This is a genomic window from Vibrio salilacus, assembly GCF_002811245.1.
In the GTDB taxonomy this organism is placed as follows: domain Bacteria; phylum Pseudomonadota; class Gammaproteobacteria; order Enterobacterales; family Vibrionaceae; genus Vibrio; species Vibrio salilacus.
In genome coordinates, this window is the sequence record NZ_NIVQ01000015.1 from 1 (window position 1) to 57,451 (window position 57,451).

At 47.1% G+C, this 57,451-nt stretch carries 53 protein-coding genes; 32 read left to right on the plus strand and 21 right to left on the minus strand.

The window, feature by feature from the left end:
- Positions 1–222: 222 nt before the first annotated feature.
- A complete protein-coding gene (gene glpX, locus CDZ87_RS11260) occupies positions 223–1,230 on the minus strand; it encodes a class II fructose-bisphosphatase (protein WP_100753641.1) in 1,008 nt (335 codons plus the stop codon).
- 313 nt (positions 1,231–1,543) lie between these two features.
- Here glpX and zapB point away from each other — a divergent pair, with 313 nt between their 5' ends.
- Positions 1,544–1,786 (plus strand): cell division protein ZapB, encoded by a 243-nt coding sequence (zapB, locus tag CDZ87_RS11265; protein ID WP_038175962.1) that lies wholly within the window; start codon positions 1,544–1,546, stop codon positions 1,784–1,786.
- Positions 1,787–1,860: 74 nt separating this feature from the next.
- On the opposite strand, the gene metF is transcribed toward zapB, so the two are convergent.
- The 3 genes from metF to CDZ87_RS11280 all read right to left on the minus strand — a co-directional run bounded on the left by metF (position 1,861) and on the right by CDZ87_RS11280 (position 6,553).
- Entirely contained in the window at positions 1,861–2,751 is an 891-nt protein-coding gene (gene metF / locus CDZ87_RS11270) for a methylenetetrahydrofolate reductase (RefSeq protein WP_038175961.1), read from the minus strand.
- A 221-nt stretch (positions 2,752–2,972) separates the two neighbouring features.
- The gene (locus CDZ87_RS11275; protein WP_100753642.1) at positions 2,973–5,387 is read right to left on the minus strand and encodes a bifunctional aspartate kinase/homoserine dehydrogenase II; all 2,415 of its coding nucleotides are present in this window, start codon (positions 5,385–5,387) and stop codon (positions 2,973–2,975) included.
- Positions 5,387–6,553, minus strand: a complete 1,167-nt coding sequence (locus tag CDZ87_RS11280) for an O-succinylhomoserine (thiol)-lyase (protein ID WP_100753643.1) — start codon at positions 6,551–6,553, stop codon at positions 5,387–5,389. Before CDZ87_RS11280 ends, CDZ87_RS11275 begins: the two co-directional genes overlap by 1 nt.
- Positions 6,554–6,771: 218 nt before the next feature.
- Here CDZ87_RS11280 and metJ point away from each other — a divergent pair, with 218 nt between their 5' ends.
- The gene (metJ, locus tag CDZ87_RS11285; RefSeq protein WP_038175957.1) at positions 6,772–7,089 is read left to right on the plus strand and encodes a met regulon transcriptional regulator MetJ; all 318 of its coding nucleotides are present in this window, start codon (positions 6,772–6,774) and stop codon (positions 7,087–7,089) included.
- Between the two features lie 90 nt (positions 7,090–7,179).
- Here the strand turns inward: metJ and CDZ87_RS11290 are convergent, their stop codons facing one another.
- Both CDZ87_RS11290 and rpmE read right to left on the minus strand, forming a co-directional pair.
- Positions 7,180–8,457 carry a malic enzyme-like NAD(P)-binding protein gene (locus tag CDZ87_RS11290; protein WP_100753644.1) on the minus strand — a complete coding sequence of 426 codons (1,278 nt, stop codon included), beginning with the start codon at positions 8,455–8,457 and terminating at the stop codon, positions 7,180–7,182.
- A gap of 259 nt (positions 8,458–8,716) precedes the next feature.
- Positions 8,717–8,935 (minus strand): 50S ribosomal protein L31, encoded by a 219-nt coding sequence (gene rpmE / locus CDZ87_RS11295; RefSeq protein ID WP_038175954.1) that lies wholly within the window; start codon positions 8,933–8,935, stop codon positions 8,717–8,719.
- Between the two features lie 279 nt (positions 8,936–9,214).
- Between rpmE and priA the strand changes: the two genes are divergently transcribed.
- The 5 genes from priA to hslU all read left to right on the plus strand — a co-directional run bounded on the left by priA (position 9,215) and on the right by hslU (position 15,491).
- Positions 9,215–11,416, plus strand: coding sequence for a primosomal protein N' (gene priA / locus CDZ87_RS11300; protein ID WP_100753645.1), 2,202 nt, complete (start codon positions 9,215–9,217; stop codon positions 11,414–11,416).
- 354 nt (positions 11,417–11,770) lie between these two features.
- A complete protein-coding gene (gene cytR, locus CDZ87_RS11305; RefSeq protein ID WP_100753646.1) occupies positions 11,771–12,778 on the plus strand; it encodes a DNA-binding transcriptional regulator CytR in 1,008 nt (335 codons plus the stop codon).
- A 118-nt stretch (positions 12,779–12,896) separates the two neighbouring features.
- On the plus strand, positions 12,897–13,445 hold the full coding sequence (locus CDZ87_RS11310) for an SPOR domain-containing protein (protein WP_100753647.1): 549 nt from the start codon (positions 12,897–12,899) through the stop codon (positions 13,443–13,445).
- A 129-nt stretch (positions 13,446–13,574) separates the two neighbouring features.
- Complete coding sequence (hslV, locus tag CDZ87_RS11315; protein ID WP_100753648.1) at positions 13,575–14,117, plus strand: ATP-dependent protease subunit HslV; 543 nt, start codon at positions 13,575–13,577, stop codon at positions 14,115–14,117.
- 39 nt (positions 14,118–14,156) lie between these two features.
- The gene (hslU, locus tag CDZ87_RS11320; RefSeq protein WP_100753649.1) at positions 14,157–15,491 is read left to right on the plus strand and encodes an ATP-dependent protease ATPase subunit HslU; all 1,335 of its coding nucleotides are present in this window, start codon (positions 14,157–14,159) and stop codon (positions 15,489–15,491) included.
- Positions 15,492–15,557: 66 nt separating this feature from the next.
- On the opposite strand, the gene frdD is transcribed toward hslU, so the two are convergent.
- From frdD to frdA, 4 genes are read right to left on the minus strand one after another with little or no spacing between them, the layout of a single operon-like run.
- Entirely contained in the window at positions 15,558–15,935 is a 378-nt protein-coding gene (frdD, locus tag CDZ87_RS11325; RefSeq protein WP_038175944.1) for a fumarate reductase subunit FrdD, read from the minus strand.
- A 12-nt stretch (positions 15,936–15,947) separates the two neighbouring features.
- Positions 15,948–16,331, minus strand: coding sequence for a fumarate reductase subunit FrdC (gene frdC, locus CDZ87_RS11330; RefSeq protein WP_100753650.1), 384 nt, complete (start codon positions 16,329–16,331; stop codon positions 15,948–15,950).
- A 2-nt stretch (positions 16,332–16,333) separates the two neighbouring features.
- On the minus strand, positions 16,334–17,092 hold the full coding sequence (locus CDZ87_RS11335; RefSeq protein WP_100753651.1) for a succinate dehydrogenase/fumarate reductase iron-sulfur subunit: 759 nt from the start codon (positions 17,090–17,092) through the stop codon (positions 16,334–16,336).
- The gene (frdA, locus tag CDZ87_RS11340) at positions 17,092–18,900 is read right to left on the minus strand and encodes a fumarate reductase (quinol) flavoprotein subunit (RefSeq protein WP_100753652.1); all 1,809 of its coding nucleotides are present in this window, start codon (positions 18,898–18,900) and stop codon (positions 17,092–17,094) included. Before frdA ends, CDZ87_RS11335 begins: the two co-directional genes overlap by 1 nt.
- Before the next feature lie 416 nt (positions 18,901–19,316).
- Here frdA and epmA point away from each other — a divergent pair, with 416 nt between their 5' ends.
- From epmA to cysE, 5 genes are all read left to right on the plus strand, one after another.
- Complete coding sequence (epmA, locus tag CDZ87_RS11345) at positions 19,317–20,288, plus strand: elongation factor P--(R)-beta-lysine ligase (RefSeq protein ID WP_100753706.1); 972 nt, start codon at positions 19,317–19,319, stop codon at positions 20,286–20,288.
- Between the two features lie 125 nt (positions 20,289–20,413).
- Positions 20,414–20,848: a rhodanese-like domain-containing protein gene (locus tag CDZ87_RS11350; protein WP_100753653.1), complete on the plus strand. Its 435-nt coding sequence runs from the start codon at positions 20,414–20,416 to the stop codon at positions 20,846–20,848.
- A gap of 158 nt (positions 20,849–21,006) precedes the next feature.
- A complete protein-coding gene (gene secB / locus CDZ87_RS11355; protein WP_038175939.1) occupies positions 21,007–21,474 on the plus strand; it encodes a protein-export chaperone SecB in 468 nt (155 codons plus the stop codon).
- A gap of 179 nt (positions 21,475–21,653) precedes the next feature.
- The gene (gene gpsA, locus CDZ87_RS11360; RefSeq protein WP_100753654.1) at positions 21,654–22,685 is read left to right on the plus strand and encodes an NAD(P)H-dependent glycerol-3-phosphate dehydrogenase; all 1,032 of its coding nucleotides are present in this window, start codon (positions 21,654–21,656) and stop codon (positions 22,683–22,685) included.
- Positions 22,686–22,735: 50 nt separating this feature from the next.
- Positions 22,736–23,557 carry a serine O-acetyltransferase gene (cysE, locus tag CDZ87_RS11365; protein ID WP_100753655.1) on the plus strand — a complete coding sequence of 274 codons (822 nt, stop codon included), beginning with the start codon at positions 22,736–22,738 and terminating at the stop codon, positions 23,555–23,557.
- Positions 23,558–23,656: 99 nt separating this feature from the next.
- Here the strand turns inward: cysE and CDZ87_RS11370 are convergent, their stop codons facing one another.
- The 3 genes from CDZ87_RS11370 to argE form a co-directional block, all read right to left on the minus strand.
- Positions 23,657–24,196, minus strand: a complete 540-nt coding sequence (locus CDZ87_RS11370; protein WP_100753656.1) for a PadR family transcriptional regulator — start codon at positions 24,194–24,196, stop codon at positions 23,657–23,659.
- A 419-nt stretch (positions 24,197–24,615) separates the two neighbouring features.
- Positions 24,616–27,249 (minus strand): phosphoenolpyruvate carboxylase, encoded by a 2,634-nt coding sequence (gene ppc / locus CDZ87_RS11375; RefSeq protein ID WP_100753657.1) that lies wholly within the window; start codon positions 27,247–27,249, stop codon positions 24,616–24,618.
- Positions 27,250–27,575: 326 nt separating this feature from the next.
- Entirely contained in the window at positions 27,576–28,712 is a 1,137-nt protein-coding gene (gene argE, locus CDZ87_RS11380; protein WP_100753658.1) for an acetylornithine deacetylase, read from the minus strand.
- Positions 28,713–28,863: 151 nt separating this feature from the next.
- On the opposite strand from argE, the gene argC reads away from it, so the two are divergent.
- The 4 genes from argC (at position 28,864) to argH (ending at position 34,140) form a co-directional block, all read left to right on the plus strand.
- Entirely contained in the window at positions 28,864–29,868 is a 1,005-nt protein-coding gene (gene argC, locus CDZ87_RS11385) for an N-acetyl-gamma-glutamyl-phosphate reductase (RefSeq protein WP_100753659.1), read from the plus strand.
- 23 nt (positions 29,869–29,891) lie between these two features.
- Positions 29,892–30,683, plus strand: coding sequence for an acetylglutamate kinase (gene argB, locus CDZ87_RS11390; protein WP_100753660.1), 792 nt, complete (start codon positions 29,892–29,894; stop codon positions 30,681–30,683).
- Positions 30,684–30,800: 117 nt separating this feature from the next.
- Entirely contained in the window at positions 30,801–32,015 is a 1,215-nt protein-coding gene (locus CDZ87_RS11395) for an argininosuccinate synthase (protein ID WP_100753661.1), read from the plus strand.
- A 250-nt stretch (positions 32,016–32,265) separates the two neighbouring features.
- The gene (gene argH, locus CDZ87_RS11400; RefSeq protein ID WP_100753662.1) at positions 32,266–34,140 is read left to right on the plus strand and encodes an argininosuccinate lyase; all 1,875 of its coding nucleotides are present in this window, start codon (positions 32,266–32,268) and stop codon (positions 34,138–34,140) included.
- Positions 34,141–34,325: 185 nt separating this feature from the next.
- On the opposite strand, the gene CDZ87_RS11405 is transcribed toward argH, so the two are convergent.
- The gene (locus CDZ87_RS11405; protein ID WP_100753663.1) at positions 34,326–34,577 is read right to left on the minus strand and encodes a DUF3624 domain-containing protein; all 252 of its coding nucleotides are present in this window, start codon (positions 34,575–34,577) and stop codon (positions 34,326–34,328) included.
- Between the two features lie 65 nt (positions 34,578–34,642).
- Here CDZ87_RS11405 and CDZ87_RS11410 point away from each other — a divergent pair, with 65 nt between their 5' ends.
- The gene (locus CDZ87_RS11410) at positions 34,643–34,990 is read left to right on the plus strand and encodes a RidA family protein (RefSeq protein WP_100753664.1); all 348 of its coding nucleotides are present in this window, start codon (positions 34,643–34,645) and stop codon (positions 34,988–34,990) included.
- 66 nt (positions 34,991–35,056) lie between these two features.
- Here CDZ87_RS11410 and CDZ87_RS11415 read toward each other — a convergent pair whose 3' ends face one another.
- A complete protein-coding gene (locus CDZ87_RS11415) occupies positions 35,057–35,785 on the minus strand; it encodes a glutathione peroxidase (RefSeq protein WP_100753665.1) in 729 nt (242 codons plus the stop codon).
- A 165-nt stretch (positions 35,786–35,950) separates the two neighbouring features.
- Between CDZ87_RS11415 and oxyR the strand changes: the two genes are divergently transcribed.
- On the plus strand, positions 35,951–36,850 hold the full coding sequence (oxyR, locus tag CDZ87_RS11420) for a DNA-binding transcriptional regulator OxyR (protein WP_100753666.1): 900 nt from the start codon (positions 35,951–35,953) through the stop codon (positions 36,848–36,850).
- A 42-nt stretch (positions 36,851–36,892) separates the two neighbouring features.
- Here the strand turns inward: oxyR and CDZ87_RS11425 are convergent, their stop codons facing one another.
- Positions 36,893–39,409 (minus strand): penicillin-binding protein 1A, encoded by a 2,517-nt coding sequence (locus CDZ87_RS11425; protein WP_100753667.1) that lies wholly within the window; start codon positions 39,407–39,409, stop codon positions 36,893–36,895.
- 129 nt (positions 39,410–39,538) lie between these two features.
- Here CDZ87_RS11425 and pilM point away from each other — a divergent pair, with 129 nt between their 5' ends.
- The 12 genes from pilM (at position 39,539) to trpS (ending at position 50,173) form a co-directional block, all read left to right on the plus strand.
- Complete coding sequence (pilM, locus tag CDZ87_RS11430; RefSeq protein WP_100753668.1) at positions 39,539–40,486, plus strand: type IV pilus assembly protein PilM; 948 nt, start codon at positions 39,539–39,541, stop codon at positions 40,484–40,486.
- A complete protein-coding gene (locus CDZ87_RS11435; protein ID WP_100753669.1) occupies positions 40,470–41,015 on the plus strand; it encodes a PilN domain-containing protein in 546 nt (181 codons plus the stop codon). The genes pilM and CDZ87_RS11435 overlap by 17 nt, the downstream gene beginning before the upstream one ends.
- Positions 41,012–41,569: a hypothetical protein gene (locus CDZ87_RS11440; RefSeq protein ID WP_100753670.1), complete on the plus strand. Its 558-nt coding sequence runs from the start codon at positions 41,012–41,014 to the stop codon at positions 41,567–41,569. The genes CDZ87_RS11435 and CDZ87_RS11440 overlap by 4 nt, the downstream gene beginning before the upstream one ends.
- Positions 41,562–41,948 carry a pilus assembly protein PilP gene (locus tag CDZ87_RS11445; RefSeq protein WP_157806468.1) on the plus strand — a complete coding sequence of 129 codons (387 nt, stop codon included), beginning with the start codon at positions 41,562–41,564 and terminating at the stop codon, positions 41,946–41,948. The genes CDZ87_RS11440 and CDZ87_RS11445 overlap by 8 nt, the downstream gene beginning before the upstream one ends.
- Positions 41,948–43,282, plus strand: a complete 1,335-nt coding sequence (locus tag CDZ87_RS11450) for a type IV pilus secretin PilQ (RefSeq protein WP_100753672.1) — start codon at positions 41,948–41,950, stop codon at positions 43,280–43,282. Before CDZ87_RS11445 ends, CDZ87_RS11450 begins: the two co-directional genes overlap by 1 nt.
- A 152-nt stretch (positions 43,283–43,434) precedes the next feature.
- Positions 43,435–43,953, plus strand: a complete 519-nt coding sequence (gene aroK, locus CDZ87_RS11455; protein WP_038175914.1) for a shikimate kinase AroK — start codon at positions 43,435–43,437, stop codon at positions 43,951–43,953.
- A 25-nt stretch (positions 43,954–43,978) separates the two neighbouring features.
- The gene (aroB, locus tag CDZ87_RS11460) at positions 43,979–45,067 is read left to right on the plus strand and encodes a 3-dehydroquinate synthase (RefSeq protein ID WP_100753673.1); all 1,089 of its coding nucleotides are present in this window, start codon (positions 43,979–43,981) and stop codon (positions 45,065–45,067) included.
- Between the two features lie 85 nt (positions 45,068–45,152).
- Entirely contained in the window at positions 45,153–46,634 is a 1,482-nt protein-coding gene (locus CDZ87_RS11465; protein WP_100753674.1) for an SPOR domain-containing protein, read from the plus strand.
- A gap of 102 nt (positions 46,635–46,736) precedes the next feature.
- On the plus strand, positions 46,737–47,564 hold the full coding sequence (locus CDZ87_RS11470; protein WP_100753675.1) for a Dam family site-specific DNA-(adenine-N6)-methyltransferase: 828 nt from the start codon (positions 46,737–46,739) through the stop codon (positions 47,562–47,564).
- Positions 47,565–47,687: 123 nt separating this feature from the next.
- Entirely contained in the window at positions 47,688–48,359 is a 672-nt protein-coding gene (gene rpe / locus CDZ87_RS11475) for a ribulose-phosphate 3-epimerase (protein WP_100753676.1), read from the plus strand.
- A gap of 4 nt (positions 48,360–48,363) precedes the next feature.
- A complete protein-coding gene (locus CDZ87_RS11480; protein ID WP_100753677.1) occupies positions 48,364–49,044 on the plus strand; it encodes a phosphoglycolate phosphatase in 681 nt (226 codons plus the stop codon).
- A 112-nt stretch (positions 49,045–49,156) separates the two neighbouring features.
- Positions 49,157–50,173, plus strand: coding sequence for a tryptophan--tRNA ligase (gene trpS, locus CDZ87_RS11485; protein WP_100753678.1), 1,017 nt, complete (start codon positions 49,157–49,159; stop codon positions 50,171–50,173).
- Between the two features lie 339 nt (positions 50,174–50,512).
- Here the strand turns inward: trpS and CDZ87_RS11495 are convergent, their stop codons facing one another.
- On the minus strand, positions 50,513–51,100 hold the full coding sequence (locus CDZ87_RS11495; RefSeq protein ID WP_100753679.1) for a YjaG family protein: 588 nt from the start codon (positions 51,098–51,100) through the stop codon (positions 50,513–50,515).
- 70 nt (positions 51,101–51,170) lie between these two features.
- On the opposite strand from CDZ87_RS11495, the gene CDZ87_RS11500 reads away from it, so the two are divergent.
- Both CDZ87_RS11500 and CDZ87_RS17035 read left to right on the plus strand, forming a co-directional pair.
- Positions 51,171–52,097 (plus strand): D-2-hydroxyacid dehydrogenase, encoded by a 927-nt coding sequence (locus tag CDZ87_RS11500; protein ID WP_100753680.1) that lies wholly within the window; start codon positions 51,171–51,173, stop codon positions 52,095–52,097.
- Between the two features lie 229 nt (positions 52,098–52,326).
- Positions 52,327–52,470, plus strand: coding sequence for a hypothetical protein (locus CDZ87_RS17035; RefSeq protein WP_157806469.1), 144 nt, complete (start codon positions 52,327–52,329; stop codon positions 52,468–52,470).
- A 213-nt stretch (positions 52,471–52,683) separates the two neighbouring features.
- On the opposite strand, the gene accC is transcribed toward CDZ87_RS17035, so the two are convergent.
- The 4 genes from accC to acs form a co-directional block, all read right to left on the minus strand.
- Positions 52,684–54,024: an acetyl-CoA carboxylase biotin carboxylase subunit gene (gene accC, locus CDZ87_RS11505; RefSeq protein WP_100753681.1), complete on the minus strand. Its 1,341-nt coding sequence runs from the start codon at positions 54,022–54,024 to the stop codon at positions 52,684–52,686.
- Positions 54,025–54,039: 15 nt separating this feature from the next.
- On the minus strand, positions 54,040–54,495 hold the full coding sequence (accB, locus tag CDZ87_RS11510; RefSeq protein WP_100753682.1) for an acetyl-CoA carboxylase biotin carboxyl carrier protein: 456 nt from the start codon (positions 54,493–54,495) through the stop codon (positions 54,040–54,042).
- A gap of 78 nt (positions 54,496–54,573) precedes the next feature.
- A complete protein-coding gene (gene aroQ / locus CDZ87_RS11515) occupies positions 54,574–55,023 on the minus strand; it encodes a type II 3-dehydroquinate dehydratase (RefSeq protein WP_038175082.1) in 450 nt (149 codons plus the stop codon).
- 364 nt (positions 55,024–55,387) lie between these two features.
- Positions 55,388–57,337, minus strand: a complete 1,950-nt coding sequence (acs, locus tag CDZ87_RS11520; protein WP_100753683.1) for an acetate--CoA ligase — start codon at positions 57,335–57,337, stop codon at positions 55,388–55,390.
- Positions 57,338–57,451: the final 114 nt, after the last annotated feature.

Here is a 57,451-nt window from a genome sequence, read left to right on the forward strand (position 1 = left end):
TTTGAGAAGCTTTGCGATATCTGTACGTGACATCCCATCTTCGAAATGAGCGATGGCCAAATAGCGAATACGTAGCCTTGCATTAGATGTGGAACGAATAAGTTGAGGAAAGTTAATGCTCATATAGTACCTCCGAATAGAGGTACCATTAGATCAGAAATTTAATTAAATTGGTATCAGTAAAAAGGCCAGCTAGTGCTGACCTCTTTTAATCGCTTGTGGTTAAAGAATAATGTCTCTTACTTCTGGATCTTTGCGCTCTAGATAGTGAATAGACTTAATGCGGCGAATGGTACGGCAACGGCCTCGAATCAACAGTGTTTCCGTCGTTGCAATATTTCCCGAACGAGTGATCCCTTCTAATAAATCGCCTTTAGTGATGCCTGTAGCAGAAAAGATAACATTATCACTACGTGCCATGTCTTCCATGGCAAGTACGACGTTGGCTTGTACACCCATCTCTTCACAGCGCTTGAGCTCATTAGCACCATAAATGCGATTTTCTTCACTGTCGCCTTTCACTTCGTGGCGTGGCAGTAAACGGCCATGCATGTCGCCATCAAGAGCGCGGATCACTGCGGCAGAAACAACACCTTCAGGAGCACCACCAATGCAGTACATCGCATCGACTTCGCTATCTGGCATACAGGTGAGAATTGATGCCGCTACGTCGCCATCAGGCACCGCAAATACGCGCAGGCCCATAGATTGCATTTGTGCAATGACATCGTCGTGGCGCGGCTTAGCAAGCGTAATGACCACTAAAGTGTCTAACGTCTTATTGAGCGCTGCGGCGATTTTCTCTAGGTTTTCTTTTAATGGTTTATTCAAATCTATACAACCCTTTGCGCCAGGGCCTACAACCAGTTTTTCCATGTACATGTCTGGGGCTTTTAGAAAGCTTCCTTTCTCGCCTGCCGCCAATACTGCCAATGCGTTCGATTGACCCATTGCGGTCATGCGAGTCCCTTCAATTGGGTCAACTGCGATATCGACTTCATCACCACCAATACCAACACATTCACCAATGTAGAGCATGGGTGCATCATCAATCTCGCCTTCGCCAATAACGATCTCGCCACTGATATCGGTTTTATTAAGTAGGCTGCGCATCACTTTCACGGCAGCGCCGTCGGCTGCATTTTTATCGCCACGGCCAAGCCACTTATATCCTGCAAGTGCTGCCCCTTCAGTAACTCGAGAAAAGGCCATTGCTAAATCGCGTTTCATGATGACTCCAAAGTAAAAGGATTGAGAGAAATTAAATCGGCAGAATTTTATCACATCAAAAAGGAAACGTTTGCCTTTTCGCTTTTGTTGGCATTGAACTGGATCAATCTTGTTGGTTATATTGGTAGGGAAACACTCAAACACCTTAGGATGTAAAGGTATTGTCAATTAGCGCTGAATTTTTAATCAAATGATGCAAAAACTACAATATAGAGAGTGTTTCTCTGCGCATGGCTGAGTAGAATGGGGATAAATAAGGTTTAGGTCACCGATGATCAAAACCCTTCTCCGGATAACCTATAGGTAGGCTAAAATGTCTTTTGAAGTACTAGAACAACTAGAAGCAAAAATTCAAACCGCTGTTGATACAATTGCTCTTTTACAAATGGAAGTAGAAGAGCTAAAAGAAGAAAAAGAGAAGCTGGCGACTGAGGCTAACGAGCTACGTAACAATCGTGCAGAGCTTGAACAGAAAGCAGAACTAATGCAACAAGAGCACAACGCGTGGCAAGAGCGTATTCGTAATCTACTGGGTAAAATGGACGACGTTGAGTAATACGTCTTCATATCAATCAAAAAAGGCTGAACCTAACGTTCAGCCTTTTTCTGGTTTTTTTTGTCTACATCGTCTTAAACTCGTGGGCGTACGCCGAGAGTATGGCATAGCGCGTAGGTCATCTCTGCACGGTTGAGTGTGTAGAAGTGGAAATCCTTCACGCCTTCACGACTTAAAATACGCACCATGTCGATCGCCTGGCTTGCTCCTACCAACTGACGAGTAGTTGGATCGTCATCAAGGCCTTCAAACTGCTTTGCCATCCATCCTGGAACCTTAACTGCATTTTGCGCTGCGAAGCGCGAGGCTTGTTTGAAGTTTGAAACGGGTAATATCCCCGGTACGATCTCGACATCAATGCCAGCCGCTACACAGCGGTCACGAAAGCGTAAGTAGCTCTCGACATCAAAAAAGAATTGGGTGATTGCTCGATTGGCGCCAGCGTCGACTTTACGTTTTAGATTAAGAAGATCTGACTGAGCGCTTTTGGCTTCTGGGTGCACTTCAGGAAAAGCGGCGACTGAAATATCAAAATCATGGCGTGCTTTTAACAGTTCAACTAAGTCAGAGGCATACATATCAGGTTTTCCGCCACTAGGTGGAATGTCACCGCGCAGCGCCACAATGTTTTGAATGCCATTTGCCCAGTAGTCATCTGCAATCTGGATTAGCTCATCACGAGAAGCGTCGATACAGGTCAAGTGCGGGGCTGCCACGAGACCCGTCTCGGCTTTAATCTCTTTGATGATCGAGTGAGTTCTATCACGCTCACCAGAGTTGGCGCCGTAAGTGACTGAAACAAATTTAGGTTTGAGGTTTTTTAAGCGATGGACAGAGTTCCACAACGTTTCTTCCATTTTCTCGCTGCTCGGTGGAAAAAACTCAAATGACACATTGATATTGTCAGATAGTTCCGCGACATTCTGATTTAAAGCGTCAATATGACCCGCGTGTGTGTATCCCATCTTGCTCTCTCCCTGTGGCATCCCAGCCAACAAACATAAATTTCAATCGACGTTTAGACGTCTATATGTCTACAGAATGTATTGAATACGTTTTAAAGTCAACTGCGTGTGTATGAATTTTTCTCAAGTTAATAATGAGCCAGTTTCAAGTTTAGTGGCAGAGCCACTGTTAGCACTAACTAGACACAAAAAAGGCGCTAGATAAGTCTAGCGCCTGATAACTAAAGTAGGCTTGATAATAGATTGAGATCCGATTGAATAGCCCCTGCGGTGACCTCTCTACCCGCACCAGGCCCTCGAATTACCAGTGGATTATCTTTATACCATTTACTCTCAATAGCAAAGATATTGTCGCAAGGCAGCAGGTTGGCGAGTGGATGTTCTTTCGTTAATGCCTCTACGCCAACCGTTGCTTTACCATTTTTCTCTAAGCGCGCTACGTAACGCAGTACCTTGTCTTCGCGTTGGGCTTTTTCAAGCCGCTCTGCGAGTAACTCACTCAATAATTGGCTCTTATCAAGGAACTCATCTAATGAAAGCTGAGCTAACTCATCAGGCACTAAGCTCTCAACTTTGACCGCTTCCGGTTCGATAGCTAATCCAGACTCACGGGCAAGAATGACCAATTTACGCATCACGTCAGAGCCATCAAGATCGCTACGAGGGTCAGGTTCTGTTAAGCCTTGTTGCCAGGCAAGATCGACAAGTTCTGCAAACGGTACGCTGCCATCGTATTGTTGAAATAACCACGAAAGCGTACCGGAAAAAATGCCTGATAAAGCACTAATGTCATCACCACTTTCACGTAAATCTCTGACGGTGTGGTTAATTGGTAAGCCAGCTCCGACGGTGGCGTTGTACAGCCAGTGGCGGTTAATTTTGGCAAACGCATCTTGAACTTGATGATAGTAGTGACTTGATGCTGATCCGGCGACTTTATTGGCCGAAATTAAGTGCATTCCTTGTTCGGCGATTTCTAAATAGCGTTCGGCAAGCTCTTTACTGGCCGTTACATCCAGTACCACTAAATCGTCATACCCTTGTAGCGCACCGAGCTTTTCGATCCAGTCGCTTCCTTGGTAACTGATTGCCTCTTCATCGAAATGCGCACTCACTTCACTGGCTGCTATACCTTGGTCGTTAAACCAATAGGTTTGACTATCGACAACGGCGACGAGATCAAAATTCATCCCGTGACGTTTTTCAAGTTCAGATTTTTGTTCACAAAACAGCGCTAACCAACTTGAGCCGATATTACCTTTACCACATAACGCGATGGCGACGCGCTTTTGTGCTTGAAAAAGCTGGCTGTGGATCGCTTTGACTAATGGGTTGCTATCAATGGTGCGTAGCACGGCGACTAAACTTAGCCCCGACAGTGACTCAGAAATAAATTCCACTGGTGCATTTTTTAGTTGCTGATAGAAGCCGTAACAATGGTTAGGGTTCTTAGTGACACCAGCTCCAACCGCCGCAACCATGGCGTAACCTTCTTTCAGTTTGAGCTCAGCTTCAATCGCGGTGTCTTGCAAGTACTCTAGTGCACCACCAACGATTTCGCTGGTATAGGCCAAACGCAGACGATGTTTGTCAGGTTGTGACTCGTAGGTCAGAGGCTCAAGTTGAGCGCGTTTAAGGCTCGCTAAGACTTCGTTCTCGAAGCGTGTGAAATCATGCCCTGACGAGAAGCTCAGTTGAATCAATTGCACTTCATCAAGTGAGGAGATGATTTTTGCACCGCGGCCAGAGGCAAGAACGCGCTCGATGCGGGTTGAGCCTGATTCGGGTTGATAGCTGCAACGTAAGTGCAAATCCATGGTGCTTTGCGCAACAGGCTGAAGAGTCCGGCTGTGCAACACGGGCGCAGCTAGGCGAGCCAATTCACTGGCTTCATCTAACCTTAATAGTGGAAGTAAACAAGCATCAGAGACCAACCTTGGATCAGCACTGTACACACCAGCCACATCGCTCCAAATCGTCACTCGACTGACTTCGGCCAATGCGCCAATCACAGTTGCTGAGTAATCAGAGCCGTTCCGACCGAGTAGTACTGTACGGCCTAACGTGTCCTGAGCCATAAAGCCAGTAATGACGATTCGGTGGTGCGCGTGTTGCACCAAGGCTTCTTTGATCAGAGGATAAGACGCACCGAAATCGACCTCGGGTTGTGTGCCAGTTTGAGCTCGTAAAAAAGCGCGCGCGTCTTGCGCGGTTGCAGGCAGATCTGCTTGATTGAGTAAAGCGGCGAGTAAGCGCGAAGACCATACTTCACCGTGACCGAGTACCGCCGCTTTATCGGCGTCGGTTAATGGCGCCGTTAGCTCACCTAGGGTCGTGAACTCATCGCGCAGCGTGGCAAGCAATGGTTGCTTTTCATCGCCTTCAACAAGCGCTTCAATTAGCTCACTTTGATATTGGCGTAGCGTCTGAAGCTCTTCGTGTGCGAGGCGACCATCTTTGTTGAGCGCGTCCAAAAAAGCAATCAGACGATTGGTGGTTTTGCCCGCCGCGGAAACAACGATCAAGTCCTCAGCATTGGAATACTCTTTGAGTATGCCAACGACTCGACGGTAACAATCTGGGTCAGCAAGACTACTGCCACCGAATTTATGCAGTTGACGTGGCGTGGCAGACATTACGCAGCCTCCTTCACTTTATTAAATGCTTGAGTGAGGTCGTCAATCAGATCTTCACTATCTTCTAAACCAACAGATAAGCGTAATAGCTGTTGTGATATACCCGCTTCGGCTAGCGCAACTTCACCCATAGCTCGATGCGTCATTGAGGCAGGGTGGCAAATCAAGCTTTCAACACCGCCTAATGACTCTGCTAGAGAAAAGAGTTTGAGGTGGCCAACAAAAGCTTTAAGTTGTTCAAAGCTACCTGCAAACTCAAAACTTAACATTGAGCCAAAGCCAGTTTGCTGCTTTTTAGCGATCTCATGGCCGGGGTGATTTGGCAGACTTGGATGATAGATGGCGCTGACCAAAGACTCGCTCTGTAGGAACTGTAAGACTTTACTGGCACCTTCTTCGTGGGCTTTCATACGCGCGCCTAGGGTTCGCAGACCGCGTAGCGTCATATAGCTGTCAAATGGCGTCCCTGTTGCGCCAATGCAGTTGCCCCACCAAGCAAGCTCTTCAGCATGTTGCTCGGTTTTGGTGATCACAACACCGCCAATCACATCCGAGTGACCATTAATGTACTTAGTGGTTGAGTGAATAACAAAATCTGCACCTAGCTCGAGCGGCTTTTGGAATACAGGCGTTAAAAAAGTATTGTCGACCGCAACCTGCGCCCCGACTTGTTTGGCTTGTTGACACAGTTTTTGAATATCGACCACGCGTACTAATGGATTTGATGGCGTTTCTATCAAGATAAGTTTTGGCTTTTGAGCGAGCGCATTAGAGAGCGCTTTTTGATCAGATTGGTCAACGAATGCTACCTTGAAGTCACCTTTCTGAGCGCGGGTATTGAATAGGCGGTATGTTCCGCCGTAACAGTCATGGGGGGCAACAATTAAATCCTCAGGCCCTAGGAAGGCCGAGACCCACAAATTCAATGCAGAGGTACCACAGTTAGTCACTACCGCCCCTTTGCCTGATTCAAGCTCATACAGTGCGGTTTCAAGCAAGCCTCGGTTTGGGTTGCCCGAGCGGGTGTAGTCATATTGAGGCAGTTCACCAAAGGCCGGGAAGCTATAGTTCGTTGAGAGATAAATAGGGGGAACAACAGCGTGATGTTGAGTGTCTGACTCGATACCAGTACGGACCGCGATTGTGGCTGGTTTACGGGTGCTCATGGGCGTTTCCTTTCGAACTATAGTGACTTGTTGCAGGGAATGCGCTATATCTTGAAGATGTCAGATATGAGCAATTCCAACTCCATTTCTGGCCACTTTACTTGTCATTTTTGTGGACGTCAATATCTCTAGACGTCTATATGTCTTTGCTTGTGGACATAAATGCCGCTAAAATTGCGGCTTCTGATTTCAAACATACATTTTTACAAAGGTGCGCAATGGCAGACTGGAATGGCGAATACATTAGCCCGTACGCTGAGCATGGAAAAAAAAGTGAGCAAGTAAAGAAGATTACTGTTTCTATTCCATTGAAAGTATTAAAGGTTTTAACTGATGAACGTACGCGCCGTCAGATCAATAACCTGCGCCACGCGACAAACAGTGAGCTATTGTGCGAAGCGTTTTTGCACGCATACACAGGTCAGCCACTGCCAACGGATGAAGACTTGCGTAAAGATCGTCCGGATGACATCCCGACAGAAGTGAAAAAATTAATGACAGAAATGGGCATTGAGTTCGAAGCGTTTGATGAATAATCACCACGGCATGTCATTTTTTTCTGCAAGGTAAAATTCTTAAAAAAAACCGCTGTATCAAACAGCGGTTTTTTGTTCGTCACAACAGGCTTACTCTGCCATGTAGTTTTCTGGCATCTCTATTCGCGCGACACCTGAATCGACAGCCGCTTGCGCGACCGCTTTAGCTACGCGAGACAATAGGCGAGAATCCATTGGTTTTGGAATGATGTAATCTGGACCAAATGACAGCGCGCTAACCCCCGCGGCTTTTAATACTTCTGCTGGCACTTCTTCTTTGGCGAGCTGACGAATGGCTTCAACCGCGGCCAGTTTCATCTCATCATTGATTTCGCTAGCACGCACATCCAGCGCACCACGGAAGATGAATGGGAAACACAGCACGTTATTGACTTGGTTCGGATAGTCACTGCGTCCGGTTCCCATGATCAGATCTTGGCGAACGGCTCTGGCTAGCTCTGGCTTGATTTCTGGATCTGGGTTCGAACAAGCAAACACAATCGGCTTATCGGCCATCAATTTAAGCGCCTCGGGCGGCAGCAAGTTTGGACCTGATACACCTAAGAACAGATCGGCCCCTTCAATTACATCTTCTAACGTTCGCTTATCAGTATTGTTAGCAAATAGCTGTTTGTATTCATTGAGGTCTTCACGACGAGTATGAATGACGCCTTTGCGATCCAGCATGTAGATTTTCTCACGCATTGCGCCACATTTGATCAGCAGTTCCATACAAGCAACGGCAGCAGCGCCGGCACCAAGACAGACTATGGTTGCGTCTTGAAGTTTCTTTCCTTGCAATTCAATCGCATTTAACATCCCCGCAGCCGTCACAATCGCAGTTCCGTGTTGGTCATCGTGGAACACAGGTATATCACAACGCTCAATCAACTGTCTTTCAATCTCAAAACAATCCGGTGCTTTGATATCTTCTAGGTTAATACCGCCAAAGGTATCGGCGATGTTGGCAACGGTATCAACAAATTCTTCGATAGTGCGGTGTTTGACTTCAATATCAATCGAATCAAGACCTGCAAAGCGCTTAAAGAGTAGTGCTTTACCTTCCATAACAGGTTTTGATGCCATTGGACCTAGGTTACCCAAGCCTAAAATTGCGGTACCGTTTGAGATTACAGCGACCATATTGCCTTTTGAGGTGTACTTATAGACGTTATCGACGTTTTGGGCGATTTCGCGTACGGGCTCTGCAACGCCTGGGCTGTAGGCGAGCGCTAGGTCTCTGGCGGTTTCGGCTGGGGTAGTCAGCTCAACAGAAATTTTGCCTGGCGTCGGGTAGGCATGGTAATCCAATGCTTGCTGACGAAATTGCTCTTCAGGAGATAGTTGTTGAGGGTTGTCATCGGACATAGGTGTAGGTACTCGTTAATAATTATATGGAAAGGGGGAATCCATTTTAGAGTAACTAAGTCAAGCTGCCTAGGTCAGAATGCGATCGGAAGCAATAAAAGGTGGTAAAAGTCGGCTGATAAGACCAGATATCAAGAGGGATCACTGGTAATGGCTAGTTTCAATAACACAATACTCTGAATGAATGCTAATTACCTTATAATAGATAACAAAAAAGGACGCTTGAGCGTCCTTTCTAGATTCGATATCTAAGCAGAAATTACTTCTTGCTTGATAGAGCACCGAAACGCTTGTTGAAGCGATCAACGCGGCCGCCAGTATCTACGATACGTTGCTTACCAGTGTAGAATGGGTGACATTTGTCACATACGTCTAGGTGGATAGACTCTTTGCTTAGTGTTGAGTTGAACTCGAAAGAGTTGCCGCAAGAACAAGTCGCTTTAACTGCTTTGTACTCTGGGTGGATACCAGCTTTCATGGGAGAACCTCTGAATATAGGCCGTGTCGCTATCCGATTCTAAGCCGGACACCACACGTAGTTAATAAAAGTTGCTTGGATACCGCCGCCAAATGACAGCCATATCTCTAAGGCGCGATATAGTAATGAATCGCGCCACAGTGATCAACCGATTTAACCATAAATCTGCTACTTTTTTAGCCGAAACTTGGCGTTGTCGTGGGTGCGGAGTCGCTTTCTTGTCGGTCATTTTTACCTTAGACTAAGCAGCGTTACCTCCCCAAGAGCTCGATAGCCACTATGCGACCAACGATTGCCCGAGTAGCGTTACCTGTGCCACTCGATAAACAATTCGATTATCTGATACCGAATCACTTGTTTCCGATTATCGGTGGCCGTGTATCGGTGCCTTTTGGTCGGCAAACGTTAGTCGGTTTGGTGACGGCTTTGGTTAATGAGTCAGAATTTGAGCTGACAAAAATCAAGCCGATTAAACAAGTGCTGGATAGTCAACCAGTTTGGCCTGAACGGCTTTATGCCTTACTTCATTGGTGCAGCCAGTTCTATCAATATCCGCTCGGCGAGACTTTATTCAATGCGATGCCAAGTGCTTTGCGCAAAGGGAAGCCCGCTGATTTTGCCACGCTGGTTTCGTGGCAACTGACCGCGAGTGGCCGTGATCAACTGATGCAGGGATTTGGTCGCGCGGTGAAGCAGGCGAAGGTCATGCACATGCTGGAAGCCGGATCTGTCGCACACCAAGAGTTTATTGATCAAGAGATCAGCTCGTCAGTATTAAAAACCTTAGTGGAAAAAGACTGGATTGCATCGTTAGAAAGCAAGCCAGTGATTCGCGATTGGCATCAAGATGTTGAGGCCAACGTCGACAAACCTAAGCTCAATGCTGAGCAGGCCGTTGCGATTGCGACGGTAAACAGCGCGCAAGGGTTTGGCTGTTATTTACTGGAAGGGGTGACCGGGTCGGGTAAAACCGAAGTCTACTTAAATATGATAAAGCCAGTACTAGAGCAAGGCGCGCAAGCGTTAGTGCTGGTGCCTGAAATCGGATTAACTCCGCAAACCATCAATCGCTTTAAACGCCGCTTTAATGTACCGGTTGAAGTGATCCATTCAGGTTTAAATGATACCGAGCGACTCAATGCTTGGCTGAGCGCGCGTGATAATGCCGCAGGGATTATCATTGGCACGCGTTCTGCGCTACTGACACCATTTGCTAAGCTAGGCATCATTATTGTTGATGAGGAGCATGACGCTTCATATAAACAGCAAGATAGCTTGCGTTATCATGCCCGCGATGTCGCGGTGATGCGTGCCAATAAAGAGCAAATTCCAATTGTATTAGGATCGGCCACGCCAGCACTAGAAACATTACACAACGCCTTAGTGGGAAAGTATCATCATCTGGTTCTGTCAGCGCGCGCCGGAAATGCGACCCCAACTACCAACAAAGTACTCGACGTTAAAGGACTCTATCTTGAAAGTGGTTTATCGGCGCCCTTGATTGCTGAAATGCGTAAGCACCTTAATGCAGGCAATCAGGTCATGCTGTTTTTGAATCGACGCGGGTTCTCTCCGGCATTGATGTGTCATGAGTGTGGCTGGATAGCCGAATGTCAGCGTTGTGATGCGTACTACACCTATCACCAAAACAGCAGTGAAATTCGCTGTCATCACTGTGGCTCTCAGCAACCGATCATTCACCAATGCCAAGGGTGCGGCTCGACACACCTAGTGACCGTTGGTGTTGGTACGGAACAATTAGAGCATCAGCTATCCGAGTTGTTTCCTGAGTACCAAACCATTCGGATTGATCGCGACAGCACACGTCGTAAGGGGAGTTTGGAAAGCGCCTTGACTGCAATTCGCCATGGTGAGTATCAAATCTTAATTGGAACTCAGATGCTGGCTAAAGGGCACCATTTTCCTGATGTGACGCTGGTGGCCTTACTGGATGTCGACGGTTCGCTCTACAGTAGTGACTTTCGAGCATCTGAGCGACTTGCTCAATTATTTATTCAAGTTGCTGGCCGTGCGGGGCGAGCGAGTAAGCCTGGCGAGGTTGTATTACAAACTCACCACCCAGAGCACAGCTTGCTGCAAGCCTTGTTGAGCAAAAGTTATCGTCACTTTGCTGAAACCGCACTTGAAGAGCGCAAAGTGGCTCAGCTACCACCGTTCTCGTTTTTAACTCTATTTCGTGCAGAGGCCAATCAATCGGCATTGGTTGAAGAGTTTCTTCGCCAGGTGCGCCATACGTTAGAGGCACATCCGTTGTTTGACCAATACTGCCAAGTGCTTGGGCCAACGCCCGCCCCACTGGCTAAGCGAGCTGGCAAGTTTCGTTGGCAATTGCTGTTACAAACGCAAAGTCGCCCTATGATGCAAAAGTTACTCGCGAGTGCGAAACCAGCAATAGCCCTGTTGCCAAATGCGAAAAAAGTCCGTTGGACACTCGATATAGAACCGCAAGATCTGAGTTAGTGAAAGGTGGTCTGAAGGGCATTTTATTGGCTGAGCCTTACTTGAATCATAACTACAGCGTTCTCTATTCAGCAACTTTTCATTTATTTGTGATGTTAATCACTGCCTAGCTGCCATTTTTGTTAAATCCCCCGTAACTTTGTGTTATGAAATGAATACACTAGGTAGTCTGCAATGCGTTGTTTTCACTTCATACTTTGTAAGTTAAACGATTGCTTGGTGCAGGTAATTACAAGATAGGCTTTAGCCTGCGAATTTGTGTCACTCTGCTCACAGAGAATATGATTATTTTTAACTAGAGGCTTAGGTGGCATCTGCTACTGGATTGGAACATTTAAAGAGGGTTAGTACACTATGGCGACAATGAAGGATGTTGCCCAGCTTGCGGGAGTTTCAACAGCGACGGTTTCTCGAGCGCTAATGAATCCGGAAAAAGTATCATCAGCGACGAGAAAACGAGTAGAAGACGCTGTTTTAGAAGCTGGATATTCACCAAATTCGTTGGCACGTAATCTACGCCGCAACGAATCAAAAACGATCATCGCGATCATTCCTGATATCTGCGATCCTTATTACACTGAAATTATTCGTGGCATTGAAGATGCCGCAATGGAGCATGGCTATATTGTGCTGCTCGGTGATAGTGGTCTACAGAAACGACGTGAAAGCTCATTTGTTAACTTGGTTTTCACTAAACAAGCTGATGGCATGCTGTTGCTGGGTACTGATTTACCATTCGATGTCAGCAAGCCAGAACAAAAAAATCTACCGCCGATGGTGATGGCTTGTGAATATGCGCCTGAACTTGAGCTGCCTACCGTGCATATTGATAATTTAACGTCTGCCTTTGAAGCCGTTAATTACCTTACTCAGATGGGCCATAAGCGTATTGCCGAAATTTCTGGACCAGAGAGTGCGGCATTGTGTCATTTCCGCCACCAAGGCTATCAGCAAGCTCTGCGTCGAGCGGGCTTGGCAATGAACCCTGCCTATCGCGCGTTTGGCGACTTTAGCTTTGAAGCCGGGGCGCTAGCGGTTCGTCAGCTATTGGCCCTGCCAGAGCCTCCGACTGCGATATTTTGTCATAACGATGCGATGGCGATTGGGGCGATTCAACAAGCTAAAAAGCTTGGTTTGCGTGTGCCTCAGGATTTGTCACTAGTGGGCTTTGATGACATTCAATTTGCTCAATTTTGCGATCCACCGTTGACGACGATCTCTCAGCCACGCTATGAAATTGGTCGTCAAGCGATGTTGATGATGCTTGAGATTTTGCGTGGCCATGATGTGAGAGCAGGTTCGCGTCTGCTGGAAACCACATTAGTAATACGCGAAAGTGCCGCACCACCGAGAATGTTATAAGTTGCAGCGATAGTCAGCGGCGCGTTTTGATGCACCGCTGCTATTTCAAGTCTGTCATCGTGCAGCAATCTGCATTAACATGTCGGTCAGTTGTAACCAATTACATTGATGTTCAGTCGTGGCGAATAAAGATTACGTAAAAAGAGGTCGTGGCACCCAAAGCCGAAAATCTGCAAAAAACAAAGCCGCTCCGCGTCGAAAGCCGTGGCGTAGTGGCTTGCTTGCTTTAATTCTGCTCGGCGTGTTTGGCTATGGATTGTATTTGCTCAGTCAGGATCCTGAACCGCCAACGCCTATGGCTCAACCCACGCAGGCAAAACCGCAAGCGAAGCCTAAGTCGATACTGCCGCCGCCTCCTGAAGAAAAGTGGGATTATGTCGAGTCTTTGCCAAGCCGCGAAGTTGCTGTGAAAGCCAAAGAGCAGGTCGTATCTGAAATTCCCTACATTATGCAGTGTGGGGCGTACAAAAATGGCAAAGATGCTGAAGCACGTAAGCTAGACATCGCTTTCCAAGGGATCAACAGTAAAATCCGCAAGAAAGAAGACAGCAGTTGGTATCGCGTGGTGTTAGGCCCATACAAGTTTAAGCGTGATGCAGAGCGAGATAAGCATAAACTCCAGCGGGCCAAGATCGAGCCTTGTGCGATTTGGAAAGAAACGCAATAAATCCTACAAAAACGAACCGAGAGGTTCGTTTTTTGTTCTTGGCGATCCTGAGTTTCTCCCTTGAATTCCTAACGAGCCAACCTCATATAGTTTCTAACACTAAAAATTCATAATTATGAGGCCCTACTCGTGACTACCATTGTCTCTGTACGTCGTAATAATAAAGTCGTCATCGCTGGTGATGGACAAGTATCTCTCGGTAACACAGTAATGAAGGGCAATGCGCGCAAAGTGCGTCGCCTCTATAACAATAAAGTACTGGCTGGCTTTGCTGGTAGTACTGCCGACGCTTTTACCTTGTTTGAGCGCTTTGAAAGCAAGTTACAAATGCACCAAGGTCATTTGACCAAAGCCGCGGTTGAACTGGCGAAAGATTGGCGTAGCGATCGTGCGCTGCGTAAGCTTGAAGCTTTGCTGGCCGTAGCGGATGAAACCGCGTCGTTGATTATTACTGGTAACGGTGATGTGGTTCAGCCAGAGAACGATCTGATTGCGATTGGATCGGGTGGCAACTTTGCACAAGCGGCAGCCACAGCTTTACTAGAAAATACTGACTTAGATGCCCGTGACATTGCCGAAAAAGCATTAAAAATTGCCGGTGACATCTGTGTTTTCACCAATCACCACCACACTATTGAAGAACTAGAAACTGCGCAAGATAAAGCAGAATAAAACCAAAGATAGTGGCGATAAACTTTAAGGAAATTAATTATGTCTGAAATGACTCCTCGCGAAATTGTACATGAACTAAACCGCCATATCATTGGTCAAGACAATGCAAAACGTTCAGTGGCGATTGCACTGCGTAACCGCTGGCGTCGCATGCAACTTGAAGAAAGCTTACGAGTTGAAGTGACACCAAAAAACATTTTGATGATCGGTCCAACGGGTGTTGGTAAAACCGAAATCGCCCGTCGCCTAGCTAAACTTGCCAATGCGCCTTTCATTAAAGTGGAAGCAACCAAGTTCACCGAAGTTGGTTATGTGGGTAAAGAGGTCGAAACCATCATTCGTGATCTAACCGATGTTGCGGTCAAGATGACTCATCAACAAGCGATGGGAAAAGTGAAATTTCGCGCGCAAGAGCAAGCGGAAGAGCGTATCCTTGACGCCTTATTACCACCAGCTCGCGATTCTTGGGGTCAGAATGAACCGCAAGAAGAGAGCTCATCGAACACCCGCCAAGTTTTTCGTAAGAAGTTACGTGAAGGCAAACTGGATGACAAAGAGATCGAAGTCGATGTCGCCGCACCGCAAATGGGCGTTGAAATCATGGCGCCTCCTGGCATGGAAGAGATGACCAATCAGCTGCAAGGTATGTTTCAAAATCTCGCTGGTGACACCAAGAAGAAGCGCAAGCTGAAAATCAAAGACGCCTTCAAAGCACTGGAGGAAGAAGAAGCTGCCAAGTTAGTGAATCAAGAAGAGCTAAAAGATCAGGCTATTTACAACGTTGAAAATAACGGCATCGTGTTTATCGATGAGATCGACAAAATCTGTAAGCGTGGCGAAAGCTCGGGCCCAGATGTCTCACGTGAAGGCGTGCAGCGCGATCTATTGCCGCTTATCGAAGGAAGTACCGTATCGACTAAGCATGGTATGGTCAAAACCGATCACATCTTGTTTGTTGCTTCTGGCGCTTTCCAAGTGGCGCGCCCATCGGACTTGATTCCAGAGCTGCAAGGCCGTTTACCTATTCGTGTTGAGCTAGAAGCACTGTCGAGTGAAGACTTCAAACGTATCCTGACGGAGCCGAAAGCCTCGCTAACCGAGCAGTACATCGCTTTGATGAAGACTGAAGATGTTGATATCGAGTTTACCGAAGAAGGGATTACGCAGATCGCAGAAGCGGCTTGGACAGTGAATGAGACCACCGAGAACATTGGTGCCCGTCGTCTTCACACTGTGATGGAGCGCTTGATGGATGAGATCTCGTTTGAAGCGACTGATAAGGCGGGATCGAAAATGACCATCGATGCTGACTATGTTAAAACACGCTTAGATGAGTTTATTGAAGACGAAGACCTGAGCCGCTTTATTCTGTAATTGGTGAGCAATGTATAAAAAAGCCCGCAGTCGCGGGCTTTTTGCTGTTTCAGGTGATTTGGCTGATTAGATCATAATGATAAAAATCACGGCAAGTGCAGAGATTAAGCCTGCAAATGCATAACAAGCCACTTTGCCGACAATACCAGTGTGGAATTTAAGATCATGCATGCCATGATGAACACGGTGCATGGCATGCCACATTGGTAACGCGAGTGTGGCAATAATAAACAAAGCACCAATAATGCTGGTGGCAAAGTCGACAACGCGCTCATAGCTTAGCGCTTGTGCATCTATGATACCAAGCGGGGCTAACAGGCCGAGTACCAGAATGGTCACAGGGGTGATCATGGCAAACCAGGTGCCACCTGCGCCAAATAATCCCCACCAAATTGGCTCGTCTGAACGTTTTGGAGCGCTATCCACAGAATAGTTTGGTTTCATCGTTACTGCTCCTTACACCACAATAAGTACAATGAGTGAAATGAACGCGACCGCTGCCCACTGCGTGAGAACAATGATCTTCTTGTCGACCAATTTACCTTTGAGGCGAATCGGCATCACTTGCGGCATCATGCTAAAAAAAGTTTGTGCATGCATTAAGCTACCCGCTAGCGCAACAATATTGATGGCTACAACCAAAGGATTAGCCATAAAGCTTAACCACGTTTGCCAAGCTTCGGGCCCTTTAACTAATGAGCCTAGACCAAAAGTCAGGAAAATAGTGAATAGAATCAGCGGCAGCACGGTAGCTTCACGCAGCATGTAGAAGCGATAAAACGGATGGTCTTTCCACCAAGTGCGTTTCATTTCACGAACGTAAGGTTTGCGATTACTCATCCTTATGCCTCCTCTTTGACTGGCTTGCCATCAGGCTTAAGCATAGCGATAACAAAGTCCATTGAAGACTCAACTTTACCTTGGTTAACCGCCGCCGCAGGATCAACACTCTTAGGACAAACTTCAGAGCAATAACCGACAAAGGTACAGCCCCAAGCACCATTCTCCCCATTGATAAGTGTCATACGCTCGGCTTTACCGTTATCTCGGCTATCGAGGTTGTAACGGTGAGCTAACGTCAGTGCCGCTGGGCCGATGAACTCAGGATTCAAACCAAACTGCGGACAGGCGGCATAACACAAACCACAGTTAATACAGCCAGCGAACTGCTTATATTTGGCCATTTGCTCAGGCGTTTGGAGGTTGGTGCCGTCTTCAGGTGTGCGATTATTACCAATGATGTAAGGTTTGACTGCTTCTAAACGCTCAATAAATGGCGTCATATCGACGATCAAATCCTTCTCGATTGGGAAGTTCGCTAATGGCTCAATTTTGACCCCATTTGGGTAGTCACGCAGGAAACTCTTACACGCGAGTTTAGGCACCCCGTTGACCATCACACCACAAGAGCCACAGATCGCCATACGACAAGACCAACGGTAAGAGAGGTCTTTATCGAGGTTATCTTTGATGTAACCAATCGCATCGAGAATAGACATGGTTTGATCAAAAGGCACTTCAAAGGCCTGTAAATGCGGCTCTGAATCTTGTTGTGGGTCATAGCGCAGAATATCGACTTTTTGAATACGATTCGCTGACATTAGGCTTGCTCCTCTGCGTTCTTCGCTGCTGCTTCTTCTGCAGCGGCTTTTTCTGCGGCTTCACCGTATAGACGTGCTTTTGGCTGTGACTTAGTAATGGTCACATGGCTGTAATCGATACTTGGCGCGGCATCGGGTTGGTAGAAGGCGAGTGAGTGTTTGAGGTAGTTAACGTCGTCTCGCTCAGTACAGCCATCATCTAAACGCTGGTGAGCACCACGTGATTCTTTACGCAGAATCGCAGAGTGAACCATGGCTTCAGCAACTTCTAAGCCGTAGCCAACTTCGATAGCGTAAAGCAGGTCAGTGTTAAACACTTTACCCTTGTCTTTGATACTAATGCGCTTGTAACGTTGTTTCAGCTCAGTAATCTTATCGATAGTGGCTTGCATCAAATCTTCTTGGCGATAGATACCACAACCCGCTTCCATGGTATGTCCCATTTCAGTACGGATGCTGGCCCAGTTTTCATCGCCCTGTTGATTCATTAATGCGGCAATGCGCTCCTCAACCGCCTTCACTTGAGCGTCAATCGCCGTTTCATTCCAGCCCTTGAACTCAGCCGCGCGTTGCACCGCTTGTTCGCCTGCAACTCGGCCAAAAACAACGAACTCAGCCAGTGAGTTAGAGCCAAGACGGTTGGCACCGTGCAGACCTACAGAGGCACATTCACCAACTGCGAACAAACCTTTGATGCGCGTTTCACATTCAGCATTGGTTTCAATACCGCCCATGGTGTAGTGCACCGTCGGACGGATTGGGATCGGTTCTTTGGCTGGGTCGACATTGACGTAGGCTTTCGCGAGCTCACAAATGAACGGCAGACGTTCTTGTAAGTACTCTTCACCCAGGTGACGCAGGTCAAGGTGCACAACATCACCCAATGGGTGTTTGATGGTGTTGCCTTTTTGCTGCTCATGCCAGAACGCTTGTGACACTTTGTCACGAGGGCCAAGCTCCATGTATTTGTTTTTTGGTTGACCGACGGGCGTTTCAGGGCCCATGCCATAGTCTTGCAGGTAACGGTAACCGTTCTTGTTGACAATAATCCCCCCTTCACCACGACAACCTTCTGTCATCAGGATCCCGGTGCCAGGAAGACCCGTTGGGTGATATTGAACGAATTCCATATCACGCAGAGGTACACCATGGCGGAAAGCCATTGCCATACCGTCACCCGTGACGATACCGCCGTTGGTGTTACAGTGGTAAACACGGCCCGCGCCACCAGTGGCTAGCACGACAGATTTTGCTTTAATCGTAACCAGTTCGCCTTCCGACATATGGATAGCGATCAGGCCTTGAACTTCGCCTTCATCAACAATCAAATCGACGACAAAGTACTCATCAAAACGATTGATATTGCTGTACTTCATTGACGTCTGGAATAGGGTGTGAAGCATATGGAAGCCTGTTTTATCTGCGGCAAACCAAGTGCGCTCGACTTTCATGCCGCCAAATCGGCGTACGTTGACTTCGCCATTTTCTTTGCGACTCCACGGGCAACCCCATTGCTCCATTTGGATCATTTCGCGAGTCGCGTTTTTGACAAAGTATTCAACAACATCCTGTTCACATAGCCAGTCGCCACCGCCAACGGTATCGTTGAAGTGGTTATCTAAGCTATCTTCATCCTTGATAACTGCGGCTGAGCCACCCTCTGCAGCGACCGTGTGGGAACGCATGGGATAAACTTTAGAGATCAGTGCGATGTCCAAGTCAGGGTTTGCTTCAGCTGCTGCAATAGCAGTACGAAGACCAGCGCCGCCTGCGCCGATGACTGCGATATCTGTGGTGATAATTTGCACAGTTATCCTCCAGTGTGTGATTGCGGAATTCCGCTTGTTATTGTGATTACGGGGTCTTCTTTACTAGAGAAAACCTCAAAAGTGGTAGGGTTAGTGTAGAGGAGGACTATGGCGGAAAAATTGATGTATTTGGGTTTTTGCTGCGGTAATGCATGTAAGAGCATAAAATTTATAGGTTATGTGACTGCAATCACGTAAGGATATGAATTGCTTATTGGTGAGTAAACTCAGCTTGTTAAATCATGGTTACTGACTATTGTTGAGACGAATAAAGTCTCAGCTGAGCAATATTTATTGTGCTGTAATACGAAATAAACTTGCTTCATTTTGTCTATATCATGCCCAGATTATTCCGCTGGGCAAAGACGGGTAAAGTTGTTATGTTCGCAGCCAGATTGAATGATGAGAATGAGTTTATGACTGCAGATTGGCAACCGAGCGCTTCTATTAAACAGCTTCGTCAGCGCGCAAGTATTGTGGCTCAAATTCGCCACTTTTTTGCCCAGCGTCATGTGCTAGAAGTCGATACCCCGGCGATGAGTCACGCCACCGTCACTGATATCCATTTACATACCTTTCAGACTGAATTTGTTGGCCCGGGTTATGCCGATGGCAGCAAGCTCTACTTTATGACCAGCCCAGAATTTCATATGAAGCGGCTTCTGGCAGCTGGAAGCGGCTGTATCTATCAAATCAATAAAGCGTTTCGCAATGAAGAAAATGGCCGTTATCACAACCCTGAGTTTACTATGTTGGAGTGGTATCGGGTCGGGTTTGACCATCATCAACTAATGAACGAGATGGATCAACTGCTGCAACTGGTTCTGAAGTGTGAAGTGGCAGAGCGTGTGACGTACCAGCAAGCGTTTATTAATGTGCTAGGGGTGTGCCCGTTAGAAGCCCCAATGTCAGAGTTAAAAGCAGTGGCAGCCAAGCTGGGATTGAGTGATATTGCTGAGCCAGAGCAAGATCGTGATACCTTGTTGCAGCTACTGTTTAGTATTGGTGTTGAAAGCGAAATTGGTCAAGCGGCCCCCGCGTTCGTTTATGACTTTCCCGCCTCACAAGCGGCTTTAGCGAAGATCAATCCGCACGATCCAAGAGTCGCCGATCGTTTTGAAGTGTACTTCAAGGGAGTTGAGTTGGCGAATGGCTTTCATGAGCTGGACAATCCCCAAGAGCAGCGGCAACGTTTTGAAGATGATAACGCCAAGCGCATTGAGATGGGGCTCCAACCGCAACCGATTGATCACCACTTAATCGCGGCGTTAAATGCGGGCTTACCTGATTGCGCAGGTGTTGCATTGGGCATCGATCGTTTAATTATGTTAGCGATCGGTTGTGATCATATCGATCACGTCACCGCGTTTCCGTTTCCACGAGCGTAGAGAAATGTGCAACAGATTCTTTAATAGACTCGCTTCACTATCTCATCCTCGTTATACTTCCACTCTGAATTTTAGCCTAGAGCTGTTACTTGAACGGACAGCTCTATTATCAAAGAGCACAGGACATGCAAGAGTACATCGCATTTTTTCAAGAGAACATGATTCTTTCTCTGGTTTGGGTTGGCCTATTCGGCGCCCTTATTATGAGCATCGTTAAATCATCAACCGCCGCTTACAAAGAGGTGACTGCTGCGCAAACTACGCATCTGATGAACCGTGAAAATGGTCTGGTGGTTGATATCCGTAGTAAAGATGAGTTTCGTAAAGGTCACATTACCGATTCAGTTCACATCTTGCCGTCTGATATTAAAGCGGGTAAGTTCGGTAACCTTGAAAACCGTAAATCAGACCCAATTATTGTAGTATGTAAGTCAGGTCAAACCGCGCAAGAGAGTGCTAACTTACTTGCTAAAGCAGGCTTCGAAAACGTTAACCTGCTTAAAAATGGTTTGATTGCTTGGAGTGAAGCAAACATGCCATTGGTCAAAGGTAAGAAGTAATTCATACCCGCCGATACTTACAACGCTGATGAAAAAATCGGCGTTTGTTTTTGAGAGATGTGAGAAGTTCCACGAAATTCAGTGGAAACCTAGTCATAAACGCCTCTCTCGGTTAGTCTCGAAGCAGACTATTTATTGCAGGATTAAAGGATTTTAAAATGGCTGAAGCAGCACCACAACAAGAAGCACAAAACTTCGCAATTCAACGCATCTTCCTTAAAGATGTGTCTTTCGAAGCACCTAACTCGCCTGATATGTTCCAAAAAGAGTGGAACCCAGATGTTAAACTGGATCTAGACACGCAAAGCCGTGAGCTAGGCGAAGGCGTTTACGAGGTGATTCTACGCCTTACTGTTACCGTTAAGAACGCCGATGACACGGCTTTCCTATGTGAAGTACAGCAAGGTGGTATCTTCACAGCAGATAAGATGGAAGCAGGTCAACTTGCTCATTGTCTAGGTGCTTTCTGTCCGAACATTCTGTTCCCTTACGCGCGCGAAACCATTTCAAGCCTAGTGGTGAAAGGTACGTTCCCACAGCTAAACCTAGCACCTGTTAACTTTGATGCTCTGTTTATGAACTACCTACAGCAGCAAGCTCAGCAAGAACAACAAGCTGAAGCGTAATGACTGATTGACCTTCTACTTAAATGTAGGGGATCGGTAAAAATGCACAGAGTATCGGATTGATGATGCGCTGTGCATTTTTTGTTTATGATATGGGTGTTTTTGGCTGTTCTTTAGCTCTCATGAACTAGAGATTACTCATAAGAATCCAGTCTCTTTTATGACAACCAGGCGGAACAATGAAAGATAAGACCAATAATGGCTACGGCAAAGCGATCGCAATGACAGTGCTAGGTGCGGGTTCGTACGGTACCTCTTTAGCTATCTCATTAGCACGTAATGGTGCCAACGTAGTAATCTGGGGCCATGAGCCTGGGCATATGGCCCGCCTAGAAGCGGATCGCGCTAACCATGAGTTCCTACCGGGGATCGAGTTTCCCGAGTCGCTGATTGTAGAATCGGATTTAAGCAAAGCGGTGCAAGCCAGCCGTGACCTGTTGGTTGTTGTACCGAGTCATGTGTTTGGTATCGTACTCAACAATGTTAAACCTTTCTTAGCGGACGATTCTCGTATCTGTTGGGCGACCAAAGGACTCGAGCCAGAAACCGGCCGCCTACTTAAAGATGTCGCCCATGACATTTTGGGTCAAGGCTACTCATTAGCGGTATTATCTGGGCCGACGTTTGCGAAAGAATTGGCGATGGGCATGCCGACGGCGATTTCTGTTGCCTCGCCAGATGCTCAGTTTGTCGCTGACCTACAAGAGAAAATTCACTGCAGTAAAACATTCCGCGTCTACGCGAATAGCGATTTTACTGGCATGCAACTTGGCGGCGCGGTGAAGAATGTTATTGCGATCGGTGCGGGTATGTCTGATGGGATTGGCTTTGGCGCCAATGCACGCACGGCGTTAATTACTCGAGGCTTGGCAGAAATGACGCGTCTTGGTGCGGCGCTTGGGGCTCAACCTGAGACCTTTATGGGTATGGCTGGGCTTGGTGACTTAGTGTTAACTTGTACCGATAACCAATCGCGTAACCGTCGTTTTGGTTTGGCGCTGGGGCAGGGCAAAGATGTCGATAGCGCACAAGCTGAAATCGGTCAGGTGGTCGAAGGGTATCGCAATACCAAAGAGGTCTTTTTATTGGCTGAACGTATGGGTGTCGAGATGCCGATTGTTGACCAAATATATCAAGTATTGTATCAAGGGAAAGATGCCCACTTAGCAGCGCGAGATCTCCTCGCGCGAGATAAGAAAGCCGAAGCCTAAAAGAAGTAATAGCGACACTGACTGTGGATGAGCCAGTGCTAGGAAACGACATGAAACATTGTGAAAAACAGAAGGTATGGCAAACCATAGTCAAGGAAGCACGTGAGCTTTCTGAACAAGAGCCAATGTTAGCAAGCTTCTATCATGCGACCATCATTAAGCATGATAGCTTAAACTCCGCACTGAGCTATATTCTCGCCAATAAGCTTAATACTGCCTCTATGCCTGCGATGGCGGTTAGGGAAGTCGTCGAAGAGGCATTTAATGCTGACTCGACGATTAGTGCTGCTGCGGCTTGCGATATTTGTGCGACGGTTAACCGAGATCCAGCCGTTGCGATGTACTCAATGCCACTGCTTTATCTAAAAGGTTACCATGCACTGCAAGGTTACCGCGTAGCCAATTGGCTGTGGAAACAAGGTCGTATTGCACTGGCCACTTATCTGCAAAATCAGATTTCGGTCGCTTGTCAGGTGGATATCCATCCGGCCGCACGAATAGGGCGCGGTATCATGCTTGACCATGCCACTGGCATCGTGATTGGTGAGACTGCCGTGGTCGAGGATGATGTATCGATTCTACAAGATGTGACTCTTGGTGGTACGGGTAAAGAGAGCGGTGATCGTCACCCTAAAATCCGTGAAGGCGTAATGATTGGCGCTGGGGCGAAAATTCTTGGCAATATCGAAGTGGGTGAAGGGGCTAAAATCGGCTCTTGCTCGGTTGTGTTGCAACCTGTCCCACCACATACCACGGTGGCGGGTGTGCCGGCGAAGATTGTCGGTCGTCCAACAACAGATAAACCTTCTCTCGATATGGATCAGCAGTTTAACGGCCGCTCTCAAAGTTTTATCGGTGGTGATGGGATTTAAAGTCTGAAAGTGCTGCGCTGTTAGCACACTCGGATCGAAAACAGAACGTATGAGAAAAGGGTTGACGCTTTCACGTCAACCCTTTTTAACATTGCTTGCTTATGCCAGTTCGTCCAGCTCAGCGAGTACTTCTTCTGCCCATTCAATCCATGCGTGGCGAAGTAGCAAGTTCCTGCGTAAAGTAAGACGCTCAAGACGCTGCTGCTTATCGAGGGTTGCTGTCGTTGAGTAGTAAGCGTTTTCAATCTCTTGATAGTGGCTGACTAACTTACGTGACTCGACAACCAATTCACCAAGCTGTGCTCGGTATGGGGTCGATGATTGGACGGCGCAAGCCATTAATTTTGCTGAAAACTCATCGCGTACAGTTGGGTGTACGGTCGGTTGGTCGAACCATTCACCGAGCGCAACGCGTCCTGCATCGGTAATGGAATAAACCTTACGATCAGGTTTGCCTTCTTGAGGTTCGAGTACGCAGCTAACGAGATTGTTTTGAGCCATTTTATTGAGCTCACGGTACACTTGCTGGTGGCTTGCTTTCCAGAAGTAGCCGATAGTGGCAGAAAATTCTTTAGTGATGTCGTACCCGGTAGCGTCGCGGGTGCTTAGAACAGTTAAAATAACGTGTGGTAATGACATGTCTTTTAATCCAAATGGTCAATAAACTACGAAATTCAACCACTTATTACTGCCGTGCTTCTGGAGGCACTGATTATCAGTAGTACAAGTGGCACCAACAAAGTTGGTCATGTCACCTTATTAAAGCCGTGTTTATCACCTAGGATCGATATTATGATTATCGACAGGCTGCAACGTGTTGATTTTATATTTGCTGCAGTGGCCGAGTAGTATATCTAAATAATAAGCATAAAGTAGAATAGATGGGCGGAATAGACTAAAAAACTAATAAAATGCTAATTTTACGTTGTTAAGTTTGCTTTTGTTTTGAAAGTTTGTGTTGATTATCTTTTTATCAATATTTAGTACTGGATTTTTATTAATTACGAAAGCTGAAGAAGGTTGATGCGTTAACATCAACCTTCTTTGACAAGCAAGTGTTAACCTGTGTTACGCATACCCGCAGCGATACCCGCGATGGTTACCATTAGTGCTTCCTCAAGTTCTGGTAAGGACTCGTCACTTTGACGCGTGCGATACAGCAACTCGGCTTGAAGCATGTTCAACGGCTCGACATAGATATTACGTAAACGAATCGATTCTTGCCCCCAAGGGTCACTTTGCATCAAGTTCTCATTATTTTCGACGTTCAAGACCGCTTTAATGTCTTTTTGCAGTTGCGCGCGTAGACGATCGCCAAGTGGTAACAGAGAAGGTTCAACTAGGCGTTCATCGTAGTACCGAGAGATTTCCATATTACACTTGGTGTAGACCATTTCCAGCATGCCGAGACGGGTTGAGAAAAATGGCCATTCACGACACATCTCTTCTAGTAGAGCTTGATGACCTTTATCAATCGAATATTGAATCGCTTCACCAGCACCAAGCCAAGCAGGAAGAACTAAACGGTTTTGACTCCATGAGAAGATCCATGGAATAGCACGTAAGCTCTCGACACCACCGTTGGGGTTGCGTTTTGCCGGTCGTGAGCCAAGAGGTAATTTACCCAGTTCAAGCTCAGGTGTTGCTTGGCGGAAATAAGGCACGAAATCGGGCTCGCCGCGCACTACGTTGCGATAAGACTCACAACTGACTTCAGACAGTACATTCATCAAATCACACCACTCTTTCTTTGGCTCTGGTGGTGGCAGAAGGTTGGCTTCCAAAATGGCACTGGCATACAAACTAAAACTATTCACCGCGACTTCCGGTAAGCCTAATTTAAAGCGAATCATCTCACCTTGCTCAGTGACACGCAGCCCGCCTTTTAAGCTTTTAGGTGGCTGAGAAAGTAACGCAGCATGCGCGGGAGCACCGCCGCGACCAATGGTACCGCCGCGACCGTGGAAAAGTGTCAGCTCTACCCCTTCTTCTTCAGCAACGTTGACTAATGAAGCCATCGCGTGGTACTGCGCCCAACCTGCTGACATTACACCGGCATCTTTGGCCGAGTCTGAGTAGCCAATCATCACCATTTGATGGTTTTGAATAAAGCCGCGATAGAGATCAATGCCCATGAGCTGCTTGATGACCGATTCGGCATTGTTTAAATCGTCGAGTGTTTCAAACAGCGGACACACGTCCATGCGGTAAGGGCAGCCCGCTTCTTGAAGCAATAGATGCACGGCAAGTACATCTGAGGCGGTGCGCGCCATTGAGATGACGTAAGCACCAAATGCTTCACGTGGCTGCGCAGCAATAATTTTACAGGTATCGAGCACTTCTTGTACTGGCTCAGAAGGCTGCCAGTCACGCGGAAGCAGCGGGCGTTTCGATGCCAGTTCATTGGTCAAGAAAGCGATTTTATCTTGTTCGCTCCACTGATCGTAATCGCCAATGCCCAAGTAGCGAGTGAGTTCTGATAGCGCATCAGAGTGGCGAGTACTTTCTTGGCGAATATCAAGACGGACTAAATGGACACCAAATGCTTTAATGCGGCGTAGAGTATCGAGCAGTGAGCCGTCAGCAATAATGCCCATGTTGCATTCATGCAGTGATTGGTAACAAGCGTACAGTGGTTCCCACAACTGCTCGATACGTTGTAATGGTGCTTTGACCGCCAGTTTTTGACCATTGATTTTAGCGTCAAGGATCTCTTTGGTTTCACTTAGCAGTGAGCGCAGTTTTTTCAAAATCGCGCGATATGGTTCGTGCTGATCGTCACCAGCGAGTTGGCGCAGGGCATCATTACACTTGGTCATCGACAGTTCGCTGACCAGTTCATTAATATCATTGAGGTAGAGATCGGCCGCTTTCCAACGTGACAGCAGCAAGACTTCACGTGTAATTGTATGCGTTACGAAGGGGTTGCCGTCACGGTCTCCACCCATCCAAGATGAAAAGTGAACAGGACGGGCATCAATCGGTAAACCTTCACCGAGATAACTTTCTAGTCGTTCATCAAGCTCTCGTAAGAAGTCAGGTACCGCTTCCCATAGCGAGTTTTCTACAACGGCAAAGCCCCACTTGGCTTCATCTAACGGGGTTGGACGTTGCTTACGAATGGTGTCGGAGTGCCAGCTTTGCGCAATTAACTGTTCCAGTCTGCGTTCAGTTTTATGACGCTCTTTGGCCGACAAGTCACCTAGTTCAAGTTTAGATAGGCATTTATTGATTTTAACCAGTTTGTGAATCATGGTTCGACGAGTGATCTCTGTCGGGTGAGCGGTTAATACCAGTTCGATATTTAAATCGCGTACTGCTTGCGCCGTATCGATTTTGCTAATGTCGTTTTGGCCTAACTTAGCAAATAGGCTATTCATCGCGTCCGGTTCACACACGTTGGCGTCACAGTGGCGCGATATTGTGTGATATTGCTCTGCCATGTTGGTCAGGTTAAGAAATTGGTTGAAAGCATGAGCAACGGGAGTCAATTGATCATTAGGCAGGCTTTTAATCTCATCAATCAAGCTATCACGGTCTTGTTGGTTACCTGCGAGTGCCGATTTGGAGAGTTTCCGAATGGTTTCTACTTTCTCTAGAAGTACCTCACCATGAGCGTCCTGAATGGTGTTGCCGAGCAAATGTCCCAGCATGCTGACATTGCTTCTGAGCGCAGAGTATTTCTCGTTCATTATCTTCCTGCCTTGTAAAAAAATTACATCCAATGTTCCTTGCTAAGTAGACAATCTAGCGAAAAATGTTGTTAAGAGTCAAATGCTGTAGGCTAAGTTTGCAAATATTGTGCAAGAGAATGAAATCCGCTTAAAGAGGTGGCGATGACTAATTATGTTGAAACTTTATTACAGAATTAAACAAGCGTGTCGCTTGTGACGTTTAGACCGCTAGGTTTATCGGAGGCGACAATTCACACATTAACTTGCGGTTAGTTTGTTTACTCTATAGAAAAAACAAGGCTTGGCAAACAATGCCAAGCCTCGGGGCATTTTCTAGCGCGAGGCTAACAACAATATTTATACATGGCTTTAGCTAAAACATTGATGGTCGGTTCAATAAACTCAAAGGCAAGAAACTCATCAGGCTGGTGGGCTTGTTCAATCGAACCCGGGCCTAACACCAGTGTTGGGCACAATTGTTGTAGGAAAGGAGCCTCGGTGCAGTAGTTCACGGTCTGTGATTCAACCCCACAGATTTGCTCAACACCACCAATGAAAGGGTGGTCATGTTGGCATTCATAACCGGGGATAGGTTCATGCAATGGGGTAACTGCAATGCACCCCGGCCATTTAGCTTCAACCTCTTTAAGCGCGCCGCGTAACATATTATCCAGCCCATCTAAGCTGATGCCAGGGAGTGGGCGAACATCGTAGTGCAACTCGCAGCAACCGCAAATGCGATTGGCACTGTCACCGCCATGGATATGACCGAGATTAAGCGTTGGGCTTGGGATCGCAAAGCCAGGATGATGGTACTCTTTGATCAACTTATCACGCAATTGCATTAAGGCGAACAGGACTTCATGCATGATCTCAATGGCATTGACACCTAAAGCGGGATCGGAGGAGTGGCCCGACTTACCGGTTACACGCACTGCATTGGCTACATGACCTTTATGGCCTCGAATTGGCACTAAACTAGTCGGTTCGCCGATAATGCAGTAATCCGGTTTAAATGGCGCATTTTCAGTAAAATGGCGAGCCCCGAGCATTGTGGTCTCTTCGTCACAGGTCGCCAGTATGTAGAGCGGCTTGGTTTGCTGCGTCCAATCAACCTTCTTTACTGCTTCGATAATAAAAGCGAAAAAACCCTTCATATCCGCGGTACCTAAACCATAAAAACGGTTATTGGCTTGCGTTAGATCGTGCGGTTCGTAAGTCCAACGGCCCTGATCAAAGGGCACGGTATCGCTGTGGCCTGCGAGCAATAGTCCACCTTCTCCTGCGCCCTTTTTGGCGATCAGATTAAATTTTCCCGCTTCGACTTGGGTCAGGTTGACTTCAAAGCCGATGTCTTTTAACCAAGTTGCCAACTTTTCAATTACTTGGGCGTTGCCTTCATCCCAACTTGGATCATTTGAGCTAATAGAAGAGGTCGAAATTAGGCCACGGTAGACCTCAAGAAAACTTGGTAATTGCATAATTAGTTTGCATTCCCTGTTGACAGATTTAGGTTAAGAAGGTAAAAACATATTAAATCACTTTTATTGAATAAAAAACCAATAAAAGGCAGATATTTTAAATTTATAGTCACTCTTAGAGCGGCGTTTTTAGGTCAAAATGGATGTCGAGATGCTCAAAACCACAATCATAGGCGCAAGCGGTTACACCGGGGCAGAACTGGCTCTGATGGTGCACAAACACTCAAAGCTTACGCTAACAGGTTTATATGTGTCCGCCAATAGTTTAGATGCCGGTAAGACGATCTCAGAGTTACACGGCAGATTAACGGGTTTAGTGTCGCATCAGGTCGAAGCATTGACAGATGTCGACGCGGTTGCCAGCGCATGTGATGTGGTGTTCTTAGCGACGGCGCATGAAGTCAGTCATGATCTGGCTCCCATTTTTCTTGAGCACGGTTGCCAAGTTTTCGATCTTTCTGGCGCTTTCCGTGTTCAGCAAGAAGGATTTTATAGCGAGTTTTATGGCTTTGAACACCAGCATGAAACTTGGCTCGACCAAGCCGAATATGGGCTTGCTGAATGGAATAGCCAAGGCATTAAGCACAGTCAGTTGATCGCGGTGCCAGGGTGTTACCCAACGGCTTCTCAGTTGGCGATCAAGCCGTTACTGATCGAAGGCTTAATCGATAGTACTCAGTGGCCGGTAATAAATGCCACTAGTGGTGTGACAGGCGCAGGAAGAAAAGCGTCGATGACCAACAGTTTCTGCGAAGTGAGTTTGCAGCCATATGGTGTGTTTAGCCATCGTCATCAGCCAGAGATCGCAACTCACCTTGATACCGATGTGATTTTTACTCCGCATTTGGGCAATTTTAAGCGTGGAATTCTCGCCACTATCACCATGAAACTCGCGCAAGGCGTGACGCAACAACAGGTCGAGAATGCCTTTATTCACGCCTATCAAGGTAAACCGGCAGTGCGCCTGCTCAATCAAGCACTGCCAAGATTACAGAATGTAGAAAATACCCCTTTCTGCGATATTGGTTGGAAGGTTCAGGGCAAGCATATCATCGTAGTTTCTGCGATTGATAACTTGCTAAAAGGCGCATCGAGTCAAGCGATGCAATGTTTAAACATCCACTACGGATTCCCAGAACTCACTGCTCTCGTGTAGTAAAGAGCAGCAAGGAACAAGTGATGACAGATAACAAATTGACACCATTAGTGATCAAATTAGGCGGTGCTGCACTGTCGTGTACTGAGACGTTAAGCCAGGTATTTGGTGCGATTGCCAACTATCAGCAGCAAGCTCAGCGACGAATTGTGATCGTCCACGGTGGCGGTTATCTGGTGGACGATCTGATGGCTCAATTGCAGCTGAAAACGGTCAAGAAACAAGGCTTGCGTGTCACGCCTTATGATCAAATTCCTGTTATCGCAGGGGCCTTGGCAGGCACAGCCAACAAAATACTGCAAGGTCAGGCGATCAAAAACGGCCTTAATGCGGTCGGCTTGAGTCTTGCTGATGGTGGTTTATGCCAGGTTGAAGAGTTGAATCCTGAGCTTGGTGCGGTTGGCAAAGCAACGCCAGGTGATTGTGCAGTTTTGCAAGCGGTGCTAGACACTGGCGCACTGCCGATCATTAGCTCTATCGGACTCACGTCACAAGGACAGATGATGAATGTGAATGCTGACCAAGCGGCTGTCGCAGTTGCTGGCGCATTGGATGCAGAGTTGGTTCTGCTCTCTGATGTCAGTGGCGTATTGGACGGTAAAGGGCATTTGATCAAAAGCCTTGATGAGAAGCAGGCGCAAAGCTTGATTACTGGCCATGTCATTACTGACGGCATGATAGTCAAAGTGAACGCGGCACTCGAAGCGGCTAACGATTTAGGTCGACCTATTGAAGTGGCGACTTGGCGTTACCCAGACAAGCTGGTTGACCTGTTCGCAGGGAAAAGCATTGGAACCCAGTTTCTACCTAAGTAGTGAATACTAACTAACGAATACAGAGTCAGCGCCAACGCGTTGATTCCAACAAACAGACATTAGCAGTAACCCGTGACACTGACCGCCAAGCGCAGCGCCGGGAATTGGAGAAAGAAAATGAGCAAAGTTCGAGTAAATAAAGTAGTTGTCGCATACTCTGGCGGTCTGGATACATCAGTGATTATTCCATGGCTAAAAGAGAATTATGATTGTGAAGTGGTGGCATTTGTTGCTGATGTTGGTCAAGGTGCGGAAGAGTTAGAAGGTATCGAAGCTAAAGCGAAAGCGTCAGGGGCATCAGAGTGTTACATTGCTGATCTTAAAGAAGAAATGGTTGCAGACTATATCTATCCAACGCTTAAAACTGGCGCTTACTACGAAGGCAAATACTTACTAGGCACTTCAATGGCGCGTCCAATTATTGCCAAAGCGCAGGTTGAAGTGGCACGCCAAGTTGGTGCTGATGCGTTGTGTCACGGTTGTACCGGTAAAGGTAATGACCAAGTACGTTTTGAAGGTGCTTTTGCGGCATTGGCTCCTGATCTACATGTGATTGCACCTTGGCGTGAGTGGGACTTGGTAAGTCGTGAAGAGTGCTTGGGTTACCTTGCTGAACGTAATATTCCATGCAGTGCCTCACTGACTAAAATTTACTCGCGTGATGCCAACGCATGGCACATTTCCACTGAAGGTGGTGTGCTTGAACAGACATGGAACGCACCGAACGAAGATTGCTGGGCTTGGACAGTTGATCCAGAGCAAGCCCCTAACCAAGCTGAATACGTCACTTTGAAAGTGGAAAAAGGTGAAGTGATTGGTGTTGATGGTGAGGCGATGACGCCATACAACGCCTTGGTTTACCTCAATGAAAAAGGTGCCAAGCACGGTATTGGACGTATCGATATCGTTGAAAACCGTTTGGTCGGCATGAAGTCTCGTGGTTGTTACGAAACTCCGGGCGGCACTATCATGATGGAAGCTCTGCGTGCCGTCGAGCAGCTCGTGCTGGATAAAACGGCATTTGAGTTCCGCGAAGAGCTTGGCGTTAAAGCGTCTCACCTTGTTTATGATGGTCGCTGGTTCACCCCATTGTGTAAGTCTATCCTTGCTGCCTCAGAAGAGTTAGCTCAGGACGTTAATGGTGAAGTGGTAGTGAAATTATATAAAGGCCAAGCAACGGTGACGCAGAAACGTTCAGACAACAGCCTGTACTGCGAACAATTTGCAACCTTTGGTGAAGATGAAGTATATGACCAGAGTCATGCAGAAGGCTTTATCCGCCTGTACTCATTATCCAGCCGTATTCGTGCCTTAAATAACTTGAAAAAATAACGCCTAATTAGCCCGTTTACTGAAAAGCCCAGTTGATACTCAAGTGGGCTTTTTTCTATTTTTGTTCATCGTTATTTATAACAAAGACCTGTCGTGAATAAATATGTAGAAATAATGAATTTATACTTTATTTTTGTTCGGTTTTGCCGTAAGTTTGAACCATCATAAAATACTGAATTCGATTCAGAGTTAATTAGAGCAATATGACACCTCGCATTCATCGTGAGTACAGGTAATCAGGAGAGACGCAATGGCATTATGGGGCGGAAGATTTACCCAAGCAGCAGACACAAGATTCAAAGAATTTAACGATTCGTTGCGCTTCGATTACCGACTAGCTGAGCAAGATATTGTTGGCTCAATTGCTTGGTCAAAAGCGTTGTTATCGGTCAATGTTCTTAATCAAGAAGAGCAGCAAAAACTCGAGTTGGCGCTCAATGAGCTGAAGCTCGAAGTGATGGAAGACCCGCATCAGATTTTACGTTCTGATGCCGAGGATATTCACTCTTGGGTTGAGCAGCAACTGATCAGTAAAGTCGGCGACCTCGGCAAGAAACTTCACACCGGCCGTTCACGTAACGATCAGGTTGCGACGGACCTTAAGCTGTGGTGTCGCCAACAAGGCCAGCAATTACTGATGGCGCTTGACCGCTTGCAAGCGCAAATGGTGGCAGTAGCTAAGCAGCACCAAGAGACGGTACTACCAGGCTATACTCATTTGCAACGTGCCCAGCCAGTGACTTTTGCTCACTGGTGTTTGGCGTATGTAGAAATGTTTGAGCGCGATTTTAGCCGTCTTGATGATGCAATTAAGCGTCTAGATACTTGTCCGCTTGGTTCGGGTGCCCTTGCCGGAACTGCATATCCGATTGATCGTGAGCAAGTGGCGCATCACTTAGGCTTTCGCCGTGCTACGCGTAACTCGCTCGACTCGGTTTCAGATCGTGACCATGTGATGGAGCTCATGTCAGTAGCTTCTATCTCTATGTTGCATCTATCGCGTTTGGCTGAAGATATGATTTTCTATAATTCTGGCGAATCGAACTTTATTGAACTGGCCGATACTGTCACGTCTGGTTCCTCTTTGATGCCACAAAAGAAAAACCCCGATGCTCTTGAGCTGATTCGTGGCAAAACTGGCCGTGTTTATGGCGCAATGGCGGCGATGATGATGACGGTAAAAGCATTGCCATTGGCGTACAACAAAGATATGCAAGAGGACAAGGAAGGTCTGTTTGATGCGCTAGATACTTGGAACGACTGTATGGAAATGGCGGCGCTCTGTTTCGATGGTATTAAAGTCAATAGTGAGCGTACGTTAGAAGCGGCTAAGCAAGGCTATGCGAATGCGACAGAGTTGGCTGATTACCTGGTTGCGAAAGGCATTCCATTTCGTGAAGCGCACCATATCGTTGGCGTTGCCGTCGTGGGAGCCATCGCGAAAGGTTGTGCGCTTGAAGAGCTCTCACTCGATGAGCTAAAAGAGTTTTCCGCGGTGATTGAAGCGGACGTCTACGATATTCTGACCATAGAGTCGTGTCTTGAAAAGCGTAGCGCACTGGGTGGTGTATCGACAAAACAGGTTGCTTACGCGGTAGAGCAAGCGGAAGGGCGTTTAATTAAGCGTGATACTTCGGCGGTCAATGTCCGTCCGGCGCGTTTAACCGACATCGAAGCGCTCGAAGGCATGGTGACGTATTGGGCCAACATGGGCGAAAACTTACCACGCTCGCGCAGCGAACTGGTGCGCGATATCGGCTCGTTTGCGGTCGCTGAGCATCATGGTGAAGTGACGGGTTGTGCCTCGCTCTATGTTTATGATTCTGGGTTGGCGGAAATTCGCTCACTTGGAGTAGAGGCTGGGTGGCAAGGTCAAGGGCAAGGTAGCGCTATTGTGCACTACTTAGTAGACAAAGCGCGTCAGATGGCGATTAAGAAAGTGTTTGTGTTAACGCGTACTCCTGAGTTCTTCATGAAGCAATCTTTCTTGCCAACCTCGAAATCTTTATTGCCAGAGAAAGTACTTAAAGATTGTGAACAGTGCCCACGACAACATGCGTGTGATGAAGTCGCGTTAGAAGTCAATCTGGTTGAGCAAGCCATCGCACGAGTGAATGTTGCGTAACTGGTTGAATAGTAAAGTAACGAATAAAAGATCAAAAAAGATCGATTATTTTGGGAACTATTGAGAAAAAGCTCGGTCTATTAAAGTACCACTGCTTTTTCTTAGAAGAATCTAAGAAGGCCCCAAACCATATATTGGCTTTGGGGCTTTTTTTATGCCTGTAATTCAATGTGTTGGATATTTTTTTACTTTCCGTTACGCCGCCGCCAAGGCAAGATGACAAAACGCATCCACAGGTGCAAAAACAGTAATCCATTGAAGGCGAATCCGGCAAAGATCAATGCAATTGACTCAATTGTCTCAGGGTTGTCGCGACACCACGCCCACCAAACGATCCAGCAGACGACGGATAAGACTGTCAGTTGATTCATACAGCGTTGGCAGCGGCCAATTTTGTTCCAAAACCAAGCGCTATTTTTACACGGTTTACATGTCATGGCTGTGACTAATTAGGTAACATTACTGGTCATAGCATATCCCAACTAACCGAAAAGTGATAAAAATGATCGAACGCCAACAAACCAAGCCGCGTATGAGCCGCATCGTAAAACATAACGGAACGATTTATCTTTGTGGTCAAGTGTGTGCAGATGCAAGTCAAGGGATTACTGAGCAGACGCAAACAATGTTAGACAAAGTCGAGGAGTTGCTACTTGAAGCCGGAAGCGACAAGCAGCATATGCTTTCAGCGACGATTTATCTAAAAGATATGCAAGACTTCCAAGCAATGAACGCCGTTTGGGATGCATGGGTACCTGAGGGCTATGCCCCCGCTAGGGCGTGTGTAACCGCCGATATGGCCCGCGAGGCTCTGCTGGTGGAGATTTCAGTGATAGCCGCACAAAAATAATCGCGGCGCAGTAATAAAGTAGGCCCCTTCTTGTTGACGAGAGGAGCCTACTTATCATTATGCTGGTTAACCGAGGAAAGCTTCTAGCTCTTCGCTACCGCCGATGTGTTTACCACCGATAAACACTTGTGGTACGGTTGAGCGACCAGAGATCGCACGCAAGCTAATGGTGGTGGCGTCTTTACCTAACACCACTTCTTCATATTGAAGGCCGTGGTCAATCAAGTTTTGTTTCGCCTTGGCGCAGAATGAGCAGCCAGGTTTGGTGAACACAGTGATAGACTCTTGGGTTTTATAATTTGGCGCGATGTAGTTGAGCATGGTGTCAGCATCTGACACTTTGAACGGGTCGCCAGGCTCATTTGGTTCGATAAACATCTTTTCTACCACGTCATTTTTGACCAACATGCTGTAGCGCCATGAACGCTTGCCAAAGCCTAAGTCATTTTTATCAACCAGCATGCCCATACCATCAGTAAATTCACCATTACCATCAGGAATGAAGGTTATATTGTCGGCTTCTTGGTCTTGTTTCCAAGCATTCATCACGAAAGTGTCGTTGACCGAGACACACAAAATAGCATCAACACCGTGCTCTTTGAACACTGGGAATAGCTCGTTATAGCGTGGTAAATGGCTTGATGAACACGTTGGTGTAAAGGCTCCCGGTAAACTAAATACGATAACAGTTTTATCTTTAAACAACTCGTCGGTGGTGACGTTAACCCAAGCATCCCCTTGACGAGTTGGGAAAGTAACTTGTGGAATACTCTGACCTTCTTTTGATACAAACATAGTTGTTTCCTTTTATTTCTAGTGAGTTGCTAACGAGTGTTTCCAGAGCCGTTATTGTACTCTGTTTCGATGTGGTTATTATTAAAGAATCTCTTTGATAGTTACAATCGTTTGATGTTATGGTTTTAATAGGTTTTTTCTATCTAAGTTAGAGGTGGGGCGAGAATGAATATCCGCGACTTTGAATACTTGGTTGCGCTGGCTGAGCACAAGCACTTTCGCAAAGCGGCAGAAGCGTGTTTTGTTAGCCAACCGACACTAAGTGGTCAAATTAGAAAATTAGAAGATGAGATTGGGACCGCTTTGCTTGAGCGCAGTAGCCGCCGAGTGTTATTTACTAACTCTGGCCTACAATTGGTCGATCAAGCCAAACGTGTGCTCTCTGAAGTTAAAACGTTTAAAGATATGGCCAGTGGTCAGGTGGGGGAAATGGTTGGCCCACTGCATATTGGTTTTATTCCTACGGTGGGACCTTATCTATTGCCAAGAATTGTGCCGATGCTTAAACAACGTTTTCCTGATCTTGAGCTCTATCTACATGAAGCGCAAACGCAGCAGTTAGTGCGTCAGTTGGAAGACGGTAAGCTTGATTGTTTAGTGTTGGCCTCTGTCGTTGAAACTGCATCATTCAAAGAGATAGAGGTATACAACGAGCCACTGAGCATTGCTGTTCCTAGTGATCATGAGTGGGCGAGTCTTGATCAGGTCGATATGCTCGATTTAAATGGCCGCACGGTGTTAGCGCTTGGTGATGGTCACTGTTTACGTGATCAGGCGTTGGGTTTTTGTTTTGCGGCGGGCGCTAAAGATGATGAACGATTTAAAGCGACCAGTTTAGAAACACTGCGCAATATGGTTGCCGCTGGAGCGGGGATCACCTTGCTTCCAGAATTGTCATTACCTAAAGAGAAACAAAAAGATGGCGTTTGCTACGTGAAGGCGGTTAACCCAGTACCATCGCGCAGTATTGTGTTGGCTTATCGCCCCGGTTCACCGTTACGTGCCCGTTTTGAGCAGTTAGCGGCGGCAATCAAAACGCATTTAAGCCCAGAGCTTGAGAGTTAAAACAAAAAGAGGTTGATGTCATCATCAACCTCTTTTTTATGCCTAGAACAGCTCTTCACCACCATCCGAAGAGGTGTAGATGCTGTTGGTCATTTCACTTTTGACGAATTCAGTGGGCTCGGTACCCTCTAAGAAGTACTCAAACATAGAGCTTGAGTCAAACTTATTGGTTAACAAGCCTGATTCCCGATCAATACGTACGCGGATAATATTATCAGGAATGGTTTTATCTCGTTCTGGTATGCCATCAAGGGCGATACGCATGAAGTCGACCCAAGCGGGTTGCGCCGTTTTTGCACCAGCCTCAGCTCCTGAGATTTGACCATTATCTAAGTTAGGGTTGGGTTTGGACCGTCCGAGTTTACGGTTATGGTCGTCAAAACCAACCCAAGCAACCGCGACCATTCCTGGTCCGTATCCGTTATACCACGCGTCTTTTGAATCATTGGTTGTACCAGTTTTTCCGCCGATATCGCGACGTTTCAATGGCTGAGCACGCCAGCCTGTACCGTTCCAACCTGTGCCTTCACGCCAGTTGCCACCACCCCAAATATTGCTGTACATCATCTCGCGAACTAAAAAAGCGGTCTGCTCAGTGATCACTTGCGGTGCGTAGTTCGGTTGTTCGCTATTAAGGTCGACATCTTGTTCGGCAAATTCGTTGCTCGCTTGAGGACCTTGTTCACAGTCATGCTGGCATATGGTTTTTGGTGAGGCTTCAAACACCAAGTCACCAAAAGGGTCTTCTATTTTATTGATATAGAAAGGTTCAACATAGTAACCGCCGTTAGCGAACACAGAATAACCTTGAGCCATTTTCATGGGCGTTAAACTTCCCGCTCCTAATGCGATGGTCTCTGAACGAGGCAGTTGGTCGATATCAAAACCAAAGCGTGTGAGGTATTCACGGGTTGGATCCAAACCAACTTCACGTAGCACACGAACTGCCATCACATTCTTTGACTGGGCAAGACCAATACGTAAGCGAGTAGGGCCGACATAAGTCGGTGGTGAATTCTTTGGACGCCATGCCGTACCCTGGCTTTTATCCCATTGATTAATCGGTGCATCATTGATCAGCGTGGCCAGGGTTAAGCCTTTATCGATGGCTGCTGAGTAAATGAATGGTTTGATACTTGAACCGACTTGGCGAACGGACTGAGTCGCACGGTTAAATTTGTTATGGATAAAGTTAAAGCCGCCAACCAACGATAGAACCGCGCCATTTTCAGGGTTCATCGCAATAAAAGCAGTGTTAGCATTCGGCACTTGACTAAGATGCCAAGCGTGACCTGGCTGCTCGTCGTCTGAATCGACTTCAACTTGACGCACCCAGATTTGCTCACCACTGTTGAGCACCTCTTTGGCGCTAGTTGGCGCTTTACCTTGACGGTCATCGGTGAGGAATTTTCGTGCCCACTTAATTCCATCCCAGTCGAGAGTTTGTTGGCCTTGATCTTTAACCCAGACCGTCGCTCGTCTGTCTTGTACATCAATAACAATGGCCGGTGTCAATTGACCGTAGGTCGGTACGTTGTCTAGGGCTTGTTTGATTTTTTCGCCATCAAAAGGGGCTTGATTTGCCGACCACAACACCTTCTCTGCGCCGCGATAACCGTGGCGTTGATCGTAAGTCAACAGATTATTGATAGCAGATTCATTGGCCGCTGCCTGAAGTTTTGAATCAACCGTCGTATAGATACTCATGCCCGAGGTGTAAGCGTCTTCGCCATAGCGTTCGACCATCCAAGCGCGTGCTAGCTCGGCGACATAAGGCGCGCTTAACTCAATTTCAGCAACGTGATAGCGAGCAACAATAGGTTCATCTCGTGCTTGTTCATATTCCTGTTGAGTAATGTATTTTTCGTCGAACATTCGGCGCAAAACTACGTTACGGCGGTTGGTTGCGCGCTCAAGTGAATATATCGGGTTCATAGTGGAAGGGGCTTTTGGCATGCCTGCTAACGTCGCCAGTTCGCTAAGCGTTAAGTCTTGAAGATCTTTACCAAAGTAGGTTTGGGCGGCTGCGCCAAAGCCATACGAACGGTAGCCAAGGAAGATTTTATTGACGTAGAGCTCCATGATTTCTTGTTTGCTGAGCAGCTGTTCGATATGGATAGCAATAAAAATTTCTTTGATTTTACGCATGATCTTCTTTTCATTCGATAGGAAGAAGTTGCGAGCCAATTGCTGAGTAATGGTACTGGCGCCCTGCTTCGCTGAACCCGATAGTGCAACCACTACCGCTGCCCGCGTAATACCAATCGGGTCTATCCCTGGGTGATCGTAAAAGCGACTATCCTCGGTCGCGATCAAGGCTTCAGTTAGGTGGAGGGGAATATCATCGTAGGCGACTGGGATACGACGCTTTTCGCCAAACTGAGAGATCAGCTTGCCGTCTTGGCTAAACACCTGCATTGGCGTTTGCAGTTGCACGTCTTTAAGAGTCGCTACATCAGGTAGCTCTGGTTTGACATAAAAATAGAAGCCGAAGATGGTACCGACTCCAAGAATTATGCAAATCAATGTGAATAAGAACAGTCGCTTTATGAACTTCACCGGATATTCCCTGATTAATGAGGTTAACTGTATGCAAACCCTTGTACTTTAGGCCAAAAGTTTTCGCCCACTGGTTTAAGTGCGTTTGCGCGCATTTTTAACCAATGAGCATAGTACGGAGCCAGCTAAATGGGTATTTCATTGGTTACAGGCCTAGATATCGGCCGCCACAGTATCAAAGCGGTAGTGATAAAGCCATCCAAGGATGCGTTTGCGCTTGTGGCTTATCGCACCTTGCCCATTGAAGTGGGCATTCTCGCTGATAACCACAGGTTAAATTATCAGAAAATTGTAAAGAAACTCAAAGAACTAAGGAAGTCTTTACCATTATTTAGTCACAAAGTGGCATTTGCGATACCTGATAATCAAGTAATAACTAAAGCATTACAGATAGATAGCGAGTTTAGTCGCGCCGAACGAGAGCTAGCGATATATCAGACTTTTGCCAGCCAATGTGCATTCGCTGCGGATCAACTGTGTCTTGATTACTCGGTTAGCGATCATGTTACACCGCAAGGTGGCGTGCATTATCGAGTTCATGCGGCGAAGAAGGCGCCTTTGCTCGAATTGAGTAATGCCATTGCTCAGGCCAATTTTAAACCAATTGTTGCTGATGTGGCTAGCTATGCGCTCAATCAATGCTGGCATCAAGTGGCGCAATCTCAGCACGCTTACGACTGGTTGTTAGTCGATATCGCTGTGACGCAGTGCCACTTTTCGATTGGGCTTCCAAGTGGAGAGGTTTACGCCAAGTCTTGGCGTTTAGAGGCCCAGCTTAATGATGGGCAAAAAGTGGTTAACTCACTGCGTGAGACATTGCGCAGCGCTATGCAGCGACTCACTTCTTTGCACCAAATTGAGGTTAAGGGTATTTGGCTTAGCAGCGAGACAGGCAACTGTCCCGATTTAGCGGCCAAGCTGAGCGATGAGCTTGGGATTAAGGTTGAGCCATTTAATCCCTTGGGGCTGTTTCAACATCTAAGCACCAATGATGCAAGTAACGGTTATGCATTGGCAGTAGGATTAGCGCTTCGCGCCAGTCAGTGGCAGGAGCGTCACCATGCCCGAGTCGATTAATTTACTTCCTTGGCGCCAGCAACTCATTACCCGTCATCAACGTCGTTTTTCTCTGGTGTTCGTCATGGCAGCATTGATGGCGGTGGGTATTCAATGGCTGATTGCTGAGTACCTTGAGCGCCACACTCAACGGTTACAACACGGCAATCAGCAGTTAACTGCGCAAGTCACTCTGTTAGACCAACAACTGACTGTCGCTATTGAGCGTCAAACGGCGGCCCAGTTGCAGTACGCCCATTCTAAGCAGCAAGCGCAGTTTACGGGTAAGCGCACTCAAGCCGCTCGGTTAATGCGTCGTGTCGCCGAATTCGTTCCTGCCGACCTTCATCTTGAATCGCTCAGTCTACGCGGAGAAAGTGTCACGATGACGGGCAATACGGTGCGGCACGGCCCACTAACGGAGTTGTTACTGCGCCTCACTTCAGCGCAAGATATTGAGCAAGTTCAACTCCATTCAGTAGCAGATGAGCAAGCCATGCAGCGATTTGCGATCTCTTTTGTTTTACTCAACAGCGTTGTTAGGCGATGAATATTGAATTTGAGTCGTTGGTTGCATGGCCGATTGGGCGGCAGCTAAGGTTTATCGTGGTCGTTATGTTAGCGATTAATACGCCCATCGCTTGGTTATGGCATTTGCCGCAATACCAACAGTTCATTGCGGCGAAAGATAGTGAGCACAATCTTACTCTCGCGGCGGAGCATAAACAGGCACGATTGTTGGTGCTTGCACGGGCAGAGACCAGTGAGAAAAATGCCAGTCAATTACTTACACCGGCTTCAGCGCTGAGCGTGTCACACTTTTCGATAACCATTGCTGAGCTCAATCAGATCGCGCAGCGCTATCAACTTAGCGTTGAGGAGCTTGAGTTGGCCGCAAATCCGGCCAGGGATGGCGTTGAACTTAGGCTGCTGGGTCGTTACCACGATATTAGGGCGTTTTGCCAAACAGTGGCAGAGCGCTTTCCCTTATTGCGTTTGGATAATGCTGAGTGGCTACGGCGAGGTGACATTAATGGGCAAATCAGCTTTAGCGCTCAGGCGTTGTTTTATCAGGCTCATGTGACGGTGACAGCCAATGACTAGGCTTCTCATGTGCTTGTGGCTGTGTGCGTGGTCAGTCAATAGTCAAGTTAGCCCTCAGCCAACCCACATTACCGCTACTACGCCGACTCGTGATCCTTTTGTCTTACCTCAGGCCGACGCTAAAACGCCGCCGTGTCAGCCGCTCGTTCAACCACTCGCCACGTCATTGCCATTCACTCTTGTCGGCGTTCTCGAAACTCACGGTGATTATACGGCGCTGCTAAAAACGGCGACGGGCTTGCTGGTGACGGCTCAGAAAAATCAGCGACTGGAGTCGGGATACAAGATCGTGGCAATCAGTGAGCGTCAAGTCGAGCTCGAACAGACAATCGACAGTCGCCAGGGGTGTCATTCACGATTCAAGCTGGAGCTTAACTAATGCGTTCTATTATCCACAACCGTCGAGCAGCACGGCTACGCGGCGTCTTGTTCAGTTTGTGCCTATTATTAATCACGGGATGGGTAAGCCAGTTAAGTGCGGCTGAAACGACTAATAATCAGGCTAAGTTGTCATTCAACTTTCAAGATATCTCAGTGCGTGATGCTTTACGCGTTATCGCACAGAGTCAGAATATCAATATTGCCATCGATGATTCGGTCAGTGGTCAGCTTACGCTGAGTTTGACTGAGGTCACTTGGCAACAAGCGCTCGATACGGTGGTGGAGGTCAAAGGACTCACTCAGCATGATCAAAATGGCGTTATGCTGATTCGCTCCAAGCAACTCTCCATCGATGCTGGCAGTGAGTTAAGCTCAGAGTTGATCGCCGTTAACTATGCCAGTGCCGATCAATTGATGCAGGTGTTACTAGGGTCGAGTGGATTTAACCTTTTATCAGAACACGGAGCTTTAGGGATCGATGAGCGGACCAATGTACTGCTGATTCGAGACTATCCAGAGCATATTACCGCAACCCGGAAAATGGTGGCACTGCTTGATGTGCCAATCAAGCAAGTGCAAATCGAAGCACGCATTGTGACCATCAATCAAGGCAATCTTGAAGAGTTAGGCGTTCGTTGGGGCTTGAGTCATGTTGGCCATCGAGCAGAGGTCGGTGGCAGCATTGAAGGCATTCGTCTTGACTCGGCCACTATCGATCAGATGTTAAACATCAATCTGGCCGCGCAGGCAGTGAATGCCTCATCGATTGCTTTTCAAGTGGCGAAGTTGGGGTCAGACACCTTACTTGATCTCGAACTGTCGGCGATGCAGCGCGAATCGAAAGCGGAAGTGATTTCGAGTCCGAGCTTAATGACTACCAATAAAAAGCCGGCGTATATTGAACAAGGAACCGAAATTCCCTATCTTGAGTCATCCTCCAGTGGTGCAACGAATGTGGCGTTCAAGAAAGCCGTTTTGAGTTTAAAAGTGACGCCACAGATCACGCCGGGAGATCATGTACTGCTCGATTTAAATGTCACTCAAGATAGACCGGGTGAAGTGGTGAATACCGGCACTGGAGAAGCCGTGGCGATCGATACTCAACGCATCGGAACACAAGTATTAGTGAAGAATGGCGAAACTATCGTGCTGGGAGGTATTTTTCAACACAGTGTATTTGATAGTGTCGACAAGGTGCCATTATTGGGTGACTTACCGCTGCTTGGTGGCTTATTTCGCCGAACTTACCAGAAAATAGGCAAACGTGAACTGGTAATTTTTGTGACTCCGAACGTCATCATTGAGTCAGAAATCGATCTTGAACGAAAATAAATTTGCATTAGTCGCACCTTATCTAGATAATTTCGGGTCTTATCACGAATTATCTGTGAGGAATCGGTGCCACAAGCATCTACATTGCTAATGTTATATTGGCTTTTCTTGTGGCGATGTCATTGAATTAACGTTGTAAATTACTGCTAAACATGGCTGAGAAACGCAATATTTTCCTTGTTGGCCCTATGGGTGCCGGCAAAAGCACAATCGGTAGACACTTGGCTCAACAGCTTCATATGGAGTTTGTTGATTCTGATACCGTAATTGAAGAGCGCACTGGCGCAGATATCGCTTGGGTATTTGACGTCGAGGGTGAAGAAGGCTTCCGTGATCGCGAGGAAAAAGTGATTAACGACCTAACCGAAGAACAAGGCATTGTCCTTGCAACGGGTGGGGGTTCGATCATGAGCAAAGAAAACCGCAATCGTCTGTCTGCACGCGGTATCGTTGTCTACTTAGAAACAACGATTGAAAAACAACTTGCTCGTACCAATCGCGATAAGAAGCGTCCACTGCTACAAACAGACAAACCACGTGAAGTGTTAGAGTCTCTGGCTAAAGAGCGCAATCCTCTTTACGAAGAAATTGCGGATTACACCGTACGTACAGACGATCAAAGTGCAAAAGTGGTAGCCAACCAGATCGTAAAAATGCTAGAAGAACGTTAAGACTTTTAGCAACTGGAGAATACCCATGGAACGGATTACGGTCAGCTTAGATGAGCGTAGCTATCCAATCTCAATTGGTGCCGGATTATTTAATGATCCGGCCCACCTTTCTTTCCTTACAGCAAAACAGAAAGTGGTCGTGATTTCTAATGTCACGGTTGCTCCGCTTTATGCTGACAAAATCCTTGCCCTTCTAGAGCAATTAGGCTGCCAAGCTTCTGTACTCGAACTGCCCGATGGTGAGCAATACAAAAGCCTAGAGACATTCAATACGGTAATGAGTTACCTGTTGGAAGGTAATTATGCCCGTGACGTGGTTGTGATTGCGCTCGGTGGTGGTGTGATTGGTGACTTGGTTGGCTTCTCTGCGGCCTGTTATCAGCGCGGCGTCGACTTTATTCAGATCCCGACGACTTTACTGTCGCAGGTTGATTCATCGGTCGGTGGTAAAACGGCGGTTAATCATAAGCTCGGTAAAAACATGATCGGTGCGTTTTATCAACCGCAAGCGGTGGTGATTGATACCGATTGCCTGAAAACCTTACCAAAGCGAGAGTTTGCGTCTGGTATCGCCGAGGTGATCAAATACGGTATTATTTATGACAGTGCGTTTTTTGTTTGGTTGGAAGAGAATCTTGACCAGCTCTATCAATTGGATGAGCTGGCACTGACTTATGCTATCGCTCGCTGTTGTCAAATTAAGGCCGAAGTAGTGGCACAAGACGAAAAAGAATCGGGTATTCGTGCATTGCTGAACCTAGGTCATACCTTTGGTCATGCGATTGAAGCTGAGTTAGGTTATGGTAATTGGCTGCATGGTGAGGCGGTGGCTTCTGGTACGGTGATGGCAGCAAAAACTGCGCAGCTTCAAGGGCTTATCACGGAGCAGCAAGTTGAGCGAATTGTCTCTATACTGAAAAGAGCACAGTTGCCTGTCCATACACCAGATCAGATGGCGTTTGCTGACTTCATCAAACACATGATGCGCGATAAGAAAGTGTTATCAGGTGAGCTACGACTGGTATTGCCTACCGGCATTGGCAGTGCAGAGGTGGTAAAAGGGGTATCAGAGTCGGTTATAGAGCAAGCTATCGACTTTGGCCGTACCCTGTAATTCTTGTTGTCTATAGGACCAAGCGGCCGACGTTTTTGATGACGGGTTTTGTTTGGTATTTCCGCATTGTTATTAGGATAACTCAATGAGCTCGGCGCATGACCCTCGCGTATTGGAATTGGAATCTCAGGTAGAGCTGCTAGAACGGTTGCGACTCCTGACCAATTTTGGTTCAAATCTTGTCACGATTGGTGGCGCTGCTGGTGCAGGAAAAACCTGGCTAGCGCAACACTATTTAGAAGCGTGGGCGCAAGATAAGAACCAAGCTTTGTTGATGTGTTATCCCAATCAAGACGAAACGCAACGCCGTGTAACCCTTCTATCGCAGTTGATTTCAGAACCGTTATTTAACCCAGTAGACTCATTGGTCGACTCTTTTTCCCGCGTAATGGTGGGGGAAAGTTGTGATGTGTTGATTACGATTGATGATGCGCATTTGCTGACAGAGTCGTTTATCTCTGAACTGTGGATGCTGGTGTTAGAAGCGCAGCTTAACCCACGCTGGACAGTTAATGTGTTGTTGTTCGCGCAATCCAATAGTCTGGAAGCACTGTTAACTCGCTTAAGTTATGGTCAAGAACACAAACCCATCGATCTTGAAATTGAACCGCTTAGCCAACAAGAAGCGGATCGGTTTTTTGAACATTTGGTGATTCGTTTTGTCGAAGATGACATGGAGAAACGGGTGCGTAATGCATACCGTAGCGTTGCCCGTCATCCGGGGGACATCATGGCTTTAGGGGATCAAAAAGTGGAAAAAAGGATTATTATCCGCTCGATTGTCGGCTCTCCCGTCAATATTGCACTGTTAATTGTTGTGTTGCTACTCGCGATTGGCGGTGGTTATTGGTGGATGATGTCACAACCATCACCGGATGAGAAAGCGCAACAAATGACGCAAAACATCGAACAAACGGTGATTCCTACCTTGCCGGAACTGAGCTCGCAAGACAATCAATCAACAGCGACTATCCAACCTGAGCCCGTTATTGATCCGATGTTAGCCGGTGCTGACGATGATTCGCTGGCGCTTCCACCGGATGTCACCGAACAGGTCGACAGTGTGGGCAGTGCTGACAACGATCAGCAGCGAGTCGTGATTACGTCTGATGTCGTCGATGCCTTACTTGAGGGGAAAGCGCAACAAGCCGATACTCGTGGCATTGATCAAGTGGTTGAGCAGTCGCAAACGCCACAAAACGCGGTGCCACAGGCTGAACCTGTTACGCAGCAGACAACGCCAGCAAGTGAAACCGTCATCAAGTTTTCGTTTACCAAAGATGAACTAAAGAGCTTCTCGCCGCGCAGTTATACCTTGCAGTTGGCTGCCGTCCAGTCGCTTGAAGAAGTGCAATCCTTCATCGACCAGTACCAGCTCATCAATCAAGTGTTTATCTACCCAACCGTACGCAATAATATTGACTGGTATATCATCACTTATGATAATTATCCGACCATTCAAGTGGCGCGCGATGCGGTACAAGGTTTGTCGAGTGAGTTGCAACAGCTTGAGCCTTGGGCAAAATCACTCAGTCAGGTTCAACGTGAAATCGACCGAGTCGAATAAGTTGGCGAAATCCGCTGATTAAGCGGCAAAATTGCCTGAGTTTAGTTGTAAAATATGTTACATTCCGCAGCCTTAATTTGTGGTTGAAAAATAGAGCAGTCGATGAAGAAGCAGCGGGCCTTCCTGAAGTGGGCGGGTGGAAAATACGGACTTGTTGAAGATATTCAGCGTCACTTGCCTGAAGCACGTAAGCTGGTGGAACCGTTCGTAGGCGCAGGTTCTGTGTTTCTTAATACTGATTACGAACACTACTTGCTGGCTGATATCAACCCAGATTTAATCAATCTCTATAACTTGCTCAAGCAAGATCCGCAGACATACATCTCAGAATCCAAACGTTGGTTCTGTGCTGAGAACAACCGCAAAGAAGCTTATCTGGATGTTCGTGCGCAGTTCAATGCCACCGATGACGTGTTTTACCGTTCATTGGCATTTCTGTATATGAATCGCTTTGGTTTTAATGGCTTGTGCCGTTACAACAAAAAAGGCGGTTTTAACGTCCCGTTTGGATCATATAAGAAGCCGTATTTCCCCGAAGCTGAACTTGAGTTCTTTGCAGAAAAAGCCAAGAAAGCGACGTTTGTTTGTGAGGGTTACCACGAGACGTTCAAGCGAGCGCGCAAAGGCTGTGTGGTGTATTGCGATCCTCCTTATGCACCGCTTTCAACCACCGCAAACTTCACGTCGTATGCGGGCAATGGTTTTAGCCTCGATGATCAGGCCGCGTTGGCAGATGTCGCAGAAAAAGCGGCGCAGCAACGAGGTATTCCGGTGTTGATTTCAAATCATGATACCACGCTAACTCGTCGCCTTTATCATGGTGCGAGCCTGAATGTGGTGAAGGTTAAGCGAACCATCAGTCGTAACGGCGCTGGACGCAATAAAGTCGATGAGTTGTTGGCGCTGTTTAAGCCCTCGGACAGCAAATAGTCACATTTCCTCACGCTTGGCTATATTCTTAACGCTAGCTTAGGTAGAATTGCGCGCAAAATACTCTGTTCGCGGAGTTTCTCTTTTGTGTGCAATGATGCCAATTAATACTAGAGGTCAGGTATGAAAGATTTCCTTATCGCTCCATCGATTCTGTCTGCTGATATGGCTCGCCTTGGCGAGGATGTTGAAAAAGTTCTCGCAGCAGGGGCGGATGTGGTTCACTTTGACGTAATGGATAACCACTACGTACCCAACCTGACTTTCGGCGCGCCAATCTGTCAAGCCTTGCGCGATTACGGCATTACCGCACCTATCGATGTACACCTGATGGTGAAACCGGTTGATCGTCTTGTGCCTGATTTTGCCAAAGCTGGTGCATCGATGATCACTTTCCATATCGAAGCGTCTGAACACGTTGACCGTACCTTGCAACTGATCAAAGAGAACGGCTGTAAAGCGGGTGTGGTGTTAAATCCTGCGACTCCGCTGTCGCATCTCGAGTTCATCATCGATAAAGTGGATATGATTCTACTGATGTCGGTTAACCCAGGCTTTGGTGGCCAGTCATTTATTCCGAAAACGTTAGATAAGCTGCGTGCAGTACGTAAAATGATTGATGAGTCGGGCCGCGATATTCGTTTGGAAATCGATGGTGGGGTTAAAGTGGACAACATTAAAGAGATTGCTGAAGCAGGAGCGGATATGTTCGTTGCCGGTTCGGCGATTTTTAATCAATCTGATTATCAACAAGTCATTGATCAAATGCGCGAACAATTAGCGCAGGTAAAGTAATTTAATGAGCAATATTAAACTGATCGCTTTCGATTTAGACGGTACGCTGCTTGATAGCGTACCTGATTTGGCGGTTGCTGCTGATCAAGCTGTGCAAACGCTTGGCTTCCCTGCAGTAACTGAACAACAAGTGCGTGATTACGTGGGTAATGGTGCCGATATATTGATTGGTCGCTCGCTAAGTCGAAGCTTAACGGTAGATCCAAGTCTAGCGCCTGAGCTACTGGTTAAAGCGCGAGAGCTGTTTGATGATTACTACGATAAGAGTGGTCATAAACTTAGCCACCTTTATCCACATGTTAAAGAAACATTAGCCGCACTTGACCAGGCTGGTTTTACCATGGCCTTAGTGACCAACAAGCCGTCTAAGTTTGTTCCAGATGTATTAGCCAAACACGACATCGACAAATACTTTGTCGATGTGATCGGTGGCGATACCTTCCCAGAAAAGAAACCCAATCCAATGGCGCTAAACTGGCTGCTCGAGAAACACAACTGCCAGCCAAGTGAAATGCTGATGGTGGGTGATTCGAGCAACGATATTAAAGCGGCAAAGAATGCTGGTTGTTACTCGTTTGGTTTAACTTATGGTTACAACCATGGCGAGCCAATCGCAAACGCCAAGCCAGACTTTGTCGCCGACAGCATCGCAGATCTTGTTGAAGCGGTAGCGGTTTACGCATAAGCGCGACAAAAGGTCTTCCAAAATACTCGTTAATGAGTACACTGGAAAACCGTGCACACGTCGCTGCACGGTTTTTCATTATTTATCTTAAGAAGTCAAAGGAATCATTCTAATGAGCAAACCCATTGTATTGAGTGGTGTTCAACCGTCAGGTGAACTAAGTATCGGTAACTACTTGGGTGCTCTACGTCAATGGCAACAGATGCAAGACGATTATGATTGCCAGTATTGCGTTGTTGACCTTCATGCGATTACGGTTCGTCAAGATCCTAAGTCTTTGCATGAAGCGACGCTAGACGCACTCGCAATCTGTCTTGCGGTTGGTGTTGACCCGAAAAAGAGCACGCTATTTGTTCAGTCACACGTCCCTGAGCATGCTCAACTTGGTTGGCTTCTTAACTGTTATACCCAAATGGGTGAGCTGAGCCGTATGACTCAGTTTAAAGACAAATCTGCTCGTTATGCCAATGACGTTAATGCTGGCCTATTTGGCTACCCGGTATTAATGGCGGCCGATATTCTGCTTTACGGAGCCCACCAGGTGCCCGTTGGCAATGACCAAAAGCAGCACTTAGAGTTAGCACGTGATATTGCGACGCGTTTTAACAACATCTACTCGCCTGAAAGCCCAATATTTACCGTGCCAGAGCCTTACATTCCGACGGTCAATGCCCGCGTGATGAGCCTGCAAGATGCGACTAAGAAGATGTCGAAGTCTGATGATAACCGTAAGAATGTCATCACCTTACTCGAAGAGCCTAAATCTATCTTGAAGAAGATCAACAAGGCGCAAACCGATACCGAAACGCCACCACGTATTGCGGCGGATTGGGACAACAAAGCGGGTATCTCGAATCTCATGAGCCTTTACTCTGCCGCTAGCGGATTGAGCTTTGAACAGATCGAAGTGCAATATCAAGGCGTGGAAATGTACGGCCCATTCAAGAAAGATGTTGGTGAAGCGCTGGTCGCGATGCTTGAGCCAATTCAAACGGAATACCGTCGTATTCGCGCAGATCGCGCTTATATGGATCAGGTGATGAAGCAAGGTGCAGAGAAAGCATCGGCTCGCGCTGCTGAAACATTGAAGCAAGCGTATCAAGCTGTCGGCTTTGTTGCTCGTCCGTAGGTTAAGTATTTTAGGGCTTAGAAGGCAAATTCTAGTTCTTAGCAGTCGACCTCTAGGAGCTCGGGTCTGCTGAGCCTTCGAGCTGATTTTGGCAGCACTTTGTGGGAAATTTATACAAGGCACCGGCTTTGACTTGTGGTTACTCTACATAAAAAGCCGATAACGCAGTAGAAATGAACCACAAAGGCTGCCCGAAGGGTTCGGCTAGAATCGTTTTATGCTTTGTTAAGCGGTATTGACTTAGAATAACTAGGCGACATACTTCTTGCCGCGCCTAAAACGATTCTATCTCGAACAAAATTTAACCGAGAAAGATAAACAGACCCCAGACACTCATTTCTAGATACTGATACCAATATTACTCACGCTTTCATCGCGCAACTCAGAACGCAGGTCTTTAATCAGGTCAATATCACGCTCCTCGGCTTCTCGTAACGGCCTAAAAATCGCCCACTGAACATCCCACTCAGCGCAGACTGATTCATTCTGCTTTTGGTTTTCATTGGTGATCGCTTCACCGCTTTGCGCTTCTTCTAACTGGGCAACCGTTGTGACTGACAGCTGACTGACTTTATGCATGTTTTCATACAGATAATCGCGATCAAGCAGGCCGTGTAGCAAATGAGACAAAGCGACACAGGCATCAATAGCCGGGTAAACACCATAAAAATCAAAATCTTCCGAGCTTGGAATGATCTCTTCTAACTTCTCGAGCTGATGCTCAAAGTTTACCTTGGCGGTTTTTACTGTCAGTTGCTCCCAAATACTATCGATAATATCGCGATAGACTCGCGCTTGTGCAAATTGGGTGCTATCACAAAACATGGCGTAGTTTGGGTACATGCGTTCACACAGACAGGCCATAAAGGTAATCTGTTTCCAGGGTTCTAACTTCTCAAGGCGAAGTTGAAGAGGATTCTGTAGCATAGAGACTCATTGGTTGCTGAAATAGACAGCGAGAGTTTACTTGATAACCAACAGGGAAAAAAGCAAGCTGATGAACAATTTTACTCATAACCTCTACCTGATGACGGAACACAACGACCAGTACCAGCAGTTACTTGAGCAAGCCGCACTGCCCGACTTAGCGATCACCTCAGATCCAAGCCAGGCTAGCATTCTACTCGCTTCACCACCAAAAGCGGCCAAGCGCATCAATGAGTTCTCGCATATTGAGTGGATACAGTCGATTTACGCTGGTGTCGATGCTCTCGTCCCTAAACTCAATCACTTTGAAGGCCAACTGACGAATGTCAAAGGCATCTTTGGCCAGCAAATTAGCGAGTACGTTCTGGGGTATTGCATCGAGCATTATCGTCACTTTAATCATTACCGCCATCAGCAGGGGCAATGTCAGTGGGCGCCCAAACCTTATCAATCGCTAACAGGAAAAAAAATGGTGATCCTGGGCACAGGATCAATTGGCGCTTACCTTGCTCAAGCGGTCAAAACGTTGGCCATTGAACCAATCGGCGTCAATCGCAGTGGCATCCCAACGAAACACTCACCTTTTGCTGCCACCTATCATATTCAGGAGCTCACGATCGCCCTTGCGCAAGCCGATATTGTCGTCAACACCTTACCCAATACCCCAGAAACTCATCATATTCTGGATAGCGAGAGTTTAGCGCACTGCAAGAACGTACTGCTGTTTAATGTTGGACGAGGTAATGCGATTCACCAAGCGGGACTGCTTGAAGCGCTCAATAATGGCGCCGTCGAGCATGCCTTTGTTGATGTTTTTGAACAAGAACCTCTCGACGAGCAACACCCTTATTGGCAGCAGGAGAATCTGACTATCACACCTCACATTGCCGCCGTTAGCTTTCCTGAGCAGGTTATCGAGATCTTTGCGGACAATTACCAACGTTGGCGAGATGGCTTTAGCTTGATGAACGTGGTGGATGTTAACAAAGGATACTAATTGCGCATTGCCCTGTGTTGAAAAGGAAGATTATGGACAAACACCCTTGTATCTATTTTTTATCATCGCCCAACAGGAACCCCTTGTACATAGGGGGAACAAGTAGGTTGACCAGCTGCAGCCAATGGAATCTAAGCCTAATTGGTGAGAGGTTAATATCTTTAACGGACTTCGGGTCGAGGTCTTATTAGGCAATACGACATCGGTTGTAAGAAAATAAGCTGAAACCATGGCAAAAAGATGTGGCGCATCGGCATCAATAGATGCTGAATACATCGCTAGAATGGAAGATGTTTTAGACCTTTATGCGGAGCCTGAAGATCCTCAGTATCCCGTTGTTAACCTCGATGGAGTATTGAAATTGGGCCGATGAATAAGTAATACTTAAACCGTCGTATAGACAGTTTTGAATTATTAAAGAAAGAACTTATGGCATGGGAGATCGCGAGGAATAATGCTAAGCCAACAATTAATTGGTTATTCAATATGGTCTCAGCTAGGAAAAACTGAAGAGGGCATATAATGCCCTCAACTAGTCAAAACTTGTGTGAACGAGTACTAGGTACTCGCTTCTAGGTACCGATCACTACAGACCAAGTTTCTTCTCTAAGTAATGAATGTTAGCGCCACCGTGTTGGAAGTTTTCATCATTCATGATGCTTTCTTGCAAAGTCACGTTAGTTTTGATGCCTTCAATAATCATTTCACCTAGGGCATTCTTCATACGAGCAATCGCCACATCACGGTTCTCACCGTAGGTGATAAGCTTACCGATCATCGAGTCGTAGTGCGGAGGCACTGTGTAGCCTGCATAGATGTGTGATTCCCAGCGAACCCCCATGCCACCTGGCGAGTGGAAGCGTTCGATTTTACCTGGTGAAGGTAAGAAACGTTCTGGGTCTTCAGCGTTGATACGACATTCGATGGCATGGCCGCGGATCTTGATGTCATCTTGTGTGAATGACAAAGGTTGACCCGCTGCAACGCGCAGTTGTTCTTTGATGAGGTCGATACCAGTCACCATTTCGGTCACTGGGTGCTCAACCTGAATACGCGTGTTCATTTCGATGAAGTAGAACTCACCGTTTTCGTACAAGAACTCAAATGTACCCGCACCGCGGTAGCCAATTTCAAGACAGGCACGCGTACAACGTTCACCGATGTATTTGCGCATTTCTTCAGTGATGCCTGGCGCTGGTGCCTCTTCAACAACCTTTTGGTGACGACGCTGCATTGAGCAGTCACGTTCACCAAGGTGGATGGCTCCGCCTTGACCGTCTGCGATGATCTGTACTTCAACGTGACGAGGGTTTTCTAGGAATTTTTCCATGTAAACCATATCGTTGTTGAAACAGGCTTTCGCTTCTGCCCGCGTCATTGCGATGGCTTCAACAAGATCTTTTTCGCTGCGTACCACACGCATACCACGACCGCCGCCGCCACCAGAGGCTTTGATGATGACTGGGTAACCGATGCGTTTAGCATGGGCTCTGTTCTTCATTTCGTCGCCGTCAAGTGGACCATCAGAGCCAGGTACACAAGGTACGCCCGCCTTTTTCATGGCCGTGATTGCTGACACTTTATCACCCATCATGCGGATGGTGTCGGCTTTCGGGCCGACGAAAATAAAACCGCTTCGTTCGACTTGCTCAGCAAAATCAGCGTTTTCGGACAGGAAACCGTAACCAGGGTGGATGGCGACTGCACCAGTCACTTCCGCCGCTGAAATGATGCGCGGAATGTTTAGGTAGCTGTCGATACCACGAGCAGGACCAATACAGATCGCTTCATCAGCAAGCAGTACGTGTTTTAGATCACGATCAGCGGTTGAGTGAACTGCGACCGTTTTAATCCCAAGTTCTTTACATGCGCGAAGGATACGAAGTGCAATTTCACCTCGGTTCGCGATGACTAATTTATCTAGCATGAGAGAGAGCCTCTATTATTCGATAACAACAAGTGGTTGGTCGAATTCAACTGGCTGACCGTCTTCTACTAGGATCGCCGTTACCACGCCTGACTTGTCGGATTCAATCTGGTTCATCATTTTCATTGCTTCAACGATACACAGTGTATCGCCAGCGTTAACACTTTGACCCACTTCAATGAAAGATTTCGAATCTGGACTTGGAGAGCGGTAGAAAGTCCCCACCATGGGAGAAAGAACCTGATGACCTTTAGGCGCCGCTGGTGCTGCAGACTCTACTGCCGTTGGTGCTGGTGCAGCCGGGGCTGCTGCAGGCACTGCGACGGGGGCTGGTGCGTAATGAATCGGCGCTGGAGCTGCAGCGCCGTGACGGCTGATGCGTACCGATTCTTCACCTTCAGAAATTTCTAGCTCAGCTATGCCAGATTCTTCTACTAACTCGATAAGCTTCTTGATTTTACGGATATCCATCTTTTCTTTCTCTTTTATCTTGTGAATAAGACAGCTCAATAATGAACTGCAGAGTGTTTCGTACTTTTCTGTTTGCTGCTATTGAGCTTGCAGATGTTTAATCGCAGCAGACAGAGCGAATTGGTAACCTTGTGCACCTAGACCGCAAATCACCCCTTGTGCCTTGTCAGACAGATAAGAGTGGTGGCGAAACGGCTCTCGAGCATGCACATTGGATAAATGTACTTCGATAAATGGGATAGCAACACCAAGCAGTGCGTCTCTTAACGCCACACTGGTGTGGGTAAAAGCGGCAGGGTTGATGATGATAAAGTCCACCTGGTTGTAGGCGGCATGAATCGCTTCGATCAACTCATATTCACGATTAGATTGCAGATGTTTTAGCGTTACACCTGCGTCATGAGCTTGTTCGGTTAATGTGTCGATAATCTGCGCTAAGGTAGAAGAACCGTAATGTGCTGGTTCACGTAGACCTAATAGGTTTAGATTTGGACCATTTAAGACAAGAATGCGTGAGTTTGCTGTCATTGTGCTGCTATCTTCCTACTTCATGAGATGAATTGGAATATTCCCATATTATCATGGATTCAGCCTACTAAATTCGGTTGAAAAAGTAGCGAATCTTTGAAATAGACCCAGATTATAGCTAATTCAGCGCAAATCGCAGCAATTTACTGGTCTAATCACCTGGAAGGAAGACAGAGAATGGGATGGGGCTCTAGGCTTGAAGGTGTCTCGCACTCGAACAAATGCGATTGTGGATGAAATAAACACACCGTACCTATGATTAGCACGGTGTGTTTTTGTATAGTGCCTGGGGCGTCTGTCATTCTGAACAAGGAGGCACGGTCGTGATTCAGAATCTGGTTTCACTGGCTCACATGAATGCTACTCACGCCAGTTGAGCTTTCTCAGCAATCAACTTATCAACCACACTTGGGTCGGCGAGTGTTGAAGTATCGCCTAGGTTGCTGGTATCACCAGTGGCAATCTTACGTAGAATACGACGCATGATTTTTCCTGAGCGGGTTTTAGGTAGTGAATCTGTCCAGTGCAGCACATCTGGTGTGGCGATTGGACCAATCTCTTTACGTACCCAATTTTTGACTTCTTTGTGCAGCTCTGCACTTGGGTACTCACCATCATTTAGGGTGATGTAAGCGTAGATCGCTTGGCCTTTGATGTCGTGTGGAATACCGACAATTGCCGCCTCGGCAATTTTGTGGTGTGCAACGAGCGCTGATTCAATCTCAGCCGTACCCATACGGTGACCTGACACATTCAATACGTCATCAACACGCCCCGTGATCCAGTAGTAACCATCTTCGTCGCGACGAGCACCATCACTGGTAAAGTACATGCCTTTAAAGGTTGAGAAGTAGGTTTGCTCAAAGCGGTCGTGATCGCCGTAAACGGTACGCATCTGGCCAGGCCATGAATCGAGAATAACAAGGTTACCATCGGTTGCACCTTCGATGATGTTACCCATGTTATCCACCAAAGCAGGCTGTATACCAAAAAATGGTCGGGTTGCTGAACCTGGTTTGAGATCGGTTGCACCTGGAAGTGGCGCAATCAAAATACCGCCGGTTTCCGTTTGCCACCAAGTATCGACGATGGGTGACTTCTCATTACCGATGGTTTTGTAGTACCACTCCCATGCCTCAGGGTTAATAGGCTCACCGACTGACCCCATAATACGCAGACTGCTACGAGAAGTGCCTTCAACCGCTTCATTACCTTTGGCCATTAGGGCGCGAATCGCAGTTGGAGCGGTATAAAGAATATTAACTTGATGCTTATCGACGACTTGACTCATACGGTTGGTGCTTGGATAGTTCGGCACACCTTCAAACAAAATGGTTTTGGCGCCGTTAGCCAGCGGCCCGTATACCAGGTAAGTGTGGCCGGTAATCCAACCAACATCGGCAGTACACCAGAAGGTCTCACCAGGCTGGTAGTCAAACACATACTTGAACGTCATTGCTGCATAGACTAGGTAACCACCAGTGGTGTGGAGAACACCTTTTGGCTTACCCGTTGAGCCTGATGTGTAAAGGATGAACAACGGGTCTTCGGCGTTCATCTCTTCTGGCGGACAATCAGCAGAGACATTCGCGGTTGCTTCATGCCACCAAACATCACGATGCTCATGCCAATCGATATCACCGCCAGTACGCTTCATAACGATGACTTTATCGATGGTTTTGACATCTGGGTTGGTTAGCGCTTCATCGACATTTTTTTTCAGTGGTACGGCGCGACCGCCACGCACACCTTCGTCTGCGGTAATGACGACTTTGGCATCGGAATCAATAATACGACCAGAAAGTGCTTCTGGTGAGAAACCACCAAAGACCACCGTATGTACTGCACCAATACGGGTACATGCGAGCATGGCCACGGCTGCTTCGGTCACCATTGGCATGTAAAGGCAAACCACATCGCCTTTGCGGACGCCTTGCTGTTTTAAGGCATTAGAAAATTCACACACTTCTTTGTGCAGTTCTTTGAAAGTGAGTGTGCTGTCGTCATTCGGGTCATCCCCTTCCCAAATGATCGCGATCTCATCGCCACGTTCTGCGAGGTGACGGTCAATACAGTTGGCGGAAACATTCAGTGTGCCATCTTCAAACCAACGAATATCAACGTGGCCTGTGTCAAAAGAGGTGTTTTTTACTTGGCTAAACGGTTTGATCCAGTCAACAATTTTGCCGTGTTCACTCCAGAAACCAACCGGATCGGTGACCGATTGCTGATACATGGCTTGGTAGGTATCGATATCCGCGTGAGTATTTTTTTTGATGTTCTCTTTCACCGGATAGATATGGGCTTCACTCATTGCTTATCTCCTTGTGCTTAATTCGTAACGAATTGAGCAAGTGTCCGTTTAAAACGATCGGGTCGCCTGACCCTAACGTCGTAAAAATCCCTATGGTTATAACTTTCAGGCACA

What these genes read in the sequence shown, in the direction of transcription:
- glpX (WP_100753641.1), bottom strand. Translation starts at nt 1,230, where the DNA reads ATGAAACGCGATTTAGCAATGGCCTTTTCTCGAGTTACTGAAGGGGCA.
- zapB (WP_038175962.1), top strand. Translation starts at nt 1,544, where the DNA reads ATGTCTTTTGAAGTACTAGAACAACTAGAAGCAAAAATTCAAACCGCT.
- metF (WP_038175961.1), bottom strand. Translation starts at nt 2,751, where the DNA reads ATGGGATACACACACGCGGGTCATATTGACGCTTTAAATCAGAATGTC.
- CDZ87_RS11275 (WP_100753642.1), bottom strand. Translation starts at nt 5,387, where the DNA reads ATGTCTGCCACGCCACGTCAACTGCATAAATTCGGTGGCAGTAGTCTT.
- CDZ87_RS11280 (WP_100753643.1), bottom strand. Translation starts at nt 6,553, where the DNA reads ATGAGCACCCGTAAACCAGCCACAATCGCGGTCCGTACTGGTATCGAG.
- metJ (WP_038175957.1), top strand. Translation starts at nt 6,772, where the DNA reads ATGGCAGACTGGAATGGCGAATACATTAGCCCGTACGCTGAGCATGGA.
- CDZ87_RS11290 (WP_100753644.1), bottom strand. Translation starts at nt 8,457, where the DNA reads ATGTCCGATGACAACCCTCAACAACTATCTCCTGAAGAGCAATTTCGT.
- rpmE (WP_038175954.1), bottom strand. Translation starts at nt 8,935, where the DNA reads ATGAAAGCTGGTATCCACCCAGAGTACAAAGCAGTTAAAGCGACTTGT.
- priA (WP_100753645.1), top strand. Translation starts at nt 9,215, where the DNA reads ATGCGACCAACGATTGCCCGAGTAGCGTTACCTGTGCCACTCGATAAA.
- cytR (WP_100753646.1), top strand. Translation starts at nt 11,771, where the DNA reads ATGGCGACAATGAAGGATGTTGCCCAGCTTGCGGGAGTTTCAACAGCG.
- hslU (WP_100753649.1), top strand. Translation starts at nt 14,157, where the DNA reads ATGTCTGAAATGACTCCTCGCGAAATTGTACATGAACTAAACCGCCAT.
- frdD (WP_038175944.1), bottom strand. Translation starts at nt 15,935, where the DNA reads ATGAAACCAAACTATTCTGTGGATAGCGCTCCAAAACGTTCAGACGAG.
- frdC (WP_100753650.1), bottom strand. Translation starts at nt 16,331, where the DNA reads ATGAGTAATCGCAAACCTTACGTTCGTGAAATGAAACGCACTTGGTGG.
- CDZ87_RS11335 (WP_100753651.1), bottom strand. Translation starts at nt 17,092, where the DNA reads ATGTCAGCGAATCGTATTCAAAAAGTCGATATTCTGCGCTATGACCCA.
- epmA (WP_100753706.1), top strand. Translation starts at nt 19,317, where the DNA reads ATGACTGCAGATTGGCAACCGAGCGCTTCTATTAAACAGCTTCGTCAG.
- CDZ87_RS11350 (WP_100753653.1), top strand. Translation starts at nt 20,414, where the DNA reads ATGCAAGAGTACATCGCATTTTTTCAAGAGAACATGATTCTTTCTCTG.
- secB (WP_038175939.1), top strand. Translation starts at nt 21,007, where the DNA reads ATGGCTGAAGCAGCACCACAACAAGAAGCACAAAACTTCGCAATTCAA.
- gpsA (WP_100753654.1), top strand. Translation starts at nt 21,654, where the DNA reads ATGAAAGATAAGACCAATAATGGCTACGGCAAAGCGATCGCAATGACA.
- cysE (WP_100753655.1), top strand. Translation starts at nt 22,736, where the DNA reads ATGAAACATTGTGAAAAACAGAAGGTATGGCAAACCATAGTCAAGGAA.
- CDZ87_RS11370 (WP_100753656.1), bottom strand. Translation starts at nt 24,196, where the DNA reads ATGTCATTACCACACGTTATTTTAACTGTTCTAAGCACCCGCGACGCT.
- ppc (WP_100753657.1), bottom strand. Translation starts at nt 27,249, where the DNA reads ATGAACGAGAAATACTCTGCGCTCAGAAGCAATGTCAGCATGCTGGGA.
- argE (WP_100753658.1), bottom strand. Translation starts at nt 28,712, where the DNA reads ATGCAATTACCAAGTTTTCTTGAGGTCTACCGTGGCCTAATTTCGACC.
- argC (WP_100753659.1), top strand. Translation starts at nt 28,864, where the DNA reads ATGCTCAAAACCACAATCATAGGCGCAAGCGGTTACACCGGGGCAGAA.
- argB (WP_100753660.1), top strand. Translation starts at nt 29,892, where the DNA reads ATGACAGATAACAAATTGACACCATTAGTGATCAAATTAGGCGGTGCT.
- CDZ87_RS11395 (WP_100753661.1), top strand. Translation starts at nt 30,801, where the DNA reads ATGAGCAAAGTTCGAGTAAATAAAGTAGTTGTCGCATACTCTGGCGGT.
- argH (WP_100753662.1), top strand. Translation starts at nt 32,266, where the DNA reads ATGGCATTATGGGGCGGAAGATTTACCCAAGCAGCAGACACAAGATTC.
- CDZ87_RS11405 (WP_100753663.1), bottom strand. Translation starts at nt 34,577, where the DNA reads ATGACATGTAAACCGTGTAAAAATAGCGCTTGGTTTTGGAACAAAATT.
- CDZ87_RS11410 (WP_100753664.1), top strand. Translation starts at nt 34,643, where the DNA reads ATGATCGAACGCCAACAAACCAAGCCGCGTATGAGCCGCATCGTAAAA.
- CDZ87_RS11415 (WP_100753665.1), bottom strand. Translation starts at nt 35,785, where the DNA reads ATGTTTGTATCAAAAGAAGGTCAGAGTATTCCACAAGTTACTTTCCCA.
- oxyR (WP_100753666.1), top strand. Translation starts at nt 35,951, where the DNA reads ATGAATATCCGCGACTTTGAATACTTGGTTGCGCTGGCTGAGCACAAG.
- pilM (WP_100753668.1), top strand. Translation starts at nt 39,539, where the DNA reads ATGGGTATTTCATTGGTTACAGGCCTAGATATCGGCCGCCACAGTATC.
- CDZ87_RS11435 (WP_100753669.1), top strand. Translation starts at nt 40,470, where the DNA reads ATGCCCGAGTCGATTAATTTACTTCCTTGGCGCCAGCAACTCATTACC.
- CDZ87_RS11440 (WP_100753670.1), top strand. Translation starts at nt 41,012, where the DNA reads ATGAATATTGAATTTGAGTCGTTGGTTGCATGGCCGATTGGGCGGCAG.
- CDZ87_RS11445 (WP_157806468.1), top strand. Translation starts at nt 41,562, where the DNA reads ATGACTAGGCTTCTCATGTGCTTGTGGCTGTGTGCGTGGTCAGTCAAT.
- CDZ87_RS11450 (WP_100753672.1), top strand. Translation starts at nt 41,948, where the DNA reads ATGCGTTCTATTATCCACAACCGTCGAGCAGCACGGCTACGCGGCGTC.
- aroK (WP_038175914.1), top strand. Translation starts at nt 43,435, where the DNA reads ATGGCTGAGAAACGCAATATTTTCCTTGTTGGCCCTATGGGTGCCGGC.
- aroB (WP_100753673.1), top strand. Translation starts at nt 43,979, where the DNA reads ATGGAACGGATTACGGTCAGCTTAGATGAGCGTAGCTATCCAATCTCA.
- CDZ87_RS11465 (WP_100753674.1), top strand. Translation starts at nt 45,153, where the DNA reads ATGAGCTCGGCGCATGACCCTCGCGTATTGGAATTGGAATCTCAGGTA.
- CDZ87_RS11470 (WP_100753675.1), top strand. Translation starts at nt 46,737, where the DNA reads ATGAAGAAGCAGCGGGCCTTCCTGAAGTGGGCGGGTGGAAAATACGGA.
- rpe (WP_100753676.1), top strand. Translation starts at nt 47,688, where the DNA reads ATGAAAGATTTCCTTATCGCTCCATCGATTCTGTCTGCTGATATGGCT.
- CDZ87_RS11480 (WP_100753677.1), top strand. Translation starts at nt 48,364, where the DNA reads ATGAGCAATATTAAACTGATCGCTTTCGATTTAGACGGTACGCTGCTT.
- trpS (WP_100753678.1), top strand. Translation starts at nt 49,157, where the DNA reads ATGAGCAAACCCATTGTATTGAGTGGTGTTCAACCGTCAGGTGAACTA.
- CDZ87_RS11495 (WP_100753679.1), bottom strand. Translation starts at nt 51,100, where the DNA reads ATGCTACAGAATCCTCTTCAACTTCGCCTTGAGAAGTTAGAACCCTGG.
- CDZ87_RS11500 (WP_100753680.1), top strand. Translation starts at nt 51,171, where the DNA reads ATGAACAATTTTACTCATAACCTCTACCTGATGACGGAACACAACGAC.
- CDZ87_RS17035 (WP_157806469.1), top strand. Translation starts at nt 52,327, where the DNA reads ATGGCAAAAAGATGTGGCGCATCGGCATCAATAGATGCTGAATACATC.
- accC (WP_100753681.1), bottom strand. Translation starts at nt 54,024, where the DNA reads ATGCTAGATAAATTAGTCATCGCGAACCGAGGTGAAATTGCACTTCGT.
- accB (WP_100753682.1), bottom strand. Translation starts at nt 54,495, where the DNA reads ATGGATATCCGTAAAATCAAGAAGCTTATCGAGTTAGTAGAAGAATCT.
- aroQ (WP_038175082.1), bottom strand. Translation starts at nt 55,023, where the DNA reads ATGACAGCAAACTCACGCATTCTTGTCTTAAATGGTCCAAATCTAAAC.
- acs (WP_100753683.1), bottom strand. Translation starts at nt 57,337, where the DNA reads ATGAGTGAAGCCCATATCTATCCGGTGAAAGAGAACATCAAAAAAAAT.